This is a genomic window from Phenylobacterium soli, from assembly GCF_003254475.1.
Taxonomy (GTDB): Bacteria; Pseudomonadota; Alphaproteobacteria; order Caulobacterales; family Caulobacteraceae; genus Phenylobacterium; species Phenylobacterium soli.
This window is the reverse complement of record NZ_QFYQ01000001.1, coordinates 108,773-161,991: the sequence shown is the minus strand read 5'-3', so window position 1 is coordinate 161,991 and position 53,219 is coordinate 108,773. Positions and strand designations below refer to the sequence as shown.

Annotated in this window: 58 protein-coding genes (2 of these 58 running past the window's edge); 25 read left to right on the top strand and 33 right to left on the bottom strand. The window is 71.6% G+C overall.

Features of this window, described 5'->3' with window-relative positions; translation table 11 throughout:
* The 3 genes in view from DJ017_RS00830 to DJ017_RS00820 are tightly spaced (at most 21 nt apart) and all read left to right on the top strand, a layout consistent with a single transcriptional unit that may run on beyond the window.
* A protein-coding gene (locus tag DJ017_RS00830; protein ID WP_111529909.1) for a Re/Si-specific NAD(P)(+) transhydrogenase subunit alpha crosses the window boundary here: on the top strand, positions 1-666 show its 3' portion. 468 nt of this gene lie to the left of the window's left edge; 666 of the gene's 1,134 nt are visible here — the last part of the coding sequence; its start codon lies beyond the left edge, outside the window; its stop codon occupies positions 664-666.
* Positions 667-680: 14 nt separating this feature from the next.
* Entirely contained in the window at positions 681-998 is a 318-nt protein-coding gene (locus DJ017_RS00825; RefSeq protein ID WP_111526927.1) for a proton-translocating transhydrogenase family protein, read from the top strand.
* 21 nt (positions 999-1,019) lie between these two features.
* Entirely contained in the window at positions 1,020-2,441 is a 1,422-nt protein-coding gene (locus DJ017_RS00820; protein ID WP_111526926.1) for an NAD(P)(+) transhydrogenase (Re/Si-specific) subunit beta, read from the top strand.
* A gap of 31 nt (positions 2,442-2,472) precedes the next feature.
* Here the strand turns inward: DJ017_RS00820 and DJ017_RS00815 are convergent, their stop codons facing one another.
* Both DJ017_RS00815 and DJ017_RS00810 read right to left on the bottom strand, forming a co-directional pair.
* On the bottom strand, positions 2,473-3,567 hold the full coding sequence (locus DJ017_RS00815) for a hypothetical protein (protein ID WP_111526925.1): 1,095 nt from the start codon (positions 3,565-3,567) through the stop codon (positions 2,473-2,475).
* Positions 3,568-3,577: 10 nt separating this feature from the next.
* On the bottom strand, positions 3,578-3,904 hold the full coding sequence (locus tag DJ017_RS00810; protein WP_111526924.1) for a helix-turn-helix domain-containing protein: 327 nt from the start codon (positions 3,902-3,904) through the stop codon (positions 3,578-3,580).
* A 177-nt stretch (positions 3,905-4,081) separates the two neighbouring features.
* On the opposite strand from DJ017_RS00810, the gene DJ017_RS00805 reads away from it, so the two are divergent.
* From DJ017_RS00805 to DJ017_RS00790, 4 genes are all read left to right on the top strand, one after another.
* On the top strand, positions 4,082-7,111 hold the full coding sequence (locus tag DJ017_RS00805; RefSeq protein ID WP_111526923.1) for an autotransporter outer membrane beta-barrel domain-containing protein: 3,030 nt from the start codon (positions 4,082-4,084) through the stop codon (positions 7,109-7,111).
* A 209-nt stretch (positions 7,112-7,320) separates the two neighbouring features.
* Positions 7,321-8,145, top strand: a complete 825-nt coding sequence (locus DJ017_RS00800; RefSeq protein ID WP_111526922.1) for a M23 family metallopeptidase — start codon at positions 7,321-7,323, stop codon at positions 8,143-8,145.
* 100 nt (positions 8,146-8,245) lie between these two features.
* Entirely contained in the window at positions 8,246-9,295 is a 1,050-nt protein-coding gene (locus DJ017_RS00795) for an aldo/keto reductase (protein ID WP_111526921.1), read from the top strand.
* 15 nt (positions 9,296-9,310) lie between these two features.
* A complete protein-coding gene (locus DJ017_RS00790; RefSeq protein ID WP_111526920.1) occupies positions 9,311-10,180 on the top strand; it encodes an alpha/beta fold hydrolase in 870 nt (289 codons plus the stop codon).
* On the opposite strand, the gene tilS is transcribed toward DJ017_RS00790, so the two are convergent.
* The 17 genes from tilS to DJ017_RS00700 form a co-directional block, all read right to left on the bottom strand.
* Positions 10,177-11,400, bottom strand: a complete 1,224-nt coding sequence (gene tilS, locus DJ017_RS00785; RefSeq protein ID WP_111529908.1) for a tRNA lysidine(34) synthetase TilS — start codon at positions 11,398-11,400, stop codon at positions 10,177-10,179. The genes DJ017_RS00790 and tilS overlap by 4 nt on opposite strands.
* 20 nt (positions 11,401-11,420) lie before the next feature.
* A complete protein-coding gene (gene ybgF, locus DJ017_RS00780) occupies positions 11,421-12,242 on the bottom strand; it encodes a tol-pal system protein YbgF (protein WP_226999970.1) in 822 nt (273 codons plus the stop codon).
* Positions 12,243-12,283: 41 nt separating this feature from the next.
* Complete coding sequence (pal, locus tag DJ017_RS00775) at positions 12,284-12,838, bottom strand: peptidoglycan-associated lipoprotein Pal (protein WP_111529907.1); 555 nt, start codon at positions 12,836-12,838, stop codon at positions 12,284-12,286.
* A gap of 69 nt (positions 12,839-12,907) precedes the next feature.
* Complete coding sequence (tolB, locus tag DJ017_RS00770; RefSeq protein WP_111526918.1) at positions 12,908-14,206, bottom strand: Tol-Pal system beta propeller repeat protein TolB; 1,299 nt, start codon at positions 14,204-14,206, stop codon at positions 12,908-12,910.
* 20 nt (positions 14,207-14,226) lie between these two features.
* Positions 14,227-15,021, bottom strand: coding sequence for an energy transducer TonB (locus DJ017_RS20205; RefSeq protein WP_165830488.1), 795 nt, complete (start codon positions 15,019-15,021; stop codon positions 14,227-14,229).
* Positions 15,018-15,536 carry an ExbD/TolR family protein gene (locus DJ017_RS00755; RefSeq protein ID WP_111526916.1) on the bottom strand — a complete coding sequence of 173 codons (519 nt, stop codon included), beginning with the start codon at positions 15,534-15,536 and terminating at the stop codon, positions 15,018-15,020. Before DJ017_RS00755 ends, DJ017_RS20205 begins: the two co-directional genes overlap by 4 nt.
* A gap of 3 nt (positions 15,537-15,539) precedes the next feature.
* Positions 15,540-16,244 (bottom strand): protein TolQ, encoded by a 705-nt coding sequence (tolQ, locus tag DJ017_RS00750; RefSeq protein ID WP_111526915.1) that lies wholly within the window; start codon positions 16,242-16,244, stop codon positions 15,540-15,542.
* Positions 16,245-16,315: 71 nt separating this feature from the next.
* On the bottom strand, positions 16,316-16,777 hold the full coding sequence (locus DJ017_RS00745) for a YbgC/FadM family acyl-CoA thioesterase (RefSeq protein ID WP_111526914.1): 462 nt from the start codon (positions 16,775-16,777) through the stop codon (positions 16,316-16,318).
* Entirely contained in the window at positions 16,774-17,802 is a 1,029-nt protein-coding gene (gene ruvB / locus DJ017_RS00740) for a Holliday junction branch migration DNA helicase RuvB (protein ID WP_111526913.1), read from the bottom strand. The genes DJ017_RS00745 and ruvB overlap by 4 nt, the downstream gene beginning before the upstream one ends.
* Positions 17,799-18,413 carry a Holliday junction branch migration protein RuvA gene (gene ruvA, locus DJ017_RS00735; protein WP_111526912.1) on the bottom strand — a complete coding sequence of 205 codons (615 nt, stop codon included), beginning with the start codon at positions 18,411-18,413 and terminating at the stop codon, positions 17,799-17,801. The genes ruvB and ruvA overlap by 4 nt, the downstream gene beginning before the upstream one ends.
* A gap of 90 nt (positions 18,414-18,503) precedes the next feature.
* A complete protein-coding gene (gene ruvC / locus DJ017_RS00730) occupies positions 18,504-19,013 on the bottom strand; it encodes a crossover junction endodeoxyribonuclease RuvC (protein ID WP_111526911.1) in 510 nt (169 codons plus the stop codon).
* Positions 19,014-19,040: 27 nt separating this feature from the next.
* Entirely contained in the window at positions 19,041-19,844 is an 804-nt protein-coding gene (locus tag DJ017_RS00725; RefSeq protein ID WP_111526910.1) for a site-2 protease family protein, read from the bottom strand.
* Positions 19,841-20,209, bottom strand: coding sequence for an EthD domain-containing protein (locus DJ017_RS00720; protein ID WP_111526909.1), 369 nt, complete (start codon positions 20,207-20,209; stop codon positions 19,841-19,843). The genes DJ017_RS00725 and DJ017_RS00720 overlap by 4 nt, the downstream gene beginning before the upstream one ends.
* Positions 20,206-20,913, bottom strand: a complete 708-nt coding sequence (locus tag DJ017_RS00715) for a peptidylprolyl isomerase (protein WP_111526908.1) — start codon at positions 20,911-20,913, stop codon at positions 20,206-20,208. The genes DJ017_RS00720 and DJ017_RS00715 overlap by 4 nt, the downstream gene beginning before the upstream one ends.
* Positions 20,914-20,990: 77 nt before the next feature.
* A complete protein-coding gene (locus tag DJ017_RS00710) occupies positions 20,991-21,803 on the bottom strand; it encodes a hypothetical protein (RefSeq protein ID WP_111526907.1) in 813 nt (270 codons plus the stop codon).
* 68 nt (positions 21,804-21,871) lie between these two features.
* Positions 21,872-22,348, bottom strand: a complete 477-nt coding sequence (locus DJ017_RS00705) for a Cif family virulence factor (protein WP_165830487.1) — start codon at positions 22,346-22,348, stop codon at positions 21,872-21,874.
* A 47-nt stretch (positions 22,349-22,395) separates the two neighbouring features.
* Positions 22,396-23,034 (bottom strand): DUF4142 domain-containing protein, encoded by a 639-nt coding sequence (locus DJ017_RS00700; RefSeq protein ID WP_111526905.1) that lies wholly within the window; start codon positions 23,032-23,034, stop codon positions 22,396-22,398.
* A gap of 120 nt (positions 23,035-23,154) precedes the next feature.
* Between DJ017_RS00700 and DJ017_RS20915 the strand changes: the two genes are divergently transcribed.
* Both DJ017_RS20915 and DJ017_RS00695 read left to right on the top strand, forming a co-directional pair.
* Entirely contained in the window at positions 23,155-23,283 is a 129-nt protein-coding gene (locus tag DJ017_RS20915; protein ID WP_264371473.1) for a hypothetical protein, read from the top strand.
* Positions 23,284-23,296: 13 nt separating this feature from the next.
* The gene (locus tag DJ017_RS00695) at positions 23,297-23,563 is read left to right on the top strand and encodes a hypothetical protein (protein ID WP_111526904.1); all 267 of its coding nucleotides are present in this window, start codon (positions 23,297-23,299) and stop codon (positions 23,561-23,563) included.
* A gap of 7 nt (positions 23,564-23,570) precedes the next feature.
* On the opposite strand, the gene DJ017_RS00690 is transcribed toward DJ017_RS00695, so the two are convergent.
* Complete coding sequence (locus DJ017_RS00690) at positions 23,571-24,053, bottom strand: SRPBCC family protein (RefSeq protein WP_111526903.1); 483 nt, start codon at positions 24,051-24,053, stop codon at positions 23,571-23,573.
* Between the two features lie 161 nt (positions 24,054-24,214).
* Here DJ017_RS00690 and DJ017_RS00685 point away from each other — a divergent pair, with 161 nt between their 5' ends.
* Genes DJ017_RS00685 through DJ017_RS00675 form a run of 3 tightly spaced genes read left to right on the top strand, consistent with a single transcriptional unit; the run spans position 24,215 to position 25,127 of the window.
* Complete coding sequence (locus tag DJ017_RS00685) at positions 24,215-24,592, top strand: hypothetical protein (protein ID WP_111526902.1); 378 nt, start codon at positions 24,215-24,217, stop codon at positions 24,590-24,592.
* Positions 24,589-24,861: a DUF5985 family protein gene (locus tag DJ017_RS00680; RefSeq protein ID WP_111526901.1), complete on the top strand. Its 273-nt coding sequence runs from the start codon at positions 24,589-24,591 to the stop codon at positions 24,859-24,861. Before DJ017_RS00685 ends, DJ017_RS00680 begins: the two co-directional genes overlap by 4 nt.
* On the top strand, positions 24,858-25,127 hold the full coding sequence (locus DJ017_RS00675; RefSeq protein ID WP_226999969.1) for a DUF5985 family protein: 270 nt from the start codon (positions 24,858-24,860) through the stop codon (positions 25,125-25,127). Before DJ017_RS00680 ends, DJ017_RS00675 begins: the two co-directional genes overlap by 4 nt.
* A gap of 9 nt (positions 25,128-25,136) precedes the next feature.
* Here the strand turns inward: DJ017_RS00675 and DJ017_RS00670 are convergent, their stop codons facing one another.
* Together DJ017_RS00670 and DJ017_RS00665 are read right to left on the bottom strand one after the other, a co-directional pair.
* On the bottom strand, positions 25,137-25,364 hold the full coding sequence (locus DJ017_RS00670; protein WP_111526900.1) for a hypothetical protein: 228 nt from the start codon (positions 25,362-25,364) through the stop codon (positions 25,137-25,139).
* Positions 25,365-25,378: 14 nt separating this feature from the next.
* A complete protein-coding gene (locus DJ017_RS00665) occupies positions 25,379-26,125 on the bottom strand; it encodes a YebC/PmpR family DNA-binding transcriptional regulator (RefSeq protein WP_111529905.1) in 747 nt (248 codons plus the stop codon).
* Between the two features lie 122 nt (positions 26,126-26,247).
* Between DJ017_RS00665 and DJ017_RS00660 the strand changes: the two genes are divergently transcribed.
* The 5 genes from DJ017_RS00660 to DJ017_RS00640 all read left to right on the top strand — a co-directional run bounded on the left by DJ017_RS00660 (position 26,248) and on the right by DJ017_RS00640 (position 31,627).
* Entirely contained in the window at positions 26,248-26,460 is a 213-nt protein-coding gene (locus DJ017_RS00660) for a hypothetical protein (RefSeq protein WP_111526899.1), read from the top strand.
* 390 nt (positions 26,461-26,850) lie between these two features.
* Positions 26,851-27,690 (top strand): DUF5694 domain-containing protein, encoded by an 840-nt coding sequence (locus tag DJ017_RS00655; protein ID WP_111526898.1) that lies wholly within the window; start codon positions 26,851-26,853, stop codon positions 27,688-27,690.
* Positions 27,691-27,768: 78 nt separating this feature from the next.
* Positions 27,769-29,097, top strand: a complete 1,329-nt coding sequence (locus DJ017_RS00650; RefSeq protein ID WP_111526897.1) for a lipocalin-like domain-containing protein — start codon at positions 27,769-27,771, stop codon at positions 29,095-29,097.
* Positions 29,098-29,239: 142 nt separating this feature from the next.
* On the top strand, positions 29,240-29,587 hold the full coding sequence (locus DJ017_RS00645; RefSeq protein ID WP_111526896.1) for a UrcA family protein: 348 nt from the start codon (positions 29,240-29,242) through the stop codon (positions 29,585-29,587).
* A 231-nt stretch (positions 29,588-29,818) separates the two neighbouring features.
* Positions 29,819-31,627 (top strand): winged helix-turn-helix domain-containing protein, encoded by a 1,809-nt coding sequence (locus DJ017_RS00640; RefSeq protein WP_165830486.1) that lies wholly within the window; start codon positions 29,819-29,821, stop codon positions 31,625-31,627.
* A gap of 10 nt (positions 31,628-31,637) precedes the next feature.
* On the opposite strand, the gene DJ017_RS00635 is transcribed toward DJ017_RS00640, so the two are convergent.
* Genes DJ017_RS00635 through DJ017_RS00620 form a run of 4 tightly spaced genes read right to left on the bottom strand, consistent with a single transcriptional unit; the run spans position 31,638 to position 34,876 of the window.
* On the bottom strand, positions 31,638-32,246 hold the full coding sequence (locus DJ017_RS00635) for a histidine phosphatase family protein (protein WP_111526894.1): 609 nt from the start codon (positions 32,244-32,246) through the stop codon (positions 31,638-31,640).
* Positions 32,243-33,028 (bottom strand): SDR family NAD(P)-dependent oxidoreductase, encoded by a 786-nt coding sequence (locus DJ017_RS00630; protein ID WP_111526893.1) that lies wholly within the window; start codon positions 33,026-33,028, stop codon positions 32,243-32,245. The genes DJ017_RS00635 and DJ017_RS00630 overlap by 4 nt, the downstream gene beginning before the upstream one ends.
* Before the next feature lie 26 nt (positions 33,029-33,054).
* Complete coding sequence (locus tag DJ017_RS00625) at positions 33,055-33,897, bottom strand: alpha/beta fold hydrolase (protein ID WP_111526892.1); 843 nt, start codon at positions 33,895-33,897, stop codon at positions 33,055-33,057.
* A gap of 13 nt (positions 33,898-33,910) precedes the next feature.
* Positions 33,911-34,876: a quinone oxidoreductase family protein gene (locus tag DJ017_RS00620; RefSeq protein WP_111526891.1), complete on the bottom strand. Its 966-nt coding sequence runs from the start codon at positions 34,874-34,876 to the stop codon at positions 33,911-33,913.
* Positions 34,877-34,955: 79 nt separating this feature from the next.
* Between DJ017_RS00620 and DJ017_RS00615 the strand changes: the two genes are divergently transcribed.
* Positions 34,956-35,645, top strand: a complete 690-nt coding sequence (locus DJ017_RS00615; protein ID WP_111526890.1) for a VOC family protein — start codon at positions 34,956-34,958, stop codon at positions 35,643-35,645.
* 80 nt (positions 35,646-35,725) lie between these two features.
* Positions 35,726-36,562: a sulfotransferase family protein gene (locus tag DJ017_RS00610; protein WP_111526889.1), complete on the top strand. Its 837-nt coding sequence runs from the start codon at positions 35,726-35,728 to the stop codon at positions 36,560-36,562.
* On the opposite strand, the gene DJ017_RS00605 is transcribed toward DJ017_RS00610, so the two are convergent.
* Positions 36,559-37,392 (bottom strand): helix-turn-helix domain-containing protein, encoded by an 834-nt coding sequence (locus DJ017_RS00605; RefSeq protein ID WP_111526888.1) that lies wholly within the window; start codon positions 37,390-37,392, stop codon positions 36,559-36,561. The genes DJ017_RS00610 and DJ017_RS00605 overlap by 4 nt on opposite strands.
* Before the next feature lie 110 nt (positions 37,393-37,502).
* Here DJ017_RS00605 and DJ017_RS00600 point away from each other — a divergent pair, with 110 nt between their 5' ends.
* Complete coding sequence (locus DJ017_RS00600; protein ID WP_111526887.1) at positions 37,503-38,432, top strand: alpha/beta fold hydrolase; 930 nt, start codon at positions 37,503-37,505, stop codon at positions 38,430-38,432.
* 19 nt (positions 38,433-38,451) lie between these two features.
* Here the strand turns inward: DJ017_RS00600 and DJ017_RS00595 are convergent, their stop codons facing one another.
* Positions 38,452-38,814, bottom strand: coding sequence for a winged helix-turn-helix transcriptional regulator (locus DJ017_RS00595; RefSeq protein ID WP_111526886.1), 363 nt, complete (start codon positions 38,812-38,814; stop codon positions 38,452-38,454).
* Between the two features lie 107 nt (positions 38,815-38,921).
* On the opposite strand from DJ017_RS00595, the gene DJ017_RS00590 reads away from it, so the two are divergent.
* Positions 38,922-39,914: an NADPH:quinone reductase gene (locus DJ017_RS00590; RefSeq protein WP_111526885.1), complete on the top strand. Its 993-nt coding sequence runs from the start codon at positions 38,922-38,924 to the stop codon at positions 39,912-39,914.
* A gap of 7 nt (positions 39,915-39,921) precedes the next feature.
* Here DJ017_RS00590 and DJ017_RS00585 read toward each other — a convergent pair whose 3' ends face one another.
* The 4 genes from DJ017_RS00585 to DJ017_RS00570 all read right to left on the bottom strand — a co-directional run bounded on the left by DJ017_RS00585 (position 39,922) and on the right by DJ017_RS00570 (position 46,407).
* Positions 39,922-41,334, bottom strand: a complete 1,413-nt coding sequence (locus DJ017_RS00585) for a cytochrome P450 (RefSeq protein WP_111526884.1) — start codon at positions 41,332-41,334, stop codon at positions 39,922-39,924.
* Between the two features lie 77 nt (positions 41,335-41,411).
* Complete coding sequence (locus DJ017_RS00580; protein WP_111526883.1) at positions 41,412-42,581, bottom strand: DegT/DnrJ/EryC1/StrS family aminotransferase; 1,170 nt, start codon at positions 42,579-42,581, stop codon at positions 41,412-41,414.
* Positions 42,582-42,682: 101 nt separating this feature from the next.
* On the bottom strand, positions 42,683-44,758 hold the full coding sequence (locus tag DJ017_RS00575; RefSeq protein ID WP_111526882.1) for a phosphocholine-specific phospholipase C: 2,076 nt from the start codon (positions 44,756-44,758) through the stop codon (positions 42,683-42,685).
* A gap of 62 nt (positions 44,759-44,820) precedes the next feature.
* On the bottom strand, positions 44,821-46,407 hold the full coding sequence (locus DJ017_RS00570; protein WP_226999968.1) for an AMP-binding protein: 1,587 nt from the start codon (positions 46,405-46,407) through the stop codon (positions 44,821-44,823).
* 336 nt (positions 46,408-46,743) lie between these two features.
* Between DJ017_RS00570 and ilvD the strand changes: the two genes are divergently transcribed.
* From ilvD to DJ017_RS00550, 4 genes are all read left to right on the top strand, one after another.
* Positions 46,744-48,633, top strand: a complete 1,890-nt coding sequence (ilvD, locus tag DJ017_RS00565; RefSeq protein ID WP_111526881.1) for a dihydroxy-acid dehydratase — start codon at positions 46,744-46,746, stop codon at positions 48,631-48,633.
* A gap of 156 nt (positions 48,634-48,789) precedes the next feature.
* A complete protein-coding gene (locus DJ017_RS00560; RefSeq protein ID WP_226999967.1) occupies positions 48,790-50,667 on the top strand; it encodes an ABC transporter ATP-binding protein in 1,878 nt (625 codons plus the stop codon).
* Positions 50,664-52,523 carry an ABC transporter ATP-binding protein gene (locus tag DJ017_RS00555; RefSeq protein ID WP_111526879.1) on the top strand — a complete coding sequence of 620 codons (1,860 nt, stop codon included), beginning with the start codon at positions 50,664-50,666 and terminating at the stop codon, positions 52,521-52,523. Before DJ017_RS00560 ends, DJ017_RS00555 begins: the two co-directional genes overlap by 4 nt.
* A gap of 64 nt (positions 52,524-52,587) precedes the next feature.
* Positions 52,588-52,905: a hypothetical protein gene (locus DJ017_RS00550; RefSeq protein WP_111526878.1), complete on the top strand. Its 318-nt coding sequence runs from the start codon at positions 52,588-52,590 to the stop codon at positions 52,903-52,905.
* Here DJ017_RS00550 and DJ017_RS00545 read toward each other — a convergent pair.
* Positions 52,902-53,219, bottom strand: the 3' portion of a protein-coding gene (locus DJ017_RS00545; protein WP_111526877.1) for a YybH family protein. Its footprint extends 144 nt past the window's final position; only the last 318 of its 462 coding nucleotides appear in the window; the start codon falls outside the window, past its right edge — the gene reads right to left on this strand; it ends in the stop codon at positions 52,902-52,904. The two genes, DJ017_RS00550 and DJ017_RS00545, sit on opposite strands and share 4 nt — an antisense overlap.

Sequence of the window (53,219 nt, the reverse complement as noted above, 5' to 3'; positions counted from 1 at the left end):
CCGATGATGATGACCGCCGCCGGCACCGTCGCCGCGGCCAAGGTGTTCGTCATGGGCGTCGGCGTCGCCGGCCTGCAGGCCATCGCCACCGCCCGCCGCCTCGGCGCGGTGGTCACCGCCACCGACGTGCGCCCGGCCACCAAGGAACAGGTCGAGAGCCTCGGGGCCAAGTTCGTCGCCGTCGAAGACGAGGAGTTCAAGGCCGCCGAGACCGCCGCCGGCTACGCCAAGGAAATGTCCGCGGCGTACCAGGCCAAGCAGGCCGAACTGGTCTCCGGGCACATCGCCAAGCAGGACATCGTCATCACCACGGCCCTGATCCCCGGTCGCCCCGCGCCCAGGCTGGTCAGCGCCGCCCAGGTCGCCTCGATGAAGCCGGGCTCGGTGATCGTCGACCTCGCCGTCGAACAGGGCGGCAACGTCGAAGGCGCCAAGCTGGGCGAGGTCGCGGTGACCAAGAACGGCGTGAAGATCCTCGGCATCCCCAACCTGCCGGGCCGCATCGCCGCGGACGCCTCGGCGCTCTACGCCCGCAACCTGTTCGCCTTCGCGGGCCTGTTCCTCGACAAGGAGGGCAAGTTCGCCCCCGACTACGAGGACGAGATCCTCAAGGCCGCCCTGGTCACCCAGGCCGGCGCGATCACCCATCCCGCCCTGAAGGCCTGAGCGCGAGGCAGCACATGGACGCCGTCGATCCCACCGTCTTCCGCCTGGCCATCTTCGTGCTGGCGATCTTCGTCGGCTACTACGTGGTCTGGAGCGTGACGCCGGCCCTGCACACCCCGCTGATGGCCGTCACCAACGCCATCTCCTCGGTGATCATCGTCGGCGCCCTCTTGGCCGCCGCGGCGCACGGCGCCGGCGGCGAGCTGACCCGCAACGTCCTCATCTCGAAAGGCGCCGGCGCGGTCGCCGCCGGCTTCGCGGCGGTCAACATCTTCGGCGGCTTCCTGGTCACCCAGCGAATGCTCGCCATGTACAAGAAGAAGCAGAAGTAGCGCGGGGTCTGGGGGGCTTACATGAACGCCAATCTCGCCGCCGTCCTGTACCTCGCGTCAGGCGTCCTCTTCATCCTGGCGCTCCGCGGCCTGTCGAGCCCGGAAACCAGCCGCACCGGCAACCGCAACGGCATGATCGGCATGGCCATCGCCGTGGCCACGACCCTCGCCACCCTCTGGGGGCAGGGGGTGCTGGACGTGCTCACCCTCGGCCTCATCGGGGTCGGCGTGGCCATCGGCGGCACGGTCGGGGCGATCATCGCCCGCCGCGTGGCCATGACCTCCATGCCGCAGCTCGTCGCCGCCTTCCACAGCCTGGTCGGCATGGCCGCCTGCCTGGTGGCGGTGGCCGCCATCCACACCCCGGCGGCCTACGGCATCGTCGGCCCTGACGGGGCGGTGCAGCTCAAGTCGCTCATCGAGCTTTCCGTCGGCCTCGCGATCGGCGCGGTCACCTTCACCGGCTCGGTGATCGCCTTCGCCAAGCTGAACGGCAACATGAGCGGCGCACCGATCCTGCTGCCCGCCCGCCACCTGCTGAACATCGCCATCGGCCTGGGCATCGTCGCCCTGATCGTCGTGCTGGTGATGAGCGGCGGCTCGGCCCTGTGGGCCTTCTGGGGGATCTTCGGCCTCTCCCTGCTGATCGGCGTCACCCTGATCATCCCGATCGGCGGCGCCGACATGCCGGTCGTGGTCTCGATGCTGAACAGCTATTCGGGCTGGGCGGCGGCGGCTCTCGGCTTCACCCTCGAGAACATCACCCTGATCATCACCGGCGCCCTGGTCGGCTCCTCGGGCGCCATCCTCAGCTACATCATGTGCAAGGGGATGAACCGCAGCTTCATCTCGGTGATCCTCGGCGGCTTCGGCGCCGACGACGCGGCGGCGGGCGCCGGCGGCGGGCGGGTCGAGACGCGGCCCGTCAAGCAGGGCTCGGCAGACGACGCGGCCTTCATCATGAAGAACGCCTCCAAGGTGATCATCGTCCCCGGCTACGGCATGGCCGTCGCCCAGGCCCAGCACGCCCTCCGCGAAATGGCCGACAAGCTCAAGGAAGAGGGCGTGGAGGTGAAGTACGCCATCCACCCCGTGGCCGGCCGCATGCCGGGCCACATGAACGTCCTCCTCGCCGAGGCCAACGTCCCCTACGACGAGGTCTTCGAGCTGGAGGACATCAACGCCGAGTTCCCGACCGCCGACGTCGCCTTCGTCATCGGCGCCAACGACGTCACCAACCCGGCGGCCAAGACCGATCCCTCCTCGCCGATCTTCGGCATGCCCATCCTCGACGTCGAGAAGGCCCGCACCGTGCTGTTCGTGAAGCGCGGCATGGGCTCGGGCTACGCCGGGGTCGAGAACGAGCTCTTCTTCCGCGACAACACCATGATGCTGTTCGGCGACGCCAAGAAGATGGTCGAAGGGATCCTGAAGGCCCTCTAGGTCCTGTCCCGGGCCTTAAGCGAACCCGACGTCACGCGAACTCGGCGTGCGGGAAGCCGTGGCCGACCGCCAGGATCGGTTCGTGCAGGACCGGCTCGTGATCCGGCGCCGGCGGATCCTGCGGCCTGGCCGCGGGCCTGGCCTCGTCGGGGACCAGCACCCGCACGTCCGGCCGCCCGTCGCCGTCGAGATCCAGGTCCACCCAGTGTGAATTGGCCGGCGTGACGGTCGCGGTGACCTGAGGCTCCGGCGTCGAGGGCGTCGGGTGATCCGTCGCGGTCGGCCGGAAGCTCGCGCCCACGAATCCCGCCCCGACGAAGGTCGACTCCGGCGGGTTGGTCGGCGTCTCGGTGGTCTTGGGCGCGAGGCCGCCCGGGCCGGCGGCCATGGCCAGGCGCGGCTCGAAGGCCAGCACCACCGGGGCGGCGGCCACCGCGGCCGGCGCCGCCACCTCCAGGTTGGCGATCGGCGAGACCCCGCCCGGCCCGCCGGTCCCGGCGGCCAGGGCCTGGGCGCCGTGGTCGGTCGGCAAGGCGCCGTCGTCCTCTAAGGCGAAGGAGCGCCATTCGCTCGCGGCCGAACCCACCAGCGACGGCGGCAGCGCGGCGGCCGTCCCGTCGTGGGCCGCCTCGCCGAGCGGGGCGACGTCGAGGGCCGACGCCGCATGGGCGGCCAGGCCGTCGCCGCCCACCAGGTGCAGATGGAACGGCGAAGGCGCGTCCGGCTCGTCGCGTCCGGCGGTCTCGTAGAAGAAGGCCGTGGCGACGATCAGCGCCAGGATGCTCTGCGCCTGGCGCGAGAACGGCATCACCACGCCGCGGGTCTCTTCCCAGGCCAGCCGCTCGCCGAGCATGGCGGGCAGGTCCTCGCCCTCGCGCAGGCTGTCGTCGAAGGAATGGTGGATGACGAAGACGCCGCCGATCCGCGCCACGTGGATCAGCACGTCCTCGTGCTCGTCCTTGACCACGCACCAGGGGTCGCCCTCCTCGCTGACCCCATAGATCACCTCGACCTTCAGCCCGGCGGCGATCAGCCGCTCGCCGAGCTCGGCCAGCCGCGCGCGCTCGTCCTCGGTCCAGGCGCCGCTGGCGCTGACCTTGCGGATGAAGGGAACGACCTGCCCCACCGCCGCCGCCTCAGGCCTGGACCGCCGAGCGGCCGCCCTCGCCGTCGAACAGCAGGCGATAGAGCTCGGGCTCGTAGTAGCGCAGCAGGGTCTGGGCGAACTCGCGCGGCTCCCGGCCCAGCGCCTGGGCCCAGGCGCCCTGGGTCTCGATCGGCAGCCGGCCGAGCCCGCTCTCCACCTGGGAGACGAAGGTGTAGTAGCGCAGCCCCACCCGCTCGGCGAGTTCGGCCTGGGTCAGGCCGGCGCCTTCCCGCGCCTCCTTCAGCCAGCGGCCGGCCTGCTGGCGCAGCCGCTTGATCTCGGCGGCCTTGGCGGGGCTGGCGGCGGGACGGGGCATGGCGAGACTCCGGACGCGCCCCCTTGATGGGGCCGACGAAACAGATATACAGTTTTTACTTAACTCGTACTTACAAGACGCAATCGCGCTTGTGAGAGAGATAACACGTTCGCCGCCGCTGGGGAGTCCCCCTCGCGTCAGGTCGAGCCCGGCCACTGCACGTTTCGGGGAATCCTCATGCGCCGTCTGTTCGTCACCGCCGCCCTCCTGCCCCTGGCGCTCGCCTCGGCGGCCCGCGCCGAGACCAAGATCACCACCGCGGTGACCACGCCGGTGAAGACCTCGACCGCGGCCGGCGGCGCGCCCGACGACCTGACCATCGATTCCGCCGGCTCGGTGAAGCCCACCGCCGCCGGCGCCGCCGTGACCCTCGATTCCAACAATGCGGTGAAGAACGCCGGCGTCGTCGGCTTCAACAACGTCAGCGGGGCGACCGGCGTCCTGGCGCTCGGCGGCCATACGGGCTCGGTGACCAACACCGGCGCCATCAACCTGCTCGAGGACTACACCCCCGCCGACGCCGACAACGACGGCGATCCCGACGGCCCCTTCGCCCAGGGTTCGGCCCGCTTCGGCGTCCGCGTGACCGGCCCGGCCGCCTTCACCGGCGACATCCGCAGCAACCTCGGCGCCTCGATCACGGTCGAAGGCGCCGACTCCGCCGCCATCTCGGTGGAGACCCAGCTTGCGGGCAACCTGGTCGACGCCGGCGCGATCAGCGTCATCGGCGACCGCTCGGTCGGCCTCTCGGCCCAGCAGGTCACGGGCGATGTGCGGGTGACCGGCGCGGTGGTCGCCCAGGGCGGCGGCGCCAGCGGGGTCGTCCTCAACGGCGACGTCGGCGGCGCGCTCCTGCTGCAGAACGCCATTACCGCCACCGGCTATCGCTCCACCGAGCGCCTGGCCGACAGCGTCCGGGCCAAGCTCGACGCCGACGACCTGCTACAGGGCGGCGCGGCCGTGCGCGTGACGGCCAGTGTCGGCCAGGGAATCCTCCTCGACAAGCCGCCGGCCGACAAGGACGCGAGCAACCCCGACGAGGACAACGACGGGACGCCTGACGCCCAGGAGAGCACCGCGAGCGTCACGTCCTTCGGCGCGGCTCCGGCCCTCGACCTGGGCTCGGGCCGCGCCACCACCATCGGCGCGGTCGGGACCGGCGAGAACGGCTACGGGCTGGTGATCCGCGGCGCGGTCACCGGGGCCGGCGTCAACGACGGCGTGGCGGCCACCGCCATCCGCGTCGGCCAGGCCGGCGGCGGGACCACGACCCTGGTCGGCGGGATCAACAACCAGGGCGGCACGATCAGCGCCAGCGCCTTCGGGGCGGACGTCACGGCGCAGGGGGGCGCGGCCACCGCGTTGCTGATCAACGCCGGCGCCGCGGTCCCGGCGCTCAAGAACTCCGGGGTCATCCAGGCGACTCTCGCCGGCGGGTCGCAGGACGCCCGCGCCATTGTCGACCTCTCCGGCAGCCTCAAGCTGGTCGAGAACACCGGCGCGATCACCGCCGCGGTCACGCCCAAGGCCGGCTCGACCAACCTCGGCCAGGCGATCGCCATCGACCTTTCGGCCAACACCACGGGCGCGGTGGTCCGCCAGTCGAAGGCGACCGAGACCTCCAAGCCCGCCATCGTCGGCGAGGTCCGGTTCGGCTCGGGCGACGACCGGCTGGAGGTGCTGGGCGGCGCGGTCGCCGGCGCCATCTCGTTCGGGGCCGGCGCCGACACCCTCGTCCTCGACGGCGGCGCCAGCGTCGCCGGCAAGCTGACCGACAGCGACGGGCGCCTCACCATCGACGTGGAGAACGGCCGCCTGGCCCTGGCCAACACCGGCGCCCTGCAGGTCAGCGCCCTGACGCTCGGCCCCAAGGCGGTGCTGGCCGTGACCATCGATCCGGTCGCCAACACCGCCACTCGCTTCGACGTCTCCGGCGCGGCGAGCCTCGCCAGCGGCTCCAGTGTGGAGCTGAGCCTCGCCTCCCTGCTCAAAGGCGCGAAGAGCTTCGAGCTGATCAAGGCCGCCAGCCTACAGGCCGGCGCCGTCGGTACGAGCCTCATGGGCGCGCCGTTCCTCTACCAGGCCACGCTGCGCGCCGACGCCGCGGCGGGCTCGCTGAACGTCGACCTGCGGCCCAAGACGGCGGCCGAGCTGGGCCTCAACCGCTCCGGGGCCCAGGCCTATTCGGCGGTGTTCGCCGCCCTCGACAAGGACCCGGCGATCGGCGGCGCCTTCCTCGCCCAGAAGACCCAGGGCGGCTTCCGCGCCCTCTACGACCAGATGCTGCCCGACCACTCGGGCGGGGCGCTGATGTCGGCCGCCGCCATCTCGGGCGCCATCTCCCAGGCGGTGGGCCAGGCCCTGCCGCACGACGGCTACGGCGGCTCGGCCATCTGGGCCCAGGAGATCGCCTTCCGCATCGACCGCGACCGCGAACAGGCCGCCGGCTTCACCTCCACCGGCTACGGCCTGGCCGGCGGGGCCGAGATGGTCGGCGAGAAGAACGCCCTCGGCCTCGCCGCCAGCTTCGTGACCACCGAATACAAGGACAAGGGCGCCGAGGTGGGCGAGCGGGTGGTGATGAACTTCGCCGAGGCGGGCGCCTACTGGCGGCTGCGCCAGGGGCCGCTGCAGGCCGACGCCCGGGCCGGCGTCGGCTACGTCTGGTTCGACGGCGACCGCCGGCTCGGCGGCGCGGGCCTGTCGCGCTCGACCAGGGGCAAGTGGAACGGCTGGCTCGCCGACGCCCACGCCGGCGCCTCCTACGTCCTGAAGGCGGGCGCCTTCTACGCCCGGCCCGAAATCTCCCTCGACTACATCCGCCTCTCCGAGGATGGCTACCAGGAGGCCGGCGGCGGGGCGGGCTTCGACCTCAAGGTCGAGTCCCGCGACGGCGACCTCTTCACCGGCCAGGCCCTCGTCGCCTTCGGCTGGGAGTTCGGCGAGGACCAGTCCCACTGGGCGCCCGAGCTCAAGCTCGGCTGGCGGCAGAAGATCTCCGGCGCGCCGGGCGTCACCGCCGCCCGCTTCCAGGGCGGGACGGCCTTCACCCTCGATCCGGAGACGCCCTCGTCCGGCGGCGGCATCGTCCGGCTCGGCCTCAAGGCGACGGGCGACCAGATGTACTTCGCCCTCGACGGCGGCGCAGCCATCGACGACCGCACCCGCGAGTATGACGTGCGCGGCACGATCCGCTTCCGGTTCTGACGCGCAACGCCTTTGTCATTTGAAATTCGGGTTCAGATGACGCTGGACTGTCAAAAGTAATCGTCAGGCAAATCGTCTGGACTGCGCCCTTTTTCCGCCTAAAAGGGCCGCAAGTTAGCCGCCCATCGTCAGATGAGACGCCGACGCTTTGCCGCTCGAACGGGGGCGGGCTGCGTGAGCGCTCGGCCTGAACTGGGAGTGTTCCAGGTTTGAGCGAGACGAACCTGCCTCGCGCCGCACGCCTGCGGCGCGGAGTCGTCGAGGGCGTGCTCGGCGGCGCCGTGACCCTGGTGGCGATCACCGTGGCCCATGCCTCCCTGCCGGAGCTGGTCCGCACGCCGCTCGCCGCGCCCGCGCGGCCGTCGGCCCCGCCGGTCGCCGCCGCCCCTGCGCCGGCGCCGCCGCCGGTGCTGATCGCCTTCCGGCCGCCGGTGCCCGATGGCGAGGTCGGCTCGCCTTTCGGCCTGCGCCAGCTTCCGTGGGAGGAGCGCGCCCGGCTGCACGCCGGCGTCGACGTGGTGGCGCCCGATCCCGAGCCGGTGCTCGCCGCCGCCGACGGGGTCGTCACCCGGGTCGGCGAGGATGCGGGCTACGGCCGCTTCGTCGAGGTCACCCACGCCGAGGGTCTGACCACCCTTTACGGGCACCTGCAGCGCGCCGAGGTTCGCACCGGCCAGGCGCTGAAGGCCGGCGCCCCGCTCGGCCAGCTCGGCTCGACCGGCTCCTCGACCGGCGTCCACCTGCATTTCGAGATCCACGACGCCAAGGGCCAGCCGCTCAATCCGGAGCTGTTCATCGGCCGCGCCTTCGCCACCCGCGCCGAGCTGCCCCTGCGCGAGGCCCGCCGTGTCCCGCGTCACGTCCGTGTCGCCTATGTCTCGCGCATCCCCCGCAGCAAGCGCGCCCAGATGGAGGCCAAGCTCGCTGAAGCGCGCGGCCTCGACGCCGAGGAGGGCGCTGCGCCGGACATCACCGAGAAGCTCGCCGCCGCCTCCCGGGCGCACGGACGGGTGCGGGTGCGCCTCAGCCTCTGATCCTCGGCCGATCTTCGCTGCGGATTTGTCCTCGGGGGCGCCTCGAAGCGTTACGAACGAGGGGCCATATGAGCCGGGCCGCCAACCGAGGGGATCGACGATGAAGTACAAGCAGCTTGGCCGCACAGGCCTCTACGTCTCCGAGATCTGCCTGGGGACCATGACTTTCGGCGGCTCCGAACAGGCGGGCATGTGGCGCGCCATCGGCGCCCTGCAGCAGGGCGAGGTGGACGCCATCGTCGGCCGCGCCCTGGAGGCCGGCGTCAACTTCATCGACACCGCCGACGTCTATTCGTTCGGCGAGAGCGAGCGCCTGCTCGGCCAGTCCCTGAAGAACCTCGGGGTCGCACGCAAGGATGTGGTGATTGCCACCAAGGTCTATGGCGAGATGGGGCCCAGGCCCAACGACCGCGGCGCCTCGCGCGGCCACATCATGGACAGCGTCCAGATGAGCCTCGAACGGCTGCAGACCGATCACATCGACCTCTACCAGATCCACGCCAACGACCCGGTGACCCCCATCGAGGAGACCCTGCGCGCCCTCGACGACCTCGTCCGCCAGGGCCTCGTCCGCTACGTCGGCGTCTCCAACTGGCAGGCCTGGAAGATCGCCAAGGCGCTCGGGATCAGCGAGGCGAGAGGCTACGCTCGCTTCGAGACCCTGCAGGCCTACTACTCCATCGCCGGCCGCGACCTCGAGCGCGATCTGGTCCCCATGCTGACCGCCGAGCAGCTCGGCCTGATGGTCTGGTCGCCGCTGGCCGGCGGGCTGCTCTCCGGCAAGTTCGGGCCCGGCTCCAACAATCCGACCGACGCCCGGCGCACAAACTTCGACTTCCCGCCGGTCGATCGCGACCGCGCCTGGAAGTGCGTCGAGGTCATGCGCGAGATCGGCGAGGCGCACGGCGTCTCGGTGGCCCGCGTGGCGCTCGCCTGGCTGCTCCACAAGCCGGCGGTGATGAGCGTCATCATCGGCGCCAAGACCACCGAGCAGCTCGAGGACAACCTGGCCGCCGCCGACCTCGTTCTCTCCGGAGAGGAGATGACCCGGCTGGACGACGTCAGCGAGCTGCCGGCCGAGTACCCAGGCTGGATGCTGTCCCGCCAGGGCGCGGCACGGGTTCCAAAGCCTTTCAAGCCGGCCGACTAGGGCGTATCGGGGAGCATGGTCTCGGTTCCGCGTGCGGGCGTCCGCGGCGAATTCATCGATGTCGGCGGGCGTGCGCTGCGTGTGGTCCGGGCGGGGCCGGCGGCCGCGCGGCCGCTGATCGTGCTGGAGCACGGCGCCTTCGGCTGCGCCGCCGACTGGGCGGTGGTCCAGGCGCGGCTCGCGGCCAAGGGGTTCCGCAGCCTCGCCTACGACCGCGCCGGCCTCGGCCACTCCGATCCGGGCCCGCAGCCGCGCGACGGCCGCGCCATCGTCTCCGATCTCGCCGCCCTGCTGCGCGCCCTGGATGAGCGCGGCCCGGTGGTCGTCGTCGGCCATTCCATGGGCGGGCTGATGGTCCGGCTCTTCGCCCTCACCCATCCCGACCGGGTGCTGGGCGTGGTGCTCGTCGACGCCGTGACCCCCGACATCATGCGCCTGCCGGCCGGGCCGGCCGGGATCAGGGCCTTCGGCCGGCTGCTGCGGGCCACGCGGGCGGCGGCGCGGCTTGGCCTGATGCGGCCGGTCTCGCTGCTCACCCACAACCTCATCGGCCTCGACGAGCCGGCGAAGTCGGAGAAGCGCGGCATCCACGGCTCACCCTCGCACGCCCACTGGGCGGCCGAGGAGGTCGCCATGTGGCCGACCACCTCGCGCCAGTCCGAGGAGACCGAGTTCCCGCCGGCCCTGCCGATCGCGGTGATCACCGCCGGCGCCGAGCGCAGCCGCCCGCTCCTGAAGTCGATCCAGGCGGTGCCGGCGCTCGCCTCGCGCCACGGCTACATCGAGCACGTCGCCGGGGCCAAGCACGCCAGCCTGCTCGGCCAGCGCTTCGCCGACCCCATCGTCCGCGGCGTCGAACAGGTGCTGGCCGCCGCCAAGGCCTAACCCGGCTCGCGCTCCACCAGGCCGCAGGCGGCGTGCAGGCGCGCCAGGGCCAGCGGCCGGCAGCGCGCCCGATCGAGCGCCAGACAGGTCACCGCCCCGTCCTCCACAGCCGCCGGCAGCCCCGGCCGCGCCTTGGCCGCGAAGCCCCGCACGGCCTCGCGCGCGGCGTCCGGCAGCCGGCTCGCCAGGCCGCTCAGCGGCCGGATCTCCATCGCGCGCTCAGCGGTGATCTCGAAGCGTCCGTCCCACACGACCGTCTCGCCCGCCGCCGCGCCCAGGTTGGCGAGCCCGCCCCGCGCCGCCTCGCCCGGCTCGCGCAGGAAGCGCACCGCCTCCTCGTCGGCCTCGATCCGCGCCCCGCCGAGCGTCGCCACGAACGCCGCCTCGCCGGCGAGTTGCGCGGCCAGCCGGCGCAGGCGTGCGGCGGGCGGTGGCCGGCCGGTGCCCGCCGCGCAGAGCGCCGCGGCGCCGACGAAGGCCTCGGCCGCCGGCGCGCGCAGGGCCTCGCGGGGAAGGCGCAACACACCCGCCGTGTCCATCTCGCAGCGCCCGGCCAGCCCCTGCAGGGCAGGCGCTCGCGGCGGCGCCGCTTCATTCTCCAGCCCGCCCGCCGCCCGCGCCCGGGCCCGGGCGAAGCGCAGGTCGGCGTTGGACGGATCCTCGATCCATGTCTCGCCCCGCGCCGCCAGCCAGTCGCGGATCGCCGCCCGCCGGACCGCCAGCAGCGGCCGCAGCAGGAAGACGCCGCGTCCTTCCGGCCAGGCCGGGGACGGCGACCAGGGGCGGGGCTCGGGCGTGCTGGCGCCCGCCGTGCGCATGGCGCGGGCCTCCAGCACGTCGTCGGCGGTGTGGCCGATGAGGATCACCGCCGCGCCGGCCTCACGCGCGGCCTCGGCGAGCAGGCGGTGGCGCGCCGCCCGCGCCGCGGCGGGCAGGCCGGCGGCCGGCTTCACGCCCATCCAGGCCAGGGCCCGGAAGTCCGCGCCCAAAGCGGCGGCGCGCGCGCGGCAGGCCGCCGTCCAGTCGGCGCTCTGTGGGTTCAGGCCATGGTCGACGGTGAGCACCAGGAGGCGGCGCCCGGCGCGCTGCGCCCACCCATGGGCGGCGAGCAGCAGGGCGAGGGAATCGCCGCCGCCGGACAGGGCCACGGCGAGGGGCCGCGTCCCATGGCGCAGGAGGCGCTCGTCGAGCGCCGCCGCGACCGACCGGTCGAGGTCGATGGGCTCGGCCGCGGTTCTCGCTAGCTGCACTTCGCCTGGGCGGCGACCTGTCCGGCGCGCGCCTTGACGCTCGTCGCCTTGGGATAGTGCTTGGGCAGCTCGGCCAGCGCCTGGCAGGCGTCCGACGGCTTCTTCAACGCCACCAGCTCGCGCGCCAGCTCGACCACCGCATCGGGCGCCCAGGTCGTCTGTGGCCAGCCGCGGATCGCGCCGATGTAGGCGGTCGCCGCCTCGGCGTGCGCCCCGCGCACCGACAGGGTCTTGCCCCACCAGTAGCGCGCCTCCGGCGTCTTCGGCGCGTCCGGATAGGCCTGGACGTAATCGCGGAACGCCCCCTCCGCGCCGTCGTAATTGCCGGCCAGCATCAGCTGGCGGGCGTGGGCGAAGGCTTCGGTCGGGGTCGGGCCGTCCGCGGCCGGGGCCGCGGTGGGGCCGGCGGCGGGGGGCGGGGGTTGCGCCGCCGCCTCCTGCCTCTGCTCCAGCGCCGTCAGCCGGTCGGTGAGCGCCTTCACCTGGGCCGACAGGGCGGCGTTGTCCTTGCGCGCCTGGTCGAGGTCGTGGGTCGCGGTCTCCAGCGAGCCGTTGATCCGGGTCAGCGACTGTTCGAGGTCGCTGATCCGGTTCGTGAACTCCGCCATCCGCGCGTCGGTGTCCGCCGGCTCCACGACCACCGGCTTGCCGGTGTCTCGGCCCTTGAAGACGATGTCGCGCATCTCCCTGACGACCTTCTCCATGTTGTCGAGACGGCGGGCGTCACGCTTGGAGATGGACTCGTCGATCGGGACCTGGGCGAAGGCCGGCAGGGCCACGGGGCCGGCGGCGAGCGCCAGCCCCAGAAGCACGGCCGGGACCGAGGCAGGAAACGCGCGACTGCGGCCGGTCATCAGCGGGTCCGGGCGCCCGAGACGATGGCCGTGCGGGCGTTGCGGTTGTGCTGGTCGGCTTCGTCGCCGCTGCCCTGGTCGATCGGCTTCTCCTTGCCGTAGGAGATGGTGGTGATCCGGGACGGGGCGACGCCCTGCGAGACGAGGAAGTCGCGCACCGTGTTGGCCCGGCGGGCGCCGAGGGCCAGGTTGTACTCGCGGGTGCCGCGTTCGTCGCAGTTGCCCTCGATGCGGACCATCACCGCCGGGTACTTCTTCAGCCAGGCGGCCTGGGAGGCCAGCAGCGGCTGGGCGTCGGCGCGGATGTCGTAGCGGTCGAAGTCGAAATAGACGCGGTCGCCGACGTTGACGGTGAAGTCCTGCTCGGAGCCGGGCAGGGCCTGCTCGCTCACTGGGCCGGGCGTCGGCGCGGGCGCGGGCGTCGAGGGCGCCGGCGCGGGCGTGGTCGGCGTCGTCGGGTAGGCCGGCTTCGGCTTCGAGGCGCAGGCGGCCATCGAGGCCGCGGCGGCCCCGACGAGGACCAGACGCAAGGCGGTCTTGCGGTTCAGGCTCATGACCATGGCGAAGACGTCTCCTTCGGTTTCAAGGGGTGAGAGTCCAACGATGACGGTGAAGGCGCAAGTCTATTGCAGCAGAGGCGACCAGGCGGGGTCGGACGCCGCGCCCGGATAGGGCACCGGCTGCAGGATCCTGCCCGTCACGTCGACGGTCCACAGCTTGGAGGCGCCGGCCGAGGTCTCGCGCGAGAACATCAGCACCCGGCCGTTCGGCGCCCAGGTCGGGCCCTCGTCGAGGTAGCTCGAGGTCAGGAGCCGCTCGTCCGAGCCGTCCGGCTTCATCACCCCGATGTGGAATTCGCCGCCGGTCTGCTTGGTGAAGGCGATGAACTCCCCGGTCGGGCTCCAGACCGGGGTCGTGTACTTGCCCTGGCCGTAGGAGATCCGCCGCGGGTTCGAGCCGTCGGCGTTCATCACGTAGAGCTGCGGCGTGCCGGAGCGGTCGGAGTTGAAGACGATCTGGCGCCCGTCCGGCGAGAACGACGGCGAGGTGTCGATCGCCGGGTCGGCGGTCAGCCGGGCGCTGGTGTGGCTGTGCAGGTCCATGACGAAGATGTCGCTGTTGCCGCTCCGCTCGACGGAGAAGGCCACCTTCGAGCCGTCCGGCGAAAAGCGCGGGGCGAACACCATGCCCGGGAACTGGCCGAGGCTCTCGCGGCGCACGGTTTCGAGGTTCAGCAGGTAGACCGACGAGCCCTCGGGCCGCAGCGCCATGTAGGTGATCTCCTGGCTGTTGGAGGAGAACCGCGGGGTCATGACGATCGACGAGCCGTCGGTCAGGTAGCTCGGGTTGGCGCCGTCCTGGTCCATGATCGCCAGGCGCTTGACCTTGGACCCGCGCCCGCCGCTCTCGGCGACGAACACCACCCGGGTGTCGAAATAGCCCTTCTCGCCGGTCAGCCGCTCATAGACCGCGTCCGAAATCTTGTGCGCGATGCGCCGCCAGTTCTCGGGGCTGGCGGTGAACTCCAGGCCCAGCAGCTGCTGCTCGGAATAGACGTCCCACAGGCGGAAGGAGACGCGCAGCCGGCCGTTGTCGTTGACCACCTGGCCATTCAGCAGGGCCTGGGCGTTGATCTGCTTCCAGGCCGGGAAGCGCGGCTGCACCGCGATCGACAGGTCGTGGTCGACGAAGCTGGCCGGATCGAGCGGCCGGAACAGGCCCGAGCGGCTCAGGTTGTTGGAGATCACCCCGGCGATGTCGCCGCCCACCTGGCCGCCGCCGAAGGCGGGGATCGCGATCGGCAGGGGCTGGACGTCGCCGCGGTTAACGTTGACCTCGATCTCGGCGCGCGCCGCCTGCGGGCCCGCCAGGCTGACCGCGCAGGCCGCCAAGAGGGTCAGGACCAGGGTCGTCAGCCGCATGGATGCGCTCCGAAGAAGGGTCACGAACAGGCCTCGCGTGCGTTGAAGTTGACGGTGATCCGCTGACCATAGAACTCCCGGGGCAGGTCCCGGAACGGGGCGGCGGCATAGACGGCGCGCACCGCCCGGTCGGCGGCGGCCTGGCCCACGGCGCTCTGCGGCCCGCGCAGGATCTGCGAGCTCACGTCGCCCACCACATTGCCGCCGGCGCCGAGCTGGAAGCCGACCTTGATCACCACGTCGCGGCCGCCCTCGACCTCGCAGTTGGGATTCCAGCGGCGCTGCAGCTCGTTGGCGAGGCCGCTCATGGCGGCGGCGGAATTGCCGGAGCCGGCGGCGGGCCGCGCCTGCAGGGCGGTCTCCGGTCGGGCCGGGCCCTTGGTGGCGGACGAGGGCTTCGGCGGCGTCGGCTTGATCGACTTCGAGAGGCTGGCCGCCAGGGCGTCGAAGTCGAGGCTCTTTTCGGGCTTCGGCTGCGGCTTGGCGGGGGCCGGCTTGGGCGTCGGCGTCGGGACCGGCTTGGCCGGCTCGGGTTTTGGAGAGGGCGCGGGCGGCGGCGGCGCGGCCTGCGGCGGCGGGCTCGCCTGGGGCGGGGCCTCGGCCACCGGCTGCTCGGTCTGGGCGGTCTGTTCCTGCGGCGCCTGCTCGGCGGCCTTGAGGTCCGTCGCCGGGGCGTTGGCGACGATGGTCACCGGCACCACCGTGCCGATCTTCAGGTCGTGCGAGAAACGCCAGGAGATCAGCAGGGCGGCGAGCACCGTCCCGTGCAGGGCGAGCGAGCCCAGGAACGCCGGCGAGACCTCGCTGCGTCTCACGGCTGCGGCGCCTCCTGCGCGGCCGGCGCCGTGTCCGCCGGCTTGGCGCCCGAGGACGGCCCCCCCGTGTCGGTGATCAGGTTGATCGAGCTGAAGCCCGAGGTCGACAGCGAGGCCATGACCTGGGCGACGATCTGGTAGGAGGCGCGGCCGTCGGCGCGCACGTAGATCGGCTTGGCGTGGTTGTCGCCGGCCATCTCCCGCAGGCGCGGGCTGAGCTGGGCGAAGGCCACCGGATCGTCCTGCAGGAAGATCGAGCCATCGGCGCGGATGGAGACTGTCAGCGGCTCGTTCTGGTTCTGGATCGAGCCGGCCTCGGTCTTGGGCAGCTCCACCGGCACGCCGGCCGTGAGCAGCGGCGCCGAGATCATGAAGATGATCAGCAGCACCAGCATCACGTCGACCAGCGGGGTGACGTTGATCTCCGACAGCGTGCCGCGCCGGCCGCGGCCGTAACGGCGGCGGCTGCGGCGTCCGCCCGAGGCGGCGAAGGCGTCGTTGGCCGACAGCCCCATGCCTCAGACCTTTTCCGCCAGCCGCCGCTGGATGGCGGTCGAGAGGTCGTCGGCGAAGCCTTCCAGCCGGGCCGAGAACTTGCCGGCCTTGGTCGAGAAGGCGTTGAAGGCGATGTAGGCCGGGATCGCCGCGATCAGGCCGATGGCGGTGGCGAACAGCGCCTCGGCGATCGCCGGGGCGACGACCGCCAGGTTGGTGTTCTTCTGGATGGCGATCGCCTGGAAGGCGCTCATGATGCCCCAGACCGTGCCGAACAGGCCGATGAACGGCGAGGCGGTGGCGACGATGGCCAGCACGCCCAGGCCCTCCTCCACTTTCTGGCTCTCGCGGGCGATGATGGTGTCGAGCACCCGGTCGATGCGCTGGATCAGGAACGCCGCCTGGGCGCCCTCGACGCCGCCCTTGGCGCGGGCGTCGCGCCACTCGCGCAGCGCCTGCTGCAGCATGCGGGGCAGGGCGTGGGTCGGCCGCTCGCCGGCCTCGGCGGCGACCTCCTCGAGGCTGCGGCCCGAGCTCACCGCGTCCTCGAAGCGGTCGGCCTCGCGGTTCAGTCGCGTGAAGCGGAAGGTCTTGTCGATGATCACCGTCCAGGACCACAGCGAGGCCAGCGCCAGGCCGGCCAGCACCAGCTTCACCACCCAGCTCGCCTGCAGGAGCTGGTGCACGAGGGAGAAGGATTCAGGCGAGACGGCGGCGGCGGGATCCATGCGGCTGTAACGCTCCGGAATGTGACACGCCCCGGTTGGCGTGCTGTGGTGGCGGCTTTAAGGCAATTCGCTCAACCGAACAGGGGCTGAAGGGCGGCGATCAGGTCGCCCGGCGGACGCCTGGGACGCCCGTCCATGCCGATGCAGGCGGCCTCCACGGCCGCTGTGGCGATCAGGTCATCGCCGCGGAAAATCCGCTGGCTGATCATCAGCCGCGGCCCCTTCACGGCGTCGTAGGTGGTGCGCACCAGAAGCGCGTCGTCCACCCGGGCCGCGCGCTTGTACTCGACGGCGATCCTGGTGACCGTGAAGGCCGCCGGATCGGGCAGCTGCAGCAGGCCCTGATGGCTGACGCCCGCCAGCCGCAGGAAGTCCGACCGCCCCCGCTCGAAATAGCGCAGGTAGTTGGCGTGGTAGACCACGCCGGTGAAGTCGGTGTCCTCGTAGTAGATGCGCACCGGCAGGACGTGCTCGCGCCCCTCCAGCCAGCCCATGGAGGGTTCGCTCGTCGCGGGTTTCGGCGGCTGGGTCATTCGTCGAACAAACCCGCCTGGCCCGGCTTCGGCTGCGTCGGCGCCGACAGCCCGAGGTGCTCGTAGGCGCGCGCGGTGGCCATCCGCCCGCGCGGCGTGCGCTGGATGAAGCCCTGCTGCATCAGGAACGGCTCGATAACGTCCTCCACCGCATCGCGCGCCTCGGCGATGGCGTAGGCGAGGGTCTCCACCCCGGCCGGGCCGCCGGCGTAGTTCTCGATCAGGGCGCGCAGGTACTTGCGGTCCAGGGCGTCGAGCCCGTGCTCGTCCACGTCCAGGCGCGCCAGGGCCGAGGCGGCGGCCCTGCGGTCGATGATCTCCGCCCCGTCGGCGGCCGCGAAGTCGCGCACCCGGCGCAGCAGCCGGCCGGCCACCCGCGGCGTCCCGCGCGAGCGGCGGGCGATCTCGGCCGCGCCCTCGGCGTCCATGGCCAAGCCCATCTTGCCCGCCGCCCCGGCCAGCACCTTCTGCAGCTCGGCCGGGGTGTAGAACTCCAGCCGCAACGGGATGCCGAAGCGGTCGCGCAGCGGCGTCGCCAGAAGGCCCGCCCGCGTCGTCGCCGCGACCAGGGTGAAGGGCGCGAGGTCGATGCGGATCGAGCGCGCCGACGGCCCCTCGCCGATGACCAGGTCGAGCACATGATCTTCCATCGCCGGATAGAGGATCTCCTCGACGTTGGACGCCAGCCGGTGGATCTCGTCGATGAACAGGACGTCGCGCGGCTCGAGGTTGGTCAGGATCGCGGCCAGGTCGCCGGCCTTGGCCAGCACCGGCCCGGAGGTGGCGCGGAAGTTCACCCCGAGCTCGCGGGCGACGATCTGGGCGAGGGTGGTCTTGCCGAGGCCCGGCGGGCCGAACAGCAGCACGTGGTCCAGCGCCTCGGCCCGGTTCTTCGCCCCCTCGATGAAGACGCGCAGATTGGCCTTGGCCTGCTCCTGGCCGACGAACTCGGCCAGGGTCTGCGGCCGCAGCGCGCGGTCCTGCGGCTCGAACGCCTCGGGCTCGCCGGAGACCAGCCGGGTCATCGCCCGAGCTCCTGCAGGGCGGCCTTGATCAGCGCCGGGGCGGGGGCGTCCTCGCCCAGGCGAACGGCGGCCTGCTCGACCACCCGCCGCGCCTGCGGCTCGGCGACGCCCAGGCCCATCAGCGCGGCCACCGCCTCGCCGGCCAGCGAGGGCTTCGCGGGCTCGGGCGCGGCGATGTTGGCGTGGAAGGTCGCGGCCGGGCCGCTGCCCAGCGGCTTGCCCTTCAGCTCGGTGACGATGCGCAGGGCGAGCTTGGGGCCCACGCCCTGGGCGCGGGCGACGGCGGCCTTGTCCTCGCGCGCCACCGCGGCGGCGAGCTCGCCCGGCGGCAGCACGTCGAGCACCGCCAGCGCCGCCTTGGGCCCGACGCCCTGGATCGTCTTCAGGGTCACGAACACCTGGCGGTCGTCGCGGGTGGGAAACCCGTAGAGGGTGATGCCGGTCTGCTCGGCCCACTGGGTCTCCACGTGCAGCACCGTCTCGCCGCCGATCTCGGGCAGGCGCGACAGGGTGCGCGCGCCGCAGCGCACGACATAGCCGACCCCCGCCACGTCGATGAGGGCTTCTTCCTCGCCCACCTCGGCGACGATCCCGCGCAGGCGACCGATCATGTCCGACTCACGTTCAGCATCTGTTCCAGTCGTACCGGAAGCCGAGTCGCTTGAGCAATCGTGAAGGCGCGGGCCTTACGCCGCGCCCGTTCAGGCAGCGCCGCGGATCGTCCGGGTCTTGCGGGCATGGGCGTGGGCGATGGCCACGGCCAGGGCGTCGGCCGCGTCCGAGGTGGTGTCGCCGGCCGTCGGCAGCAGGCGGCGGATCATGAAGCCGACCTGGGCCTTGTCGGCGCCGCCGGTCCCGACCACCGCCTTCTTGACCACGGTGGGGGCGTATTCGGCCACCGACAGGCCGGCGCGGGCCGGGGCGATCAGGCACGCCGCGCGGGCGTGGCCGAGCTTCAGGGTCGAGGAGGCGTTGACGTTGACGAAGGTCTCCTCCACCGCCGCTTCGTCAGGCCGGTGGGCGGCGATCACCTGGCTGATCTCCTCGAACAGGAACAGCAGCCGCTCGGCGAAGGGCAGGGTTTCCTTGGGGGCGATCACCCCGTGCGCCACATGGCCGAGCCGCATGCCGTCGATCGTCACCACGCCCCAGCCGGTGCGGCGAAGGCCTGGGTCGAGGCCCAGGATGCGGAGCGGCTGATTCGGCGTCATCGCCGCAAGGATGACGCCGGCGGCGCCTCACCGCCAGAAGTGAAAGGTGTCGAAGCCGATGCGGATGGCGTCGAACGGCACGCCGAGCGCGGTCGTCACCCCGGCGCCCGCGCCGAACAGCACCTGGCCGGCCACGGGCGAGAGGAAGATCAGCAGGAAGAAGCCGATCATCACCAGCCCCTCCACCTTGCGCAGGCCAGGCTCCCAGGCGAGCGGCAGGAACGGCCGGATGACGCCGAAGCCGTCGAGCCCGGGGATCGGCATTAGGTTGAGGATCAGCGCCGTGCCTTGCAGGAAGGCGAGGAACGCCAGGGCCGGATAGACCGCCCCGTCGCCGCCCACCTCGGCCCAGACCCGCAGGATGGTGCTCAGCATCAGCAGGACCAGCAGGGTGGCGAACGGTCCGGCCAGGGCCGAGGCGGCGCGCCACACCGGCCCGCGCATCAGGTCGGTGCGCACATAGACCGCTCCGCCGGGAAAGCCGATGCCGCCCAGCGCCAGGAACAGCAGCGGCAGGACGAAGCTGGTGCCGAGGTCGCCGTAGCGGCGCGGGTCGAAGGCGAGGTAGCCCTTGGCCTTCACCGTGTGGTCGCCGCCCATGTAGGCGACGATGGCGTGGGCGAACTCGTGGGCCATCACCGACAGGCCCCAGCCCAGCATCACGAACAGGAAGGTCAGGATCCCCGGCGCGACGCCGCGGGTCAGGCCGTAGCCGCAGGCCAGGAAGGCGGCCAGCAGCGCCAGGCCGACCAGGTTGTTCGGCGGCTTGTGGGCGGCGTGGGACGTCGGCGGCGGGGGATCTGCCGGCGTGGTCGGGACGGCGGTGGTCAACCGACGATCACCTTCTCCTCGCCCCACCAGAGCGGCGACTTTTCGAGGTCGATGAACTTCTTCTCGTCCTCGAGCAGCAGGGCCCCGGCCTTCTGCGCCTCCGACTTCTGGCCGTTGGCGATGATGGCCTCCAGGCTGTCGAACCACAGCTCGGCCACCCCGTCGTACTCGGGCGGGGCGTTGCGGCTCTCGCGGATACCGGCGCTGAGCTCCGGCCCGGCCGAGTGCAACTGGGCATAGCGCCGGATCTGCAGGGTCTCGGCGACGCTCGCCACCAGCGGCCCGTGCTTGTTGAGCCAGTAGTCCTGGAACTCCTCGCGGCTGAGGTGCGGCAGGCGGGTGAGGCAGAAGGTGAGCTTGATCACGGCTGGGGGCTCGCAGGCTGGGGGCTCGCAGGCGGAGGGACGGTGGCGGCGGGCGCGGTCTCGGCCGGCGGCGTCCAGGCGACGCGCCGGGCGGTGAGGATCGGGATCGGCTTCTTCAGCATCTCGCCCTTCATCACCCCGACGCCCTTGGTCGGGTCGCGCGGCGCGGCCAGCATCTTCTTGACTACGTCCATGCCCTGCACCACCCGCCCGAAGGCGGCGTAGCCGGGGTTGGCCTTGGGGTCCTTCGGATCGGCGTCGAGGTAGGTCTGGTCACCGACGCAGATCGAGAAGTTGGCGGTCGCCGTGCCCGGCGCGTAGCGGGTCATGGAGATCGTGCCGTCGGTGTGCGACAGGCCGGTCTTGGCCGTGCTCTCATGGGCGATCGGCGGATAGAGCTTCTTGGGATCGGTGCCCACCCCGCCCTGCAGGATACCGTAGTCGAAGGTCTTGTCGCCGGGCGGCGTCGAGGACCGGTAGAAGGTCGCCCCGTCCATCCGCTTGGTGTCCACGTAGTGCAGGAAGTTGCGCACGGTGATCGGCGCCTTGTCGGCATAGAGCTCGACGACGATGTCGCCCTCGGCGGTGTGCAGCTTCACGAACGGGTCGGCCTTGGCGGCGGGCTGAGCCGCTGGGGCTTGGGCCAGGGCAGGCCCGGCGGCGAGCGTGGCGAGAAGGGCGATGAGGGTGCGCTTGCTGAGCATGGGCCGAGCATAGAGCCGCCCAAGGGGCCGCGTCATCAGGCGCGCTCACCCGACGCCGCCCCTAGACCATCCAACGCCTAGATCATCCAACCCAGGTTGCGCGTGCTGGCGAGCAGGGCGTGGACGTCGTCCGCGGTCTGGTAGTCGCCGGCCACCTGGCCGCGGTTGTTGATGTCGAACAGGCTGTAGCTGTCGGACTCGGTGAACATCCCGTCCTTGTAGACGAACCCCGGCGCGGCCTGGCCGCCCTTGTACGAATAGCCGACGATCTCGCCCTGGTTGTTGATCCCGTTCAGCCGGGTGCCGAACGAGCCGGGGACGTCCAGGGTCGTGAACGTCCCGTGGTCGTAGATGAAGCCGTGCTGCACGCCGCCGGCCCAGTAGGCGCCGACGATCTCGCCCTTGTCGTTGATCCCCAGCGCCTCCGTCGAGCTCGCGCCCGGAACGTCGATGACCGTGAAGGCGCCATGCTCGTAGATGAAGCCGTGGCCGCCGCCGGAGTCGAAGTAGAACCCGACCACCTCGCCCCGGTCGTTGATCTTGGTGGGCTCGGTCTGCAGGGCGTCCGGCGCGCTGAAGGTCTCGTAGCTTCCCTTGTCGTAGATGAAGCCAATGAGCTGCTGCTTCTCGGCGGTCTCATACATCCCGAGGATCTGGCCGCGGTCGTTGATATCGGAGAGGGCGGTGTAGACCGCGCCCGGATAGTCGAAACCGGTAAGCTGTCCGTTCTCGTAGACCATCCCGTGATGGTGGGTGTCGACGTAGCTGCCGACCATGTCGCCCTGGTTGTTGAGACCACCGCCGTAGGACCAGACCGCACCGGGAAAATCCAGCACCTGGACCGCCGGGGCCGCGCCGCCGTGGGCGGGCGCCATCTGCTGAGACTTCATGTCGAACGTCCTCGCTTTGCCGCCGCATCAACCGGGGCGAAGGCGATTTGTTCGGCGCGTTCCGGAGCCTAGCGGCAGGGGCCGTAGGTGTCGGTCTGGCCCTTGGAGCGCAGGCCGGCCGGCGTGGCGATCAGCGTCTGGACCCGTTCGGCGCACAGGTGGCGGGCGCGGCCGGCGGTCGTCAGGACGATCTGCTCGCCGGCCACGACCCTGGCGCTGCGGCCGTCGGGCGCGATCTCGATGCGTGAGATGAGCGTGGTTTCGGCCACCTTCGACTTGGCCCGCGCCCGGCGTGTCTGCGCGCGGGCCTCGGCCAGGGTGCTCGTGCCGTAGGGCACCACCCGGCCGTCCTTGGCCCGGCCCTGGTCGGTGAAGGTCGCGCCCGGCGCGAACAGCGCGAAGTAGCGGCCAAGGTCGCCGGCGTTCCAGGCCTTGGACTGTCGCCCGACGAAGTCCCGGACCGCAGGCTCGGTGAGCCGCGTCGGGGCGGCCGCCAGGGCCGGCTCGCCGAGGGCCAACAGCCCGATCAGGAAAAGGGTCCGCATCATGGTCCGCCGTAGCCATACCGCCACGGCGGACCGATGGGCACGGATTACTTCTTCGCCGCGCTCAGCTTGGCCTGGATCTTCTTGGCCTCGTCCGAGTGCTTCTGGATGATCGGCACGGCCTTGCCGGCGGCGGCCTTCAGGCCGGCGTCGCCGCCGTCCTTGGCGTAGCCCTGCATCAGGGTCAGTGCCTCGTCGTGGGCCGAGACCTGCTGGTCGATGTAGGTCTTGTCGAAGTCGGCGTCGGGGGCGGCCTTGAGGTTGTCGAGGAAGCCCTTGCGGCGCTGGTCGAGGTCGGCCGGCGGGGTCTGGCCGGCGGCGGTGATCAGCGGCTTCATCTCGTTCGACAGCTTGGTGTGGTCGCTGACCATCATCTTGGCGAAGGCCTTCACCTCGGGGTTCTTCGACCGCTGCTCGGCCATCTTGGCTGCCTGGATCTCGTACATGTCCGACTGGGCGGCGTTCGAGACGAACGCGCCGGTGTCGCGCGCGCCCATGGTCGCGGCGCTGGTCGTGCCGACCGCCGCGCCCATGGCGTCCTGGGCCTTGTTCACCGGCTCGCTCTGGCCGGGATTCATGTTGGAGGCGGTGTTGGAGGCGCTCTGCGCCGTGTTGGAGGCCTTGTTGCAGGCGGCCAGCGACAGGGCGGCGGTCGCGGCGGCGCAGACGAGGATGGCTCGGTTCATCTTGGGGGCTCCCTCTGGGTTCGTCACGAAACCGAGAGCGGCAGAGCTTGGTTCCGGCGCACGTCAAATGAAGCGTCGGCGCACGTTGCGGCGGCGCCCGGTTCGGGCCAAATGAGCGGCATGAGCCCGCCCGAACCCGCCACCCCCGATCCCCGCGAAGAGAAGCGGCGCAGGCTGATGGGCCGCGCCATGGTGGTCGGCCTGCTCCTGCTCCTGCTCGCCTACGTGCTCGCCACCTTCGTGCGGTGACCCGGTGAGCTGGATGGTGGGCGTGATGGTCGAGACGGCGGACGAGCCGAAGCCCGTGCGCCACTTCTTCGCCGTCGGCCACGACGACCGCAACCGCGCCGAATGGGCGGCGGTCGACCAGGCGCTGACCCTGGGCCAGGTGGCGACCAGCCCGGTCGGCGGGGTCGAGCCCGTGGAGGCCTTCGCCCGCCTCTCGCCAAAGGTCGTCAAGCGCATGGCCCTGCGCGAAGGCGCGGTCCGCCCGCTCGGCGCGCTCTGGCCCCGCCGCTGGCTGGCCTGACGCCCCGCTACTTCGCCTCGGCGACGCCCTTCATGACCTGGACCACGTGGGTGAACATGCCCGTGCGGCCGGCCACGTCTTTGGCCTTGTCGGCGCCGGCCGGCAGGGCCGCGGCGTCGTAGACCAAGGTGTAGATCAGCTTCGATTTGGCCGCGCCTTCCGGGCGGATCTCCACCGTGCCGTGGTAGTCGATCGGCGACTTCGGCTGGGCGTAGGTGTAGGACCAGGCGGTGCGCGAGACGAGCACCTCGTCCACCCGGTCGGCGATCCGGCGCACCGCGCCCACCTCGTCGGCCTTGCCGGAGGTGATCACGCAGCTGGTCTTCATCCAGGCGCCGATGTCGCAGTAGCCGCCGATCTTCTTCCAGGCCACGTCGGCCGGCACGTCGAGGCCGGTTTCGATCGGGATGGTCACGTAATCGGCGGCCCGCGCGGCGCCGGCGGCGGCGGCGATGGCGAGCCCGGCGAGGACGGCGTGGCGGATGGTCATTCGGTTTCCCCCTTCTTTATCCGCCCAGTCGAGCACAGCTCGGCGGCGCCGCCAAACGCCAATGAACCGAACCGCGATGTCGTGCGTTCCCGAAAGGAGCGCCAGCGCCACGGCCCGTCCGTCGATGCCAGTCCGTTGCGGCGCAGGTGGGGGGAAGCGTGTTGTCCGACGAGCAGGATCTTGCGGTCTTCGTGCGCGAGCACGTCCGCTCGGTCTGGGCGCTCGAGCTGCTGCTCGTGCTCAAGCGCGACGCCGAGCGGTGCTGGGACGCCGCCGATCTGGTGCGCGAGCTGCGCGCCTCCACCATGCTGGTCAACGACAACCTGCAGCGCTTCGCCCGCGCCGGCGTGGCCGTCCGCGACGACACCGGCTGCTGGCGCTATCGTCCGGCCGCGCCGGTGATCGCCGACCTCTGCGAACAGCTCGAGGCGGCCTACCGTGAGCGCCCGGTGGCCATCATCAACCTGATCTCGGCCCCGCGCGACCCGCTGCGGTCGCTGGCCGACGCGTTCAAATTCAGAAGAGGGGAGGGGGAATGAAGGATTGGGCCCCCACGGCGGTCTACCTTCTGTGCCTTGTGACCGCCTGCCTGTGCGCCTGGTTGCTCCTGCGCGCCCATCTGCGCAGCCGCTCGCGCCTGCTGCTCTGGACCGCGGCCAGCTTCGTCTTCCTGGCGCTCAATAACCTGGCGCTCGTCGCCGACATGGTGGTGTTCCCCGCCGTCGACCTGTGGATCTGGCGCCAGGTCTCGGCGATGATCGCGCTCGGGATCCTGCTCTACGGCTTCATCTGGGAGATCGAGCCGTGAGCCTGCATCCCAACTTCACCGCCGGCTTCCTGACCGCCGGCTACCTGGTGGCGGGCCTGTTCTTCCTGAAGTTCTGGCGCCGCACGGGCGACCGGCTGTTCGCCGCCTTCGCGGCGGCCTTCGCCCTGATGGCCATCAACCAGGCCGTGCCGGTGCTGTTCGGCATTCCCGACGAGGCGCTGGGCGGGGTCTATCTGCTGCGCCTGGCCGCCTTCCTGCTGATCATCTGGGCGATCCTGCGCAAGAACATCGCCCGCGGCGGCTGACGCCGCGCGTCAGAAGTGGTGGCCGGAAAGCAGGCCCATGGCCGCCAGGATGGCGATCACCACCACCAGGATCAGTCCCGCGTTGCGGCGCCGGCCGAGCACGGGCTCGGCGCCCTTGGGGCCGTGCAGCACCGACTGGACGCGCTTGGCCCGCTCGGCCCGCTTGCGGTCGCGCTTGTAGCGGCGAAGGTCGGTGACCCGGGGGTCGGAACGGTCGGGGTCGGGGCGGCGGGCCATCTGGATTTGCGACCTCAGCCGGCCAGCTTCTCCAGCTCCTCGGCCGGGATGTCCTCGTTGGAGTAGACGTTCTGCACGTCGTCGTCGTCCTCGAGGGCGTCGATCAGCTTCAGGAGCGTCGCCGCCGCGTCGCCCGAGATCGGGGTCTGGCTCTTGGGCCGCCAGACGACCGAGGTCGACTTGGCCTCGCCCAGGGCCTTCTCCAGCGCCCCGGCCACTTCGGAGAGCTGCTCGAAGGCGGTGTAGATGGTGTGGGATTCCTCATCGGATTCCACGTCTTCGGCGCCCGCCTCGATGGCCGCCTCCATCACCGCGTCCTCCGAGCCGGCGCTGGCCGGATAGACGATCTGGCCGACCCGGTCGAACATGAACGACACCGCGCCCGTCTCGCCGAGGTTGCCGCCGTTCTTGCCGAAGATCGAGCGCACGTTGGACGCCGCGCGGTTGCGGTTGTCGGTCATCACCTCGACGATGACGCCCACCCCGCCGGGGCCGAAGCCCTCGTAGCGGATCTCGTCATAGCTCTCGGCGTCGCCGCCGGCGCCCTTCTTGATGGCGCGGTCGATGACGTCCTTGGGCATGGACTCGGCCTTGGCGTTGGCCACGGCCAGCCGCAGGCGCGAGTTCATGTTCGGATCGGGCAGCCCCGCCTTGGCCGCTACGGTGATTTCCCGCGCCAGCTTGGAGAAGAGCTTCGAACGGGCCGCGTCGGCGCGGCCCTTGCGGTGCATGATGTTCTTGAACTTTGAGTGTCCGGCCATCGGCTTGCGCAGGATCAAGGAAGAGGGTTGGCCGCCTTCTACCCTGACGTTCGACCTCAGCGGAACCCCTGCCATGCGCAGGGGTTTGCGCGATCAGGGATGATAGAGGCGGAGGCGCCCACATGAGCGACAGCGTGATCGAGGATATCGACGACGTCCTGCCGCCCGAACCGAACGGCGAACTGGTCCACTGGATGGAGCCCCGGCCGATCAGCCTCGGCGCCACGGGCATCTCGCTGGCCACCGCCGCCGCCTTTGCGCTCGGCGCCCTGACGACCCTCGGCGTGCTGGCCGCGGTCCACTGGCTCGGCCCGCGGCGCGCTCGGGACGACTGACCGCCAGGATCTCGACGCGGAAGTCCGGACAGAAAAAGAGCCCCGGCGGGCTGGGGGGTTCGCCGGGGCTCCATCCGTGTGACGCAGATCGGGGTTGGGGGTGATCGTTGCGTCGGAAGACGTTTCAACGCTGAAATGTGGCAAAATCCAGTCGCATTTTCGCGTCTGCGAAGGCCAAGCTGCGCCATCTCGCCGCAGTGCAGCAATCAGTGCGCGAACCCCGCAACCGAGCCGAGAATTCCGCGCGCTCGAGCCCACTTCGCCACCACCCATAGCGTCCTGGCCCCTGGCGGACGGAACATGTCGCGTCCCGGGCGGCATTACCGAAAGCTAACTTGGCCGTCGCGCCGGGCCTTGGCATCTGGCCGCCGGGATGATCGGGAGATCGGGATGGGGCGCTTCAATCTTGGCCAAAAGGGCGTGGCCATGCGCTTGGCCGTGGGCCTGTCGCTGGCCGCTGGCCTGTCGCTGACGAGCTGGGCGGCTGCGGCCCCGAAGGCCGCCCCGGCGCCGGTGGAGGTGATGGTCGTCGGGACCTTCCACATGAGCAATCCCGGCCAGGACCTCAACAATGTGAAGGCCGACGACGTCCTGGCCCCCAAGCGCCAGGCCGAGATCGCGGCCGTGACCGCGGCCCTGGCCCGCTTCAAGCCGACCAAGGTGGCGGTGGAATGGCCCGCCGAGATCGTCGCCGAGCGCTGGGCCGGTTACCAGGCCGGGACCCTGCCGGCGTCGCGCAACGAGGTGGTGCAGCTCGGCTTCCGCCTGGCGAAGGCGACCGGCGCCCAGGCGGTCGGCGTCGACGTGGACGGTGATTTTCCGTTCGAGGCCGTCCAGGCCTATGCGGAAGCCCACGGCCAGGCGGGCCTGATCGCCGCGGCCATGACCCAGGCGCAGGCCGAGGTGGTGGCCGAAGAGGCTGTGCTCGCCCGCTCCGGCGTCGCTGGCGTCCTGCGCTACGTCAACGATCCGGCCAAGGTGGCCGAGGGCCAGGGCTTCTACCGGTCCATGCTGCGGGTCGGCGGCGGCGCCCAGCAGCCCGGCGCGGAGCTGCTCACCGCCTGGTACCGGCGCAACGCCCTGATCTGCGCCAACATCGTCCAGCAGGCCCGGCCCGGCGACCGGATCGTCGTCCTGTTCGGCTCCGGCCACGCCTTCTTCCTCAAGCAGTGCGCGGCCGAGACCCCCGGCCTGCGCCTGGTGGAGCCCACGGCCTACCTGCCCCGCTAGGCGCCGCGCCCATACCGTTCTTTCTGATAGGGTCCGGTGCGGCGCGCGAAGCTGATTCGCGGAACGGGGGCCGGCGCCATGGTCGGGACGATGACCGCGCGCGAGGCGCTGCTGGCCTCGCTCGACGAACTGCCGATGAATCTGCGCCCGCCCGGCGACGTCGAGGCCGCGGTGCGCGCCGCCGCCGAGCGCCTGACCTCGCCCCGGGCGCTGGAGGTGATCCTCACCCTGCTCGGCGCCGCGACCAGCTTCTGGAGCAAGCCGCCGCAGACCCCGCTGCGGTTTCCGCGCGACCACGCCTTCCATCCGGGCTGCGGGCCCGAGTGGTACTGGCTCACCGCCAACATGGATGTCGCGGGCACGGCCGGCGCCGAGACCATCGCCTTCGTCATGTCCATGGAGCGGCAGCAGCCGATTTCGCCCGACGTGCTGGCGCGGAGCGGCTGGACGGAGGCGGAGAGCCAGTTCCTGTTCAGCTACGCCTGCGTGATCCACACCACGCCCGAGGGCAGCCGCGTCTATGCGCGCCAGCCCAACCTTGTCTGGCCGCCCATGGGCGGGATCACCGAGATGGGCGGCGACCCGTTCGTCATCCGCTGCGGCCCCGACATCTTGGCCGGCTCCGTGAATGTCATGCCCCTGTCGGTGCTGATCGCCGACACCGCCCGCGCCGATCCGCTGATCATCGACGTGACCTGCACCACCGACATGCCGGTGGAGAGCGCCTTCTTCCTGCAGGGCGAGGACGGGGTCACGCCGGAGCCGCGGCCCGGCACTTACTACAGCTGGCCCCAGCTCGCCGTCTCCGGCTCGGTCACCATCGGCGGCCAGACGCATCAGGTGTCGGGCAAGGGCTGGCTCGACCACGAGATGATGTACGGCGAGGTGCCGCCCCTGCATCCGCTCGTCCCGCCGCCGGCCCGCTGGTCCGCGCCGCCGGGCATCCTTGGCTGGACCTTCGGCGACTTCAACTTCGCCAACGGCGACGCCATGGTGGTCGCCGGCTTCCAGGTCGGGCCGCTGCTCACCGAGCTGCCGGCGATCTACGGCTTCTATCTGACGGTCGAGGACGGCAGGTGGAAGAAGACGGCCGTCGAGGGCGTCATCGGGCTCGGCGCCCTGATGCCGCTCACCGCCCAGTGCATGATGCCGGTGAGCTGGAGCTGCGCCCTGGTGGCCGACGGCCCGCCCTTCGAGCTGACCGTCGAGGCCAAGCCCTGGTACGTGGACGGCAGCTTCATGTCGGCGAACCTCAGCGTCCAGGGCGAGACGCCGGTCGGCCTCACCCTGTCCTGGCTCGGCGCGTCGGAGATCATCCCCGGCGTCGGCTACTGCGAGAGTGTCGGCTACGAGCCGCCGGCCACCTACATGGCGCGCGCGCTCGCCTTCCTCGCCGCCTCTCCCTGACCAAGACGGTCCCCAGGGCGAATGATCGGCTGGCGATCGGCTGAAGATCGGTTCGGCGTCCTATCCGGCCAGGGGCAAATCATCGGCCTTCTCCCGTCGAGCGGCCAAGCCCTGGCCGCCGACCGGACGGAGGCAATTTGCGATGCCCCGCAGGATCGCCGCCTGCGCACTCTTCCTGGCCGTGGCGTTCTTCGCCGCGCCGGGGCGCGCCGAGCCTCACCCCACGCGCGCCGCGGCCGACGCGGTCTTCGCCCTGGAGGTCGACCTCCAGAGCGAGGCCGGCGCGCGCGCCGTGCTCGCCAGGATCCGCTCCGCCGCCGGCGTCACCTGCGGCGGCCCCAAGGAGGCGAAGCTGGCGGCGTCCCGCTACGAGGCCTGCGTCGAGGACACCGTGGCGCGGGCGATCCGGATGCTCGGCGATGCGCGGCTGGTGCGGCTGCACCGCGGCGAGGACGCGCCCGCCGGCGCCTTCCAGGAAACCCGCCGCTAGGATGACCGCTCCCTCTGAAGCTTGGCTTATGGCGGCGTGCGGCCGGCGCTGGTACACCACAGGCGTATCGGGCCACGCAGCCGGCCCGATCGGGGGCGTCGGCGGCCGATGGGCGGGATCAGGGACGGGGCGAGGGTGCGCGGCGTCGCGACGTCCGACGCGCCCGATCCGACTCGGCCAAATTCCGCTCGTCCAGATCCCGTTCGGCTCGCCCACGAGGCGCCCTTCGACATGGGCGGGCTCAGCGTCCAGCCGGCGCTGCGCCGCGTGACCCATCCCGACGGCCGCCAGCAGATCCTCCAGCCGCGGGTCATGCAGGTGCTCGTGGCGCTCGCCCGCGCCGAGGGCGAGATCCTGTCGCGCGACGAGCTCCTGGCCACCTGCTGGCCGGGCATGGTGGTCGGCGAGGATGCGCTCAACCGGGTGATCGGCCAGCTCCGCAAGCTCTGCGACCACCTCACCGGCGGCGAGCTCCGGATCGAAACCATCACCAAGGTCGGCTATCGGCTGGTCGGCGCCGGCCTCGTGGCGGCGGCGGCGGCGGCCCAGGCCGGCGACGGCGACCCGCTGCTCGCGGTCCTGGCCTTCGACAACCTCTCGGGCGACGCCGACTTCCTCTACTTCTCCGACGGCATCTCCGAGGAGGTGCTGCTGACCGTCGCCAAGACGACGGGCCTCAGGGTGCTCGGCCGCTCCTCCAGCTTCCACTACCGCGGGGCGGACAAGTCGGTCCGCCGCGTCGCCGACGAACTTGGCGCGACCCATGTGCTGGACGGGGCGGTGCGCCGCGCCGGCGACAGCGTCAGGATCTCTGTCGAGCTCGTCGACTGCGCCAGCCAGACCACGGTGTGGACCGATCGTTTCGACCGGCGGCTGGCCGACGTCTTCACCCTGCAGGACGAGATCGCGGCCCATGTGGCGGCGGCCCTGAAGGCGAAGTTCGCGCCCTCGGTCAGCGCCGGCCCGATCGATCCGGCCGCCTTCGACCTCGTGCTGCGGGCCCGCGCGCCGGGGCCGGACCTCATCGGTTTCAACGCCCCCCTGCTCGAGCAGGCGGTGGCCCTGGCGCCGGACTTCGCCGAGGCCTGGGCCTTGCTGGCCTTCGCCCGGGCCATATCCCGCCGCTGGCTCGGGGTCGACGCCGCCCAGGCCTCGGCCCTGCGCCGCGGCGCCATGGAGGCGGCGGAGCGGGCTCTCGCCCTCGATCCGCGGGCGGCCCACGCCTACCTCGCCCTCGAGATGATCGAGCCGATGTGCGGCGCCTACGCCAAGCGGCTCAGCCTGGTGGACCTGGCCCTCGCCGCCGCGCCGAACGACCCGATGGTGCTGACCCACATGGCGGGCCTGCACGACATCCTCGGGCATCAGGCCCTGGCCTACAGCTACATCGCCCGCGCCTACCGCCTCGACCCCCGCTACGCCGCCTTCTACCTGCCCTACCTCCAGGAGAGCGTCGGCCTGCGCCAGGAGGCCCGCTCGACCCTCGACCGCGACGTCGAGCGCTGGCCCGACATCATCGTCCTGCACATCGTGGCCATGCGCTTCGCGGTGGAGGCGGGGGACTGGGCCCGCTTCGAACGCGAGCGCGCCGTCCTGCCGCCGGAGTCGCTCGCCTCCCCGATCGTGCGAGGTCTCCTGCTGATGGCCGAGCGTGTCCGCGGCTGGTCGCCGGCGATCGCCCGCCAGGTGGTGGACGAGCTGCGGACCAGCGTGGCGCAGACCGGCACGGCGCCGCTCGGCGGCCTTGGCCTGCCCGCCGGCCTCGGCCTTGCCGGGCCCATCTACGACATCCTCGAGGACGCCAGCTTCGACCACCTCTACCATTCGGAGGGCCTGCTGACGTCCGGGGAGACGGCGCTGAACGTGCTGTTCACCGCCTCCTACGAGGCCATGCGCGCCGACCCGAGGTTCGTGCGCCTGTGCGTCAAGCTGGGGCTGGCGGAGTATTGGGCGGCGAGCGACCACTGGCCCGACTTCGCCGCCGAGGTCGCCCCGATCTACGACCTCAAGGCCGAGGTCCGCCGCCTGCTCGACCGCTAGGCCGGGACCGCTAGGCCGGGACCTCCGGGCAGTCGAACCGCTCGATGCGGCCGCCCACGAGGCGGAAGACGGCGTCCTGCGGCACGTCTTGATCGATGGTCTCCCGGCGGGAGAAGCCGGCATAGGCGCCGCGCAACAGGCGGCCCGAGACCCCATGGCCCACCACGATCAGGCGCCGCTCGGGCTCGGGCGGCAGGTCGGCGAGGAAGTCCGCCACGCGCCGCCATACCGCCTCATAGGTCTCGCCCCCCGGCGCGCCGTAGAACCATTCCTTGTTGGCGAGGCGCTCGGGATGGAGGCGGAAGATCTCGCTCCGCAGCCGTCCCTCCCACTCGCCGCAGCAGATCTCCGCCAGGCGATCCTCGGTCTCGAGGCGAAGTCCCGTCCGCTCGGCGATGGCGGCGGCGGTCGCCTGCGCCCGGCCGAGCGGGCTGGCCACCAGCCGCCAGCCCCCCGGGCCGACCCCGGCGGCGCCCTCGGCCGACAGTCGTTGGGCCAGCAGCTCCGCCATGGCCTGCGCCTGCAGGCGGCCGCGCGGCGTCAGCGGGGACTCCGTGCGGCCCTGGATCCGCTGCTCGACGTTCCACTCCGTCTGCCCGTGGCGGACGAGGTAGATCACCGCTTGCGCCGCACGACGGGGTGCGAGGAGGACAGGCCGCCGTCCACCGCGATGAACTGGCCGTTGACGTAGGACGCTTCGTCCGAGGCCAGGAACAGGCCCATGTTGGCGATCTCGATGGGCTCGCCGCCGCGGGTCAGCGGGTTGAGCTGGCCGATCTTCTCCTCGGTGCCGCGGGCGCGAGCCTGGTCGTAGACCGGCTTGGTCATGCCGGTCTCGATCAGCCCCGGGCAGATGGCGTTGACCCGCACGCCGGTGCCGTAGAGCTCATTGGCCGAGGTCTGCGCCAGGCTGATGACGCCGGCCTTCGACGCCGAATAGGGCATGCCGCCGGCGCCCGAGCGGATGCCGGCCACCGAGGCGGTCATGATGATCGAGCCCTTGCCCGCGGCGACCATGATCGGGGCGGCGTGCTTCAGGGCCAGGAAGTGGCCGATCAGGTTGATGCGGACGATCTCGGCCCAGTGGGCGGCGTCCTGCTCCTGCATGGGAACCCAGCCGCCGGAGACGCCGGCGTTGGCCCACAGCACGTCGAGGCCGCCGTGGTCGTCCACCGCCCGCTTCACATAGCTCGCCACGAAGGCCTCGTCGGCCGCATCGCCGGTCAGGGCCAGCGCCTTGCCGCCGGCCTCGGTGATGGCCTTGGCAGTGTCGGCCACCGTCTCGGCGCGGTCGACGCACACCACCCGCGCGCCCTCGGCGGCGAACAGCTTGGCGGCGGCGCGGCCGATGCCGCTGGCCGCGCCGGTGATCACGGCCGAGCGGCCCTCCAGACGTCCCATGGATATCCCCTTCGTTGGTGTGGTGTTCAGGCCGCGGCCCTGGCGCGGCTGGCGGCCGCGACGATGGCGTCGACGATGGTGTCGTAGAGCCCGGGCGGCAGGTCGTGGCCCATGCCCTCGACGACGCGCAGCTCCGCGCCCGGGACCGCCTTGGCGGTCAGCTCGCCGCCGATCGGCTGGACCAGCGGGTCGTGCGTGCCGTGCACCACCACCGCCGGGACGCTGAGCTTGGCGAGGTCCGGCGCGCGGTCGCCATCGTTGAAGATCGCCCGCCGCTGCCGCGCCACGCCCTCCGGATTGAACGCCCGCCGGTGCTCGGCGATCACCCGCTCGCGCAGCGCCGCCTCGTCCCACGGATAGCCGGGGCTGCCGATGATCCGGGCGTTCTTCACCCCGTGCGCCACGAAGGCCTCGAAGTCGGCCGCCGGATCCGGCGGCGGGGTGTTCAGCACCGCCGCCGCCTCGGGGGTCGACTGCAGGGCCGGGCCGACGCCGGGCGCCGACATGATCGAGGTGATCGACAGCACCCGGTGCGGATGGTCGATGGCCACCTTCTGGGTGATCATCCCGCCCATCGAGACGCCCGCCACGTGGGCGCGCTCGACGCCCGCGGCGTCCAGCACCGCCATGGCGTCGGCGGCCATGTCGGAGAGGGTGTAGCTCTGCCCGTCCAGCCAGCTCGACAGGCCGACGTCGCGGTTGTCGAAGCGGATGGCGCGGTAGCCGCGGGCCACCAGCCTCTCGCAGAAGGGCTCGGGCCAGCGGGTCATCTGCGAGCCGAGGCCGTTGATCAGCAGGATGGTCTCGGGCCGGTCGTCGCCGAAGGTCTCGTACTCCAGCTCGACGGCGCCATTGCGTGCGCGGGGCATGGGCGAGGCTCCTTTACGGGATCAGCAGCACGCGGCCGACGGCCTGGCGGCTTTCGATGTAGCGGTGGGCGTCGGCGGCCTCCGACAGCTTGAAGGTGCGGTCGATGACGACCTTCAGCTCGCCCTTGGCGACGTCGGCGATCAGCCCCTTGATGATGTCGTAGACCCGGTCGGTGCCGATCTCGGCCCCGAGGAAGACGCCCGACAGGCTGCGGTTGCCGCCCATCATGGTCGAGACGTCCACCTTCATCGGCTCGCGTCCGGCCGCGCCGACCATCGACACCCGCCCGCGGTAGGCCAGCGACAGGATCGAGCCCTGCAGGGTGCTGCCGCCGACCGGATCGACGATCACGTCGGCGCCCTTCTTGTCGGTCAGCCGCATCACCTCGCTGACCACGTCGTCGCGCTGGTAGTTGATGCCGTGGGTCAGGCCATAGGCCTTGAGCTTCTCCAGCCGCGCGTCCGAGGAGGCGGTGGCCAGCACCATCGAGGCGCCGGCCCGGGCGGCGAGCTGGATGGCGGCGATGCCGACGCCCGAGGCGCCCGCCTGCACCAGCACCACCTCGCCTTTCTTCATCCGGCCGAACTCGAACAGGCACTCGTGCGCCGTGCCGAACGGGATCGGCACGCAGGCCGCGGTCTTGACGTCCATGCCGTCCGGGATCGGCCAGGCGGCGCGCGCCGCCACGGCCCGCAGCTCGGCGTGGCTGCCGTGCGAGCCGGTGGTGACCACCTTCTGGCCGACCCTCAGGTCCTCGACCTCGGCGCCCACCTCGACGATCTCGCCCGCCGCCTGGTAGCCGACGATGTGCGGCTTGGTGACCAGCGCCCCGCGGAAGCGGTTCAGGGTGTCGCCGCCCTCGATCGACACGGCCTCGACGCGGATGACCACGCCCTTGGGGTGGCACTGCGGATCGGGCGTCTCCTCGTAGCGGAAAACGTCGGGCCCGCCGTTCTCATAGTACACCGCAGCCTTCATCCCGGGGCTTCCTCTCATCCAAACATCTGTTTGACTTCACGCATCCCACGGCCATGCTGATGACGCAAGGGGAGCTTCGATGCAGCTGGCCAAACCGCGCGTGGACATCGGCCTGTCCACCAACCACCTCGAGCCCATGCTGGCCTTCTGGCAGAACGAGGCGGGTGTGCCGTTCGACCACCTGCTGCCGATCCGGCCCGGCCAGGACCAGCACCGCCACGACGCCAACGGCAGCGTGCTGAAGATCAACCACCACGCCGAGCCGCTGCCGGCCAATCCGCCCGCCGGCTATCGCGAGCTGATCATCGCCCGAGAGGGCCTCACCGCCCCACGCCATCTCGCCGATCCCGAGGGCAATCGCGTCAGCCTCGTCCCTCCGGGCTGGCAGGGCGTGCGCCAGGTCGGCGTCCGCATCGCCGTGCGCGACCTCGCCGCCCACCGCCGCTTCTACCGCGAGGCCCTGGAGCTTCCGGAGGAGGAACCTGAACGGACTCCGGGCCGGTTCCGCGCCGGCGAGACCCTGATCATCCTGGAAGAGGACCCGAGCGCGCCGGTCGACGCCGCCATGCAGGGCCCGGGCTGGCGCTACATCACCTTTCAGGTGTTCAAGGTCGACGAGGAGCACGCCAAGGTGCTGGCCCGCGGCGGCCGCGAGGCCCTCGCCCCCGTCACCCTCGGCTCGACGGCGCGGATCTCCATGGTGCGCGATCCCGACGGCAACTGGATCGAGCTTTCCCAACGCGCCTCGATCGTCGGTTCGCTCGAATAACCTGTGTGAAGCTTTCATACACGCAAGGCGTGATATGCGGGCGTCGGCCGGGGGGCCATGCTTGAGTCGGCGAGCCTGATTTGAACGTCTTCTTCGTGTGCGGAGCGCCCAAGTCGGGCACGACGTGGATGCAGCGCGTCCTCGACGCCCATCCCGAGGTCTGCTGCTCGGGCGAGGGGCATTTCATCGAGCGCTTCACCGGGCCTCTGGCCCAGGTCGTCCGCGGCTACAACGAGGACCTCGCGATCGAGACCGACCAGGTCTACCAGGGCGAGCCCTACTACCAGCCGGTCAGCCAGGCCGAGTTCGACGCGGTGGCGCGCGCCTTCATCCTCTCGCGGCTCAGCTCGCGGGCCGGGCCCGAGGCGCGCTGGGTGGGCGACAAGACCCCGCGCTACACCCACCAGCTCGAACAGCTCAACCGCCTGTTCCCCGAGGCGCGCTTCATCCACATCGTCCGCGACCCGCGGGACGTGGCCGTGTCGCGCATGGGCCACTCCCACCGCGTCGGCCTGTGGGACGTGTTCCGCCCCGGGTCGCAGCAGCATCGCGACGCCGTCGAGGCGACGATCCTGGGCTGGAAGGAGGCGGTGGCCAAGGTCGCGGCCTTCGCCGACGCCCACCCCGGCCGGGTGCACGAGGTGCGCTATCGCGACCTGCACGCCGATCCGGTCAGCGAGAACACCCGGCTGTTCTCCTTCCTCGGCGTCAGCGACCAGCCCGTGCTGATGCGGATGATCGCCGCCCAGACCTCCTTCGAGGCGGTCTCCGGCCGCAAGCCGGGCGATGAGGATCCCAGCTCCTTCCTACGCAAGGGCCTGCCCGACGACTGGAAGACCCGCCTCGACGCGGACACCGCCCGCTTCATCGCCGAGAACTGCGGCGAGCTGATGCGCCAGAAGCGCTTCGTCGCCTAGGCCAGTCGCCGCAGCGCCTGCGCCGTGTGGGCGTCGGCCGGCAGGAAGGTCTCCAGCGCCAGCTCCGAGAGGGTGACGTCGAGCGGCGTGCCGAACACCGTCGTCGTGCTGAAGAACGACAGCACGCCGGCGTCCGGGGTGCGCAGCTGCAGCGGCACGGCGAGCCCGCCGTAGTCCGCGCCGGGATCGGCCGCCGTCTGCTCCGGCGGCGCGGGATAGGCGGCCAGCTCCTCAAGCAGGACCTGCAGCTCGGCGTCGGCGGTGGCCTCGATCTGGCTCTTCAGCCGCTCGAGGATGTGCGCCCGCCATTCGGCGAAGTTGGCGATCCGGGGGCCGAGCCCCTCCGGGTGCAGGCTGACCCGCAGCACATTGACCGGCGGCTCGAGCAGGAAGGGGGCGACGCCGGCCAGCAGCGGGCCGAGCGCGCGGTTGGCGGCGAGCATCCGCCAGCCGCGGTCCACCACCAGCGCCGGAAAGGGCTCGTGGCCGGCCAGCACCAGGTCGATCGAACGGCGCACGCCCGCCAGGGCCGGATCGTCCAGGCTGCGCTCGGCGAAGGCCGGGGCGAAGCCGGCGGCCAGCAGCAGGGCGTTGCGGGCGCGCAACGGCGCGTTCAGTTCCTCGGCGAGGCGCAGCACCATCTCGCGGCTCGGCCGCGCGCGGCCGGTCTCGATGAAGCTCAGGTGCCGTGTCGAGATCCCCGCGTCGCACGAAAGGTCGAGCTGGCTCAGCCTTCGCCGCTCACGCCACTCGCGGATCAGGGCGCCGACGGTCGGGCCGGGACCGACGCCTGGAGTGGGACTGCGGGGCGAGGCGGCGAGGGTGCTCATCGCGGCGATCTAAGCCTGCCGCCGGCCGCTGCGCCATTACCTGCCGGGTAATCGACGCGCTTCCCCGACGATGGCGTCCTGTTGGCCGACCTTTCCACAGGAGCCGTCCCATGAACCGCCGCCTCGTTCTCCAGACCGCCGCCCTCGGCGGAGCCGGCGCCCTCGCCGCCACCCTTGCCTCCCCGGCCGCAGCCGCCGTCCGCCCGCGCCCCGCGGCGCCTCCGCCGCTCGGATCGGCGGACGTCCGCGCCGCCGACGGCGCCGCGCTCGCCTGCACCGACTGGGGCTCGGGCCCGCCGGTGGTGTTCGTCAGCTCCTGGGCCATGCCGTCCCGCATGTGGCAGGCGCAGGTCGCCGCCCTCAGCCAGGCCGGCCTGCGCTGCGTCGCCTTCGATCGGCGCGGCCACGGCCGTTCGCCCGACCCGGGCCGCGGCTACGACATGGACACCCTGGCCGCCGACCTCGCCGCCGTGCTCGACCAGCTCGACCTGCGCGGCGTCACCCTGGTCGGCCATTCGATGGGCTGCGCGGAGGCGATCCGCTACCTGGCGCGGGATGACGCCGGGCGGGTGAAGCGGGCGGTGCTGCTCGCCCCCGCCGCGCCCTACCTCACCCGCACGGCCGACAACCCCTTCGGCCTGCCGCCCGAGGCGCACGACCAGATCCGCGCCGCCTGGACCCGCGATTTCCCTCGCTGGGTGGCCGACAACGCCCGGCCCTTCTACACGCCCGAGACCTCCGCCGAGGCGGTGGCCTACGGCGCGCAGATGCTGCTCGAATGTCCGCTGCCGGTGGTGCTCGCCTGCAACCGCGCCTTGACCGCGACCGACCTCCGCGCCGACTGCGCCAAGGTCGCCGTGCCGACCCGGGTGATCCACGGCGACATGGACGCCTCCGCCCCGCTGGAGATGACCGGCCGGCGCGTGGCCGCCCTGATCCCCGGCGCGGAGCTGGTGGTGCTGAAAGGGGCGCCGCACGGCCTCTTCACCACCCATGCCGAGGCGGTGAACCAGCACATCCTGGCTGCGGCCAGGGCGTGACCGGTTCAGGAGGCGCCCGTCAGCCGGCGGGCGCCTCCGCCCGTCCGGCGAAGGTCTCCCCCCAGGCCCGCATGCTGAGCAGCACCGGCTCCAGGGTCCGCCCCAGGGGCGTCAGCTCGTACTCCACCTTGGGCGGCACCTCCGGATAGACGATCCGGCGGATCACCCCGTCGGCCTCCAGCTCGCGCAACTGCAGGGTGATCATCCGCGGCGTCGCCGCCGGCGTCAGCCGGCACAGCGCGTTGAAGCGCAGCTTGCCGTCCAGCAGGTGGAACAGCAGCACCGGCTTCCACGTCCCGCCGATCACCGACAGGGTGGTCTCCACCGCGCAGCCGGTGCGCCCGGCCCGCCGTCTCGCTCGTTTGGTCTCGGCAGCGTCCATTATCGGTCACGTACTATCATCGGTGATAGTACATGCGAAGTTTGTACGTACTGGCGTAAGCGTCGCCGTGCGCCGATCTGGAGGCCGTCGCGAGAAGGAGACAGCCCATGCGCGCCGCCTGGTACGAACGCAAAGGTCCCGCCGCCGAGGTGCTCACGGTCGGCGAACGGCCGGTCCCCGAGCCCGGCCCGGGCGAACTGCTGGTGCGGGTCCGCGCCTCGGGCGTGAACCCCTCCGACACCAAGGGCCGCGGCGGCGCGCGGGGAAACACCGCCATGCCGTTCCCGCTGATCGTCCCGCACCAGGACGGGGCGGGCGAGGTGGTGGCCGCCGGCTCGCCGGACCTCGCCTCCCGCGTCGGCGAGCGCGTCTGGTTCTACGAGGCGCAGCTGGGCCGCCCGTTCGGCTCGGCCGCGGACTATGTGGCGATCCCCGCCGCCAAGGCCGTGCGCCTGCCGGACGGCGTCAGCTTCGAGGCGGGCGCCTGCCTCGGCGTGCCGGCCATGACCGCGCACCGGGCGGTGTTCGCCGACGGCCCGGTCGAGGGCAAGACGGTGTTCGTCTCCGGCGGGGCCGGGGCGGTGGGCCGCTACGCCGTGCAGTTCGCCAGGCTCGGCGGCGCCCGGGTGATCGCCACCGTGAGTTCGGACGAGGACGCCGACAGCGCCAGGGCGGCCGGGGCGGAACTGGTCATCGACCGCAAGCGCGAGGATGTCGCCGCCAGGGTCGCCGCCTTCACGGGGGCTGCCGACGGGCGCGGCGTCGACCGGTTCGTGGAGGTGGCCTTCGGGGCCAACCTGCCGCTGATCGCGGCCCTGCTGAAGCCGAACGGCGTGGTCGCCACCTATGCCAGCGACGCCGACCCGGAGCCCGTGCTGCCGTTCTGGCCACTGGTCGGGCTCGACGCCACCGTCCACTTCGTCCTGGTCTATGTGATGGACGCCGCCGCCCACGCCGCCGCCGCCGAGGCGATCACGGAGGCGCTCGAGGCCGGAACGCTCAGCCACGACATCGCCGAGATCCTCGACCTCGCCGACATCGCCCGCGCCCACGAACGCGTCGAGAAGGGCGCCGGCGGCAAGATCGTCGTCCGCCCCTAGCCCGCCCTCATTCCGCGGCCACGGCGGCCGGGGCGCGCTCGCGCCGACGCACCTTCATCGGCAGGCCGCCGACCGGCCGGATGGTCACGTTGTGGCGGAGCTTCACCGGTGCGTCGCTGGCGAGGTCGAGCTCGTAGTGCTGCGCCAGGGTCGCCATGATCAGCTGGATCTCGGTCTCGGCGAGCCGCTGGCCGATGCAGACCCGCGGGCCGGCGCCGAACGGCATGGCCGCCAGCCTGGGGCGGCCTTCGCTGCGCTCCGGCAGCCAGCGGTCGGGGTCGAAGCGCTCCGCCTCCGGCCAGGTCCTGCGGTGCCGCTGCAGCACCCAGGGCGCCACCACGACGTAGGCCCCGGCCCGGACCTTCACCCCGCCGAGGTCGTCCTCCCGCCGCGCCACCCGCGCCGAGATGCCCGGCGTCGGCGGCAGGAGGCGCAGGGACTCCTCCACGACCCGGCGCGCGAACGGCAGGTCCGCGAGGTCCGCCCCCGTCGGCCTGCGCCCGCCCAGCACCCGGTCCAGCTCCTCGTGCAGCCGCGCCCGCTCCTGCGGGTGCCGCGCCAGCAGGTACCAGATCCAGGTCATGGCCGTGGCGGTGGTCTCGTGGCCCGCGATGAAGATGGTGATCAGCTCGTCGCGCACCTCGCGCGGCGTGAAAGCCAGGCCGGTCTCGGCGTCGCGCGCGGCGATCAGGCGTGACAGCAGGTCGTTGGGGGCATCTGCCCGGCCTTCCCGGCGCGCGATCATCGCCGCCACCGCCTCGTCTAGCGGCGCGAACAGGGTCTGCATCCGCCTCTCGCGCTCGGCCATCCTGATGGCCCGCGTGCCCGGCAGCATGTCGAACAGGTTGAAGTCGGAGAACTGCGGCGCCCGGTCGAGGATCGCCTTGATCACCGGCTCCAGCGCCTCGCCCTCGCCGGAGAACATGGTCCTGGCGATGATCGCCAGGGTCAGGTCGGTCATGTCCCCGGAAACCTCGACGACCGCCCCGTCCTCCAGATTACCCCAGCGCTGCACGAAGGCCTCGGAACTCTCCGCCATCGCCGGGGCGTAGCCGGCCACGCTGCGCGGGTCGAAGGCCGGCGCCATCGTCCGGCGGTGCTTCCTCCAGGCCTCGCCGTCGAGCCCCAGCAGGCCCTGGCCGAACAGGGCCGAGAACATCCGCAGCTCGATCTCCGCCTTCGGATAGTCCGCCGGGCGGTCGATCATCACCTGCTTGGCCAGCTCGGGATCGCCGACATAGACGATGTCGCCGATCAGGCTCTTCTGCAGAAGCACCGGCTGTTCGTAGATCTCGTCCGGCATCGACCACGGCATGCCGCGCCGCTTTCCGCGGATCAGGTCCCAGAAGGTGAAGGGGGGCTTGTCGGTCAGCGCCCCCGGCAGGACGGGGTCGGGCAGGCGCGCAGCATCTTCGGTCATCGGCCTCTCCTTGAAAGAGCGGCGTTCTCCGAAGAGCTGTAGCACACGATCCCCTCTCCCGCACGGCGGGAGAGGCTCTAGGCTGCGTTCTTCTTCACGAAGGCGCGGATGGCGGCGATCACCTGGTCCTGGTCGTCCTCGGTCAGATAGGCGTGCATCGGCAGGCTGATGACCTTTCCCGCCTTGACCTCCGTCACCGGCAGGCCGCCGGGCGCGACCGGATAGCCCGAATAGACGCCCTGCCTGTGGATCGGGATCGGGTAGTAGACCGCGGTCGGCACGCCCTGCTCGCGCAGCGCCGCGGCGAGGCCGTCGCGGTCCTGGGTCTCGATCGTGTACTGCGCCCAGACCGAGACCCCGCCCTCGATGACCTTCGGCACGGTGACCAGGTCGGAAAGGCCCGCGGCGTAGCGCGCGGCCACCCGGTTCCGCGCCGCGATCTCGTCGGCGAAGATAGAGAGCTTCTGCAGCAGCACCGCCGCCTGGATGGTGTCCATCCGTCCGTTGATGCCGACGCGCACGTTCAGGTACTTCGGGTCGTGCTCGAAGGTCTTGCCTTCGATGTCCGACTTCACCGCCTGGCCGTGGACCCGCAGCGAGACGATCAGGTCGCGCAGCCGCTCGTCCTTGACCAGCACCGCCCCGCCGTCGCCGTAGCAGCCGAGCGGCTTGGCCGGGAAGAAGGAGGTGGTGGCCACGTCCGCCCAGTGGATCGGGTGCTGGCCGTTCAGCGTGCAGCCGAAGCCCTGGGCCGAGTCGGCGATCAGCTTCAGCCCGTGCTTTTTCGCCACCGCCGCGATCGCCGGATAGTCGGCCGGCTGGCCGAACAGGTCGACGGCGATCACCGCCCTGGGCGTCAGTTCGCCCTTGGCCTTCACCGCCTCGATGGCGGCGTCCAGGCTCTCGGGATCGAGGTTGTAGGTCACCGGGTCGATGTCGACGAACACCGGCGAGGCGCCGACCAGCGGCATCACCTCGGCCGTCGCCGCGAAGGTGAAGGACGGGCAGAACACCGCATCGCCCGGCCCGATCTCCCAGGCCATCAGCGGCAGCACCAGGGCCTCGGTGCCCGAGCCGCAGGACAGGGCGAAGGGCGCCTCGCCGAAGGCGGCCAGGGCGGCTTCGAACTCGGCGATCTCCGGGCCCATGATGTAGGCGCCCGAGCGCACCACCTTGAGGATCGCGTCCTCGAGGGACTGGCCGAGGCGCTGGCGCTGGGCCTGCAGGTCGATGAAGGGGATCGGCATTCGTCTCTGGTGTCCGGCTCCCGGGCTTTGGGAGCGGGCGCTAGATGCCATGCGTCGCCCGGCCTAGCCAAACACGCTTGTTTTCGAATGATTTCGCCGCTTCAGGCCCACTCCATCAGCGCCGGCCCGGCCATCGCCGGGTCGCTGATCGACACCTGCCCGGTCTCGACGCGTCCGGCGTAGCGCTGCAGGAAGCCGGCGCTCCCCGGCGCGGCGACGATGAGATCGTACCAGCCGCCCGTGCGAGCCAGCGGCCAGGCGCGCCGCGCCGCCTCGCCGGGACCCAGGCGCACGCGCCAGGGCGCCAGGTCATAGGCGCCGGCCTCCACCGCCGCGTCGAGCGGCCGGTCGGAGAGATTGCGAAGGTGGAGGACGAGGCGGGCCGACAAGGTCGCGCCGATCATCGTCACCGCCAGCGGCGCGCGGCCGCGGAAGCGGCGATGGAAGCCGTTCGGTCCGAGGATCCACAGATCGGCGCCCGGGCCCCAGCGGTCCTGCAATCGCGTCCCGGCGCCCAGGGTGTAGCGCCGCGGGACCGCGGCCAGGTCGGTCAGGTCATAGACGTGGAACACCGCGCCGGCCGCTCCGTCGTTGGCGAAGGTGACGATCGTCTCCTCTCCGCTGGACTGCAGCACGGCGTCCAGCCGGTAGGGCAGGGGCCGCGAGGGGCGCACCCCGCTCGCCTGCGCCGGGGCCGCCGGCTCGGCCGGGGTTGGCGGCCGGGTCGTGTGCGGCAGGGCGGCGGCGCGCGCGGCGGTCTCGGCCGTGGCGGGCAGGCGCGGCGCGCCGGCCGCGCGGTTCGGCGCCCGGAAGTCGAAGCAGCTCGTCAGGTCGCCGCAGACGCTCCGCCGCCAGGGCGAGATGTTCGGCTCGGCGACCCCGAACCGCGCCTCGAGGAACCGCAGCACCGAGGTGTGGTCGAAGACCTGCGAATTGACGAAGCCGCCGCGGCTCCAGGGCGAGATCACGTACATCGGCACGCGCGGCCCCAGGCCATAGGGCCGGCCGAACAGATCCGGCCGGTCCGCCTTGGCTTCGGCCGGATTGGGATGCAGGTGGTGCTCGCCGGCGAGGTCCACCGTCGAGCCGCCGATCAGGCCGCCGGCCGCATCCCGCGACGGCGGGGCGGGCGGCGGCGCGTGGTCGAAGAAGCCGTCGTTCTCGTCGAACATCACGAGCAGCACGGTCTTGGCCCAGACCGCGGGATCGGCGGTCAGGGCGTCCAGCACCCGGGCGGTGAAGTCGGCGCCCTGCGCCGGGCTCGAGGGGCCCGGATGCTCGCTGTCCTTGGCCGGCGCGACGATCCACGAGACCTGCGGCAGCCGGCCGGCCAGCACGTCGGCCTTCAGGGCGTCGAGCCGCCAGGTGGACAGGCCCTCGCGCGCCAGCGCCGGGTCCGATCCCGGCGCGCCCTGGTGCGAGTCGCGGAACGGCTTGAAGCCGACCAGGGGGTTGTCGGTGAAGTTGTCGGCCATGTCCTGGTAGACACGCCAGGAGACGCCCGCCGCCTGCAGCCGCTCGGCATAGGTGGTCCAGGTGTAGGAGGCCGGCGCGCCGCCCTGCTCGGGCAGGCTGTCGTGCGAGTTGGAGAGCGAGGGCCCGCCGCCCCGGCCCGCCGGATCGTTCGCGCCGGTGAACAGGAACAGCCGGTTGGTGTTGGTCCCCACCTGCATGGAGCAGTGGTAGGCGTCGCAGAGGGTGAAGGCCTCGGCCAGGGCGAACTGGAAGGGGATGTCCGCCTTCTCGTAGAAGCCCATGGCGTGCTCGCCCTTGACCGCCGGCCAGTGGCCCATCCGGCCCTCGTCCCAGGCGTCCTGGGCGTCGGTCCAGTTGTGCGGCGTGCCCTCCACCCGCATGTGGGCGAAGCTCTGGGCGGTGTTCAGCGGGAACGGCGCGATGCGCGGCGGCTTGCCCGGCCCCGGCTTGTTGGCCTGCGTCCACACCGTGCGCCCGCCGGGCAGCGGGGCGGGGAAGCGGTCGCCGAAGCCGCGCACACCGGCCATGGTCCCGAAGTAGTGATCGAAGCTGCGGTTCTCCTGCATGAACACCACGACGTGCTCGACGTCGGCGATGGTGCCGGTCCGCACATGGGCGTCGATCGCCCGCGCCCGGGCGATGGCCGGGGGCAGCGCCGCCCCCGCCGCCGCGGCCGCCAGGAATGTGCGTCGATCGAGCATGGCCGAGACTCCCCCGAAAGGGCCGAGCCTAGGCCGCCGCGCTTGTCAGTCCAGAGACGACCTCAGATCTGCCGCGCCCGGCCTTCCCAGTAGGGCGCCCGGACCTTGTTGCGCTGGATCTTGCCGGCCTCGGAGCGCGGCAGCTCCGACACGAAATCGACCCCCCGCGGGACCTTGAAGCCCGGCAGGCTGTCGCGCGCGAAGGCGAGGATCTCGTCGGCCAGCTCGCTGGAGGGCTCATAGCCCTCCTTCAAGAGGATCACCGCCCGCACCTGCTCGCCCCACTCGTCGTGCGGGATGCCGACCGTGGCGCTGTCGGCCACCGCCTCGTGCTTGATCAGCTCGTTGTCGATCTCCTGCGGGTAGATGTTCACCCCGCCCGAGATGATCGTCTCGGCGTCGCGGCCGGTCAGGAACAGGTAGCCGTCCTCGTCGAAGTAGCCCATGTCGCCGAGGGTGAAGTAGTCGCCGACCCGGCTCTTCTGGGTCTTGGCCTCGTCCTTGTAGTAGGTGAAGCCGCCGCCGGGCGGCAGCTGGTGGTAGATCAGGCCGGGCACGCCGGGCGGCTGCTCGTTGCCCTGCTCGTCGAGGATCTTGGCGCCCAGGAGCGCCGGCCGCTTGCCGACCGAGCCCGGCTTCTTCAGCCACTCGTGGCTGTCGATGGCGAAGCCCGCGCCGCCCTCGGAGCCGGCGTAGTATTCGTGCACCACCGGGCCGAACCACTCGATCATCGCCAGCTTGACCTCGGGCGGGCAGGGCGCCGCGCCGTGGACGATGTACTTCACGTGGCTGACGTCGTGGGCCTGCTTCACCTCGTCCGGCAGGGCCAGCAGCCGCTGGAACATGATCGGCACCAGGTGCATGTGCGTCACCTTCTTCTCGGCGACGGTCCGCAGCACCTTCTCGCTGTCCCACTTGTCCATGAAGACGAGCTCGCAGCCCGCGCCGATGGCGGCGTTGACGTCGAAGGCCAGCGGGGCGGCGTGGTAGGCGGGCCCGGCGCACATCTGCACCGAGGTCTCGTGGTCGTAGCCGCGCTGGGCGTAGAGGCCCTGCACCGGAACCACCGGATTGGGCCGGAAGACGCCCTTGGGACGACCGGTCGTGCCCGAGGTGTACATCATCTGGTTGCCCAGCACCGGGTCGTCGATGTCCGAGCCGTCGAACGCCGCCAGGGTCTCGTCGTAGGGCAGGAAGCCGTCGATCGGCCCGCCGATGGCGAGCTTCACCACCGCCTTGGGGCAGGCCGCGCCCACCTCGGCCATGCCCGGCGCGCGCACGTCGCCGAACAACGCCTTGGCCTCGCAGTCGCCGACGATGTAGGCGATCTCCTCCGGCGTCAGGTGCCAGTTGACCGGCGTGATCCGGTAGCCGCCGCGCTTGGTCGCCGCCAGCACCTCGACGAACTCGGCCCGGTTCGAGCAGACCAGGGCCACCGCGTCGCCCGGCTGCAGCCCGGCATTGCGCAGCAGGCGCACGATGCGGTTGGCGTTGGCGTTGACCTCGCCGAACGAGCGGGTGTGGCCGGCCGGATCGTGGATGAAGGGAGCGTCGGGTTTCAGTGCGGCCCAGACCGCCAGGCTCATGCCGTTGACCGCGGCCTCGGCCAGCCGCTCGTCCAGATTCACCCGTTCCTTCAACGCTTCCATCAAATCCTCCCGCCTGACGCTACGCGCGGCGCCCTGAAATTGGTTGGAGGTCCCAGGCAGGGCGGACGAAATGATCCACCCCGGTGGTCCCGGGCCTCGGCCACACCAAATCACGGCCAGGGCCGGGCGACAATTCCCCCGCGTCAGGGATCGCGCCGGTTTCGACTCCGGCTTTCAATCGCCCGCGGCCGGTTTCGGCGGCCGCCTCGAATTGCCCTGCGGCCGGTTTCGGCGGCCGCCTCGAATTGCCCTGCGGCCGGTTTCGGCGGCCGCCTCGAATTGCTATGTGACGCCCGCCGGCCCTCGCTGGGGCCGCCCGACCAGGACTTGCCGACGATGCCCGCTTACCGTTCCCGCACGACCACCCACGGCCGCAACATGGCCGGCGCCCGCGGCCTCTGGCGCGCCACGGGCATGAAGGATTCCGACTTCGGCAAGCCGATCATCGCCATCGCCAACTCCTTCACCCAGTTCGTGCCGGGCCACGTGCACCTGAAGGACCTCGGCCAGCTTGTCGCCCGCGAGGTCGAGGCGGCCGGGGGCGTCGCCAAGGAGTTCAACACCATCGCCGTCGACGACGGCATCGCCATGGGCCACGACGGCATGCTCTACAGCCTGCCCTCCCGCGAGCTGATCGCCGACGCGGTGGAGTACATGGTCAACGCCCACTGCGCCGACGCGCTGGTGTGCATCTCCAACTGCGACAAGATCACGCCGGGCATGCTGATGGCCGCCCTGCGCCTCAACATCCCGACCGTCTTCGTCTCCGGCGGGCCCATGGAGGCCGGCAAGGTCCTGCTCTCCACCGGCGCGCGGAAGGTCGACCTGATCGACGCCATGGTCGCCGCGGCCGACGACGCGGTCAGCGACGACGACGTCCAGGTGATCGAGCGCTCGGCCTGCCCGACCTGCGGCTCCTGCTCGGGCATGTTCACCGCAAACTCCATGAACTGCCTGACCGAGGCGCTGGGCCTCTCCCTGCCCGGCAACGGCTCGGTCCTGGCCACCCACGCCGACCGCAAGGCGCTGTTCCTCCAGGCCGGCCGCCTCGTCGTCGAGCTGGCTCGCCGCTGGTACGAAAAGGACGACGCGTCGGTCCTGCCGCGCTCGATCGCCACCTTCGAGGCCTTCGAGAACGCCATGACCCTCGATATCGCCATGGGCGGCTCGACCAATACCGTGCTGCACCTCCTGGCCGCCGCCTACGAGGCCCAGGTCGGCTTCACCATGGCCGACATCGACCGGCTGTCGCGCCGCGTGCCCTGCCTCTCCAAGGTCGCCCCGGCCAAGAACGACGTCCACATGGAGGACGTCCACCGCGCCGGCGGCATCATGGCCATCCTCGGCGAGCTCGACCGCGCCGGCCTGATCCACACCGACCTGCCGACCATCCATGCGCCGAGCCTCAAGGCGGCCCTCGACACCTGGGATATCGCCCGCAATCCGAGCGAAGCGGTGAAGACCTTCTACCGCGCCGCCCCCGGCGGGGTGCCGACCCAGGTGGCCTTCAGCCAGGACCGCCGCTGGGACGATCTCGACACCGACCGCCAGGGCGGCGTCATCCGCGACAAGGCCCACGCCTTCAGCGCCGACGGCGGCCTCGCGGTCCTCTTCGGCAACCTCGCCGAGGACGGCTGCATCGTGAAGACCGCCGGGGTCGACGACTCGATCCTGAAGTTCGCCGGCCCGGCCCGCGTCTACGAGAGCCAGGACGCCGCCGTCTCCGGCATCCTCACCGGCGAGGTGAAGGCCGGCGATGTGGTCGTCATCCGCTACGAGGGCCCCAAGGGCGGCCCCGGCATGCAGGAGATGCTCTATCCGACGAGCTACCTGAAATCGAAGGGGCTCGGCAAAGCCTGCGCCCTGATCACCGACGGTCGCTTCTCGGGCGGCACCTCGGGCCTGTCCATCGGCCACGCCTCGCCCGAAGCCGCCGAGGGCGGCCTCATCGCCCTGGTGGAGACCGGCGACAGGATCGAGATCGACATCCCCGGCCGCTCGATCCGCCTCGCCGTGTCCGACGCCGACCTCGCCGCCCGCGCCCAGCGCATGGAGGCCAAGGGCGAGGCCGCCTACAAACCCGCCGCCCCGCGCCCCCGCAAGGTCTCGCCGGCCCTCCAGGCCTACGCCGCCCTCACCACCTCCGCCGCCCGCGGCGCGGTCCGCGACGTCGGCCAGCTCCAACGCGCCCCCCGCCGTCCGGCCAAGGCCATTCCCGCGGAATAGAAATCTTCCCCTCTCCCAAGCGCGCAGCGCTGTGGGAGAGGACCAGGTCAGCGCCATCGCGCCCCTTCGCCCCATGTTTCAGCACTGACGTCAAAACCCGGTTGGCGCCTGACCCAGGGGCGCCGCATCATGGCGGCCGTACAGAGGACAACTCGGATGAGTGATTCGCCCCCCGAGCGGCGGGGTGCGACGCTGTCTGGCGCGCCGAAGATCTCTGGCGCGCCGAAGATCGACGTGTCGGCCATGCCCGCCGTGCTGGCCCGGATCGCGGGCCTGGCCCTGCGCTATCCGGCGCGGCTGGCGCTCGCCGTGGCGACCTCCCTGCTCGGCGCGGCCGCGAGCCTCGCCCTGCCGCGCCTGCTTGGCCGCTCGGTGGACCAGGCGCTGCACCTGGCCGCCCAGCCGGAGGCCGCCCGCCACGCCCTGCTGCTCAGCGCCGGCCTCGTCATCCTCGCCACCACCCTGCGCGGCCTGCTCACCGCCGCCGCCGGCTACCAGGGCGAATACCTCTCCCAGCGCGTCGCCTACGACCTGCGCCTGCAGCTCTTCCAGCAGCTCCAGCGCCTGTCCTTCGGCTTCCACGACCGGATCCATTCCGGCGACCTGATCACCCGCGGCATGCTCGACCTCGAGGGCGCGCGGGTGTTCATCCAGGCCGGCATGCTGCAGGCCGTCAGCCTCGCCCTGCTGCTCGGCTTCGCCGCCGCCATGATGATCGCCGCCGACCCGGTGCTGGCCCTGATCGGCCTCGCCTTCGTGCCGGTCGCCAGCCTGGCGCTCGGGCGGATGGGCTTCCTGCTGCGCGTCACCTGGCTGCGGGTGCAGGAGCTGATGGCCGCCCTGACCCTGACCATGGAGGAGAACCTCCAGGGCATCCGCGTGGTCCGCGCCTTCGCCGGCCAGCGGTTCGAGCTCGGCAAGTTCGACGCGGCGTCGCAGGCGGTTCTCGGCTTCCAGGACCGGCGCATCACCATGCGCAACCGCGGCGTCTCGGCCATGCAGGCGAGCTACTACACCGCGCTCGGACTGCTGCTCTGGGTCGGCGGCCGCAAGGTGCTGGCCGGCGAGATGACGGTGGGCCGGCTCACCGAGTTCGTCACCTACATGAGCCTCCTGCAGGCCCCGATCCGCCAGGTGGCGATGATCGTCAACACCGCCGCCCGGGCGACCTCCTCGGGCGCGCGGCTATTCGAGGTGCTGGACCTCGAGCCCGAGATCGCCGACGCCGCCGGCGCCGCGCCGCTCGCCCCGACCAGGGGCGTCCTGCGCTTCGAGCACGTGGATTTCGCCCACAAGGATCCGACCGGGGCGACCGGCGGCAAGCAGATCCTCTCCGACATCAGCTTCAAGGTGGCGCCGGGCAGGACCCTCGGCGTCGTCGGCCCGCCCGGCGCGGGCAAGTCGACCCTCGCGAACCTCATCCCGCGCTTCTACGACGTCACCGGCGGGCGGATCACAATCGACGGCGTCGACATCCGCGACGTGACCCTCGCCAGCCTTCGCCGGTACGTCGGCCTCGTCCAGCAGGAGGCCTTCCTTTTCGACGCCTCGGTCGGCCACAACGTCGCCTACGCCGATCCCTGGGCCGAGGACGCGCGCATCGAGGACGCCGCCCGCACCGCCCAGATCCACGAGCACATCGCCGGTCTTCCGGAAGGGTATGAGACCCGCGTCGGCGAGCGCGGGGTCGCCCTCTCCGGCGGCCAGCGCCAGCGGATGAGCATCGCCCGCGGCGTCGTCCCCGATCCGGGGATCATGGTCTTCGACGACTCCACCGCCGCCATCGACGCGGTCACCGAGAAGAAGGTGCGCGACGCCCTGGCCCACGCCACCAAGGCCATGGCGACGGTGATCATCGCCCATCGCCTGTCGTCCCTCATGCACGCCGACGAGATCATCGTCCTCGACGAGGGGCGCATCGTCGAGCGCGGCGACCACGAGAGCCTCCTCGCCCGAGGCGGCGTCTACGCCGACCTCTACGCCCTGCAGACCCGCTCGGACGCCGGGGCGACCCTCGAGGAGGCCCAGGCGTGAGCGCCGCATCGCGCAATGCTCCCAGAGCCTCGCCGCGCGCCTCCTTGGGCTCCCCCGAAGGCGACGACGTTTTCGGGACCTTCGACGCCCGCGTGGCGCGGCGCTTCTTCGTCTACCTCGGCCCGCACCGGCGCGCCTTCATCCTCGCCCAGCTCGCCGCCGTCGCCTCGGCCGCCGCCCAGATCGCCATTCCCACCCTGATCGGCCGGGCGGTGGACGCGGTGATCCGCCACGACCTCGGCCGCTTCCAGGCCATGCTGATCGGCTTCGCGGCCGCCGCGGCCGCCTTCGTGGCCATGATGTTCGCCGCCGAGTGGCTGTCCCAGCGGCTGGCCCAGCGGGTGATCTTCGACATCCGCCGGGCGATGTTCGCCCACCTGCAGGACGTCTCCCTGTCGTTCATGGACCGCACCCACGTCGGCCGCATGATGGCGCGGCTCCAGGGCGACGTCGCCTCGCTGCAGGAGTTCCTGGAGACCACCACCGGCTCGGTGGGCGACTTCGTGGTGCTGATCGGCATCGCCATCGTGCTGGTCTCGCTCGACCTGCGGCTCGGCCTGCTGACCCTGACGGTGCTGCCGACCCTGATCGGCATCCGCGCGATCTGGCTGCCCTTCTCGAAGAGGACCTTCCGCGCCGCCCGCGACGCCTCCTCCACCGCCAACTCGGCCCTGGCCGAGAACATCAACGGCGTGCGCACCGTGCAGGAGACCCGGCGCGAGGCGCTGAACTTCGAGATGTACCGCAAGATGGCCTGGGACAACTTCAAGGCCCAGACCGGCGCCTCCTGGATGGGCCAGATCATGGTGCCGACGGTGGACGTTCTCACCGGCCTCGCCATGGCCATCGTCGTGGTGGTCGGTGGCCTGGCGGTGATCGGCGGCCGGCTCGAGGTCGGCGTCATGGTCGCCTTCGTCCTCTATGTGCAGCGCTTCTTCGACCCCGTGCGGATGCTGTCGCTGCAGTACACCGTCATGCAGCGGGCCATGGCCGCGGCCCACCGCATCTTCGAGGTGCTCGACGTGCCGGTGACCATCACCGAGAAGGCCGATGCGGAGGCGCTCGCCGACTTCGAGCCCACCGTCGAGTTCCGGAACGTGACCTTCGGCTACGACCCGGCCCGGCCGATCCTGCACGACATCTCCTTCAAGGTGCGGCCGCGCGAGGTGGTGGCCCTGGTCGGTCCGACCGGCTCGGGCAAGACCTCGATCATCGCGCTCACCCACCGCTTCTACGAGGTCGGCGAAGGCCAGGTGCTGGTCGGCGGCCACGACGTGCGCGACGTCACCATCGAGAGCCTCGGCCGCCACATCGGCATGGTGCTTCAGGAGCCGTTCCTGTTCACCGGCACGATCGCCGACAACATCCGCTACAACACCCTTGGCGCGAGCTTCGAGGAGATCGTCGCCGCCGCCAAGGCGGTCGCCGCCCACGACTTCATCGTGCGCCTGCCCGAGGGCTACGAGACCCAGGTCGGCCAGCGCGGCCGCAACCTCTCGGTTGGCCAGCGCCAGCTCATCTCCTTCGCTCGCGCCCTGGTGGCCGACCCGCAGATCCTGATCCTCGACGAGGCCACGGCCAACATCGACAGCTTTACCGAGCAGGCGATCCAGAAGGCGCTGAAGGTGCTCTTCGCCGGCCGCACCTGCATGGTCATCGCCCACCGCCTGGCGACGATCCGCGACGCCGACCGCATCATCGTCCTCCAGCAGGGCCGCATCCTGGAGCAGGGGCCCCATGCCGAGCTGATGGCCAGGCAGGGCCTCTACCACCGCCTCTACACCTCGGCCCACGCCAGCTTCGACGACCAGACCGTCGCCGCCACCGGCGACGCCGAGTTCGCCACCCGGACGTGAGGTGAACCTCTACTCCCGCGCGTAGCGGGTAAGTGATAGGCTCCACCCTGACGGGAGGCCTTCGATGCCCGACGACCCTCAGGTCCGCGCCTGGTTCGCGCCCAAGCAGTACGGCTACGGCGCCACGCCCTCGAGCTGGGAGGGCTGGGCGGTCACCCTCGGCTTCGTGCTGATCGTCACCCTCACGGCGGCCTTCATCGCCCCGGCGGACAACGACCTGCCGCACCGCCTCGGCCTCTACCGGCTGGCCCTCGTCCAGAGGCTGCACCCCTCGACGGCCGAAGTGCTGGCGCTTGTCGCCGTCGAGTCGGTCGCCTTCATCGCCCTGACCCGCTGGAAATCCAGCGGCCCGTGGCTCTGGCGCTGGGGGTCCGGGCGCTAGAACGACTGGTTGCGGACGATCCGCCAGTGGCCGTCCGCCTGGCGCTTCCAGACGGTCACATAGGGGCCAAGTGCGCTGACCTCCTTGCCGGCTCCCGTGCGGGCGGTGAAGCCGGCCTGGCCCCATTCCAGCAACAGGCCCGGCGCCAGCGGCGCCAGGCCCTGCCGGTGGATCTCGCCGGTGGAGACGCTCAGCCCTGCCGCGAACCGCTGCCGGAGCAGCTCGACGAAGGCGTCGTGGCCGACCGTCACCTGGCCGTTGCCGGCGACGTTCACCGCCTCCGGCGCATAGGCCTCGGCGACGCGCGCGGCGTC

Excerpts from the sequence above, each read along its gene's own strand:
- DJ017_RS00825 (WP_111526927.1), top strand. The coding sequence starts at position 681 with ATGGACGCCGTCGATCCCACCGTCTTCCGCCTGGCCATCTTCGTGCTG.
- DJ017_RS00820 (WP_111526926.1), top strand. The coding sequence starts at position 1,020 with ATGAACGCCAATCTCGCCGCCGTCCTGTACCTCGCGTCAGGCGTCCTC.
- DJ017_RS00810 (WP_111526924.1), bottom strand. The coding sequence starts at position 3,904 with ATGCCCCGTCCCGCCGCCAGCCCCGCCAAGGCCGCCGAGATCAAGCGG.
- DJ017_RS00805 (WP_111526923.1), top strand. The coding sequence starts at position 4,082 with ATGCGCCGTCTGTTCGTCACCGCCGCCCTCCTGCCCCTGGCGCTCGCC.
- DJ017_RS00795 (WP_111526921.1), top strand. The coding sequence starts at position 8,246 with ATGAAGTACAAGCAGCTTGGCCGCACAGGCCTCTACGTCTCCGAGATC.
- DJ017_RS00790 (WP_111526920.1), top strand. The coding sequence starts at position 9,311 with ATGGTCTCGGTTCCGCGTGCGGGCGTCCGCGGCGAATTCATCGATGTC.
- pal (WP_111529907.1), bottom strand. The coding sequence starts at position 12,838 with ATGAGCCTGAACCGCAAGACCGCCTTGCGTCTGGTCCTCGTCGGGGCC.
- tolB (WP_111526918.1), bottom strand. The coding sequence starts at position 14,206 with ATGCGGCTGACGACCCTGGTCCTGACCCTCTTGGCGGCCTGCGCGGTC.
- DJ017_RS00755 (WP_111526916.1), bottom strand. The coding sequence starts at position 15,536 with ATGGGGCTGTCGGCCAACGACGCCTTCGCCGCCTCGGGCGGACGCCGC.
- tolQ (WP_111526915.1), bottom strand. The coding sequence starts at position 16,244 with ATGGATCCCGCCGCCGCCGTCTCGCCTGAATCCTTCTCCCTCGTGCAC.
- DJ017_RS00745 (WP_111526914.1), bottom strand. The coding sequence starts at position 16,777 with ATGACCCAGCCGCCGAAACCCGCGACGAGCGAACCCTCCATGGGCTGG.
- ruvB (WP_111526913.1), bottom strand. The coding sequence starts at position 17,802 with ATGACCCGGCTGGTCTCCGGCGAGCCCGAGGCGTTCGAGCCGCAGGAC.
- ruvA (WP_111526912.1), bottom strand. The coding sequence starts at position 18,413 with ATGATCGGTCGCCTGCGCGGGATCGTCGCCGAGGTGGGCGAGGAAGAA.
- ruvC (WP_111526911.1), bottom strand. The coding sequence starts at position 19,013 with ATGACGCCGAATCAGCCGCTCCGCATCCTGGGCCTCGACCCAGGCCTT.
- DJ017_RS00715 (WP_111526908.1), bottom strand. The coding sequence starts at position 20,913 with ATGCTCAGCAAGCGCACCCTCATCGCCCTTCTCGCCACGCTCGCCGCC.
- DJ017_RS00710 (WP_111526907.1), bottom strand. The coding sequence starts at position 21,803 with ATGAAGTCTCAGCAGATGGCGCCCGCCCACGGCGGCGCGGCCCCGGCG.
- DJ017_RS00705 (WP_165830487.1), bottom strand. The coding sequence starts at position 22,348 with ATGCGGACCCTTTTCCTGATCGGGCTGTTGGCCCTCGGCGAGCCGGCC.
- DJ017_RS00700 (WP_111526905.1), bottom strand. The coding sequence starts at position 23,034 with ATGAACCGAGCCATCCTCGTCTGCGCCGCCGCGACCGCCGCCCTGTCG.
- DJ017_RS20915 (WP_264371473.1), top strand. The coding sequence starts at position 23,155 with ATGAGCCCGCCCGAACCCGCCACCCCCGATCCCCGCGAAGAGAAGCGG.
- DJ017_RS00695 (WP_111526904.1), top strand. The coding sequence starts at position 23,297 with ATGGTGGGCGTGATGGTCGAGACGGCGGACGAGCCGAAGCCCGTGCGC.
- DJ017_RS00690 (WP_111526903.1), bottom strand. The coding sequence starts at position 24,053 with ATGACCATCCGCCACGCCGTCCTCGCCGGGCTCGCCATCGCCGCCGCC.
- DJ017_RS00680 (WP_111526901.1), top strand. The coding sequence starts at position 24,589 with ATGAAGGATTGGGCCCCCACGGCGGTCTACCTTCTGTGCCTTGTGACC.
- DJ017_RS00670 (WP_111526900.1), bottom strand. The coding sequence starts at position 25,364 with ATGGCCCGCCGCCCCGACCCCGACCGTTCCGACCCCCGGGTCACCGAC.
- DJ017_RS00665 (WP_111529905.1), bottom strand. The coding sequence starts at position 26,125 with ATGGCCGGACACTCAAAGTTCAAGAACATCATGCACCGCAAGGGCCGC.
- DJ017_RS00660 (WP_111526899.1), top strand. The coding sequence starts at position 26,248 with ATGAGCGACAGCGTGATCGAGGATATCGACGACGTCCTGCCGCCCGAA.
- DJ017_RS00655 (WP_111526898.1), top strand. The coding sequence starts at position 26,851 with ATGGGGCGCTTCAATCTTGGCCAAAAGGGCGTGGCCATGCGCTTGGCC.
- DJ017_RS00650 (WP_111526897.1), top strand. The coding sequence starts at position 27,769 with ATGGTCGGGACGATGACCGCGCGCGAGGCGCTGCTGGCCTCGCTCGAC.
- DJ017_RS00645 (WP_111526896.1), top strand. The coding sequence starts at position 29,240 with ATGCCCCGCAGGATCGCCGCCTGCGCACTCTTCCTGGCCGTGGCGTTC.
- DJ017_RS00640 (WP_165830486.1), top strand. The coding sequence starts at position 29,819 with ATGGGCGGGCTCAGCGTCCAGCCGGCGCTGCGCCGCGTGACCCATCCC.
- DJ017_RS00630 (WP_111526893.1), bottom strand. The coding sequence starts at position 33,028 with ATGGGACGTCTGGAGGGCCGCTCGGCCGTGATCACCGGCGCGGCCAGC.
- DJ017_RS00625 (WP_111526892.1), bottom strand. The coding sequence starts at position 33,897 with ATGCCCCGCGCACGCAATGGCGCCGTCGAGCTGGAGTACGAGACCTTC.
- DJ017_RS00620 (WP_111526891.1), bottom strand. The coding sequence starts at position 34,876 with ATGAAGGCTGCGGTGTACTATGAGAACGGCGGGCCCGACGTTTTCCGC.
- DJ017_RS00615 (WP_111526890.1), top strand. The coding sequence starts at position 34,956 with ATGCAGCTGGCCAAACCGCGCGTGGACATCGGCCTGTCCACCAACCAC.
- DJ017_RS00605 (WP_111526888.1), bottom strand. The coding sequence starts at position 37,392 with ATGAGCACCCTCGCCGCCTCGCCCCGCAGTCCCACTCCAGGCGTCGGT.
- DJ017_RS00600 (WP_111526887.1), top strand. The coding sequence starts at position 37,503 with ATGAACCGCCGCCTCGTTCTCCAGACCGCCGCCCTCGGCGGAGCCGGC.
- DJ017_RS00595 (WP_111526886.1), bottom strand. The coding sequence starts at position 38,814 with ATGGACGCTGCCGAGACCAAACGAGCGAGACGGCGGGCCGGGCGCACC.
- DJ017_RS00590 (WP_111526885.1), top strand. The coding sequence starts at position 38,922 with ATGCGCGCCGCCTGGTACGAACGCAAAGGTCCCGCCGCCGAGGTGCTC.
- DJ017_RS00585 (WP_111526884.1), bottom strand. The coding sequence starts at position 41,334 with ATGACCGAAGATGCTGCGCGCCTGCCCGACCCCGTCCTGCCGGGGGCG.
- DJ017_RS00580 (WP_111526883.1), bottom strand. The coding sequence starts at position 42,581 with ATGCCGATCCCCTTCATCGACCTGCAGGCCCAGCGCCAGCGCCTCGGC.
- DJ017_RS00575 (WP_111526882.1), bottom strand. The coding sequence starts at position 44,758 with ATGCTCGATCGACGCACATTCCTGGCGGCCGCGGCGGCGGGGGCGGCG.
- DJ017_RS00570 (WP_226999968.1), bottom strand. The coding sequence starts at position 46,407 with ATGGAAGCGTTGAAGGAACGGGTGAATCTGGACGAGCGGCTGGCCGAG.
- ilvD (WP_111526881.1), top strand. The coding sequence starts at position 46,744 with ATGCCCGCTTACCGTTCCCGCACGACCACCCACGGCCGCAACATGGCC.
- DJ017_RS00560 (WP_226999967.1), top strand. The coding sequence starts at position 48,790 with ATGAGTGATTCGCCCCCCGAGCGGCGGGGTGCGACGCTGTCTGGCGCG.
- DJ017_RS00550 (WP_111526878.1), top strand. The coding sequence starts at position 52,588 with ATGCCCGACGACCCTCAGGTCCGCGCCTGGTTCGCGCCCAAGCAGTAC.